46 protein-coding genes (1 of these 46 running past the window's edge) are annotated in these 57,671 nt (G+C 35.9%); 39 read left to right on the forward strand and 7 right to left on the reverse strand.

What is annotated here, in order from left to right; all coding sequences use genetic code 11:
- Nucleotides 1-304 precede the first annotated feature (304 nt).
- A complete protein-coding gene (locus JCM15579_RS21555) occupies nt 305-871 on the reverse strand; it encodes a tRNA methyl transferase PRC-barrel domain-containing protein (RefSeq protein WP_245625909.1) in 567 nt (188 codons plus the stop codon).
- Nucleotides 829-1,476: an MnmA/TRMU family protein gene (locus JCM15579_RS21560; protein ID WP_245625910.1), complete on the reverse strand. Its 648-nt coding sequence runs from the start codon at nt 1,474-1,476 to the stop codon at nt 829-831. The genes JCM15579_RS21555 and JCM15579_RS21560 overlap by 43 nt, the downstream gene beginning before the upstream one ends.
- 376 nt (nt 1,477-1,852) lie before the next feature.
- Between JCM15579_RS21560 and JCM15579_RS14210 the strand changes: the two genes are divergently transcribed.
- A complete protein-coding gene (locus JCM15579_RS14210) occupies nt 1,853-2,737 on the forward strand; it encodes a DUF3078 domain-containing protein (RefSeq protein ID WP_054721111.1) in 885 nt (294 codons plus the stop codon).
- Between the two features lie 56 nt (nt 2,738-2,793).
- Here JCM15579_RS14210 and JCM15579_RS14215 read toward each other — a convergent pair whose 3' ends face one another.
- A complete protein-coding gene (locus JCM15579_RS14215) occupies nt 2,794-3,207 on the reverse strand; it encodes a DUF6146 family protein (protein ID WP_054721112.1) in 414 nt (137 codons plus the stop codon).
- Nucleotides 3,208-3,398: 191 nt separating this feature from the next.
- Here JCM15579_RS14215 and JCM15579_RS14220 point away from each other — a divergent pair, with 191 nt between their 5' ends.
- Nucleotides 3,399-6,659: a UvrD-helicase domain-containing protein gene (locus JCM15579_RS14220; RefSeq protein ID WP_054721113.1), complete on the forward strand. Its 3,261-nt coding sequence runs from the start codon at nt 3,399-3,401 to the stop codon at nt 6,657-6,659.
- A gap of 57 nt (nt 6,660-6,716) precedes the next feature.
- Nucleotides 6,717-7,523 (forward strand): toxin-antitoxin system YwqK family antitoxin, encoded by an 807-nt coding sequence (locus JCM15579_RS14225; RefSeq protein WP_054721114.1) that lies wholly within the window; start codon nt 6,717-6,719, stop codon nt 7,521-7,523.
- Nucleotides 7,524-7,578: 55 nt separating this feature from the next.
- Here JCM15579_RS14225 and JCM15579_RS14230 read toward each other — a convergent pair whose 3' ends face one another.
- Complete coding sequence (locus JCM15579_RS14230; protein ID WP_172677445.1) at nt 7,579-8,154, reverse strand: DUF2284 domain-containing protein; 576 nt, start codon at nt 8,152-8,154, stop codon at nt 7,579-7,581.
- 146 nt (nt 8,155-8,300) lie between these two features.
- On the opposite strand from JCM15579_RS14230, the gene JCM15579_RS21565 reads away from it, so the two are divergent.
- From JCM15579_RS21565 to JCM15579_RS14265, 8 genes are all read left to right on the forward strand, one after another.
- Complete coding sequence (locus JCM15579_RS21565; RefSeq protein WP_245625912.1) at nt 8,301-8,921, forward strand: SLC13 family permease; 621 nt, start codon at nt 8,301-8,303, stop codon at nt 8,919-8,921.
- Between the two features lie 79 nt (nt 8,922-9,000).
- Nucleotides 9,001-10,083 carry an SLC13 family permease gene (locus JCM15579_RS21570; protein WP_245625913.1) on the forward strand — a complete coding sequence of 361 codons (1,083 nt, stop codon included), beginning with the start codon at nt 9,001-9,003 and terminating at the stop codon, nt 10,081-10,083.
- 44 nt (nt 10,084-10,127) lie between these two features.
- On the forward strand, nt 10,128-10,937 hold the full coding sequence (gene cysQ / locus JCM15579_RS14240; protein ID WP_054721116.1) for a 3'(2'),5'-bisphosphate nucleotidase CysQ: 810 nt from the start codon (nt 10,128-10,130) through the stop codon (nt 10,935-10,937).
- 45 nt (nt 10,938-10,982) lie between these two features.
- On the forward strand, nt 10,983-13,784 hold the full coding sequence (locus JCM15579_RS14245; RefSeq protein ID WP_054721117.1) for an alpha/beta hydrolase family protein: 2,802 nt from the start codon (nt 10,983-10,985) through the stop codon (nt 13,782-13,784).
- A 666-nt stretch (nt 13,785-14,450) separates the two neighbouring features.
- The gene (locus tag JCM15579_RS14250; protein ID WP_054721118.1) at nt 14,451-14,912 is read left to right on the forward strand and encodes an Lrp/AsnC family transcriptional regulator; all 462 of its coding nucleotides are present in this window, start codon (nt 14,451-14,453) and stop codon (nt 14,910-14,912) included.
- Between the two features lie 100 nt (nt 14,913-15,012).
- A complete protein-coding gene (locus JCM15579_RS14255) occupies nt 15,013-18,372 on the forward strand; it encodes a PAS domain S-box protein (RefSeq protein WP_054721119.1) in 3,360 nt (1,119 codons plus the stop codon).
- Between the two features lie 73 nt (nt 18,373-18,445).
- A complete protein-coding gene (locus JCM15579_RS14260; RefSeq protein ID WP_054721120.1) occupies nt 18,446-19,372 on the forward strand; it encodes a hypothetical protein in 927 nt (308 codons plus the stop codon).
- Nucleotides 19,373-19,500: 128 nt separating this feature from the next.
- Nucleotides 19,501-19,992 carry a 7-carboxy-7-deazaguanine synthase QueE gene (locus JCM15579_RS14265; RefSeq protein WP_218186189.1) on the forward strand — a complete coding sequence of 164 codons (492 nt, stop codon included), beginning with the start codon at nt 19,501-19,503 and terminating at the stop codon, nt 19,990-19,992.
- A gap of 243 nt (nt 19,993-20,235) precedes the next feature.
- Here JCM15579_RS14265 and JCM15579_RS14270 read toward each other — a convergent pair whose 3' ends face one another.
- Nucleotides 20,236-20,985: a TorF family putative porin gene (locus tag JCM15579_RS14270; protein WP_054721121.1), complete on the reverse strand. Its 750-nt coding sequence runs from the start codon at nt 20,983-20,985 to the stop codon at nt 20,236-20,238.
- Between the two features lie 480 nt (nt 20,986-21,465).
- On the opposite strand from JCM15579_RS14270, the gene rbr reads away from it, so the two are divergent.
- Entirely contained in the window at nt 21,466-22,044 is a 579-nt protein-coding gene (gene rbr / locus JCM15579_RS14275) for a rubrerythrin (RefSeq protein ID WP_054721122.1), read from the forward strand.
- A 34-nt stretch (nt 22,045-22,078) separates the two neighbouring features.
- Here the strand turns inward: rbr and trmD are convergent, their stop codons facing one another.
- On the reverse strand, nt 22,079-22,756 hold the full coding sequence (gene trmD / locus JCM15579_RS14280) for a tRNA (guanosine(37)-N1)-methyltransferase TrmD (RefSeq protein WP_054721123.1): 678 nt from the start codon (nt 22,754-22,756) through the stop codon (nt 22,079-22,081).
- A 268-nt stretch (nt 22,757-23,024) separates the two neighbouring features.
- Between trmD and JCM15579_RS14285 the strand changes: the two genes are divergently transcribed.
- The 7 genes from JCM15579_RS14285 (at nt 23,025) to JCM15579_RS14315 (ending at nt 32,800) form a co-directional block, all read left to right on the forward strand.
- Nucleotides 23,025-23,462 carry an Hsp20/alpha crystallin family protein gene (locus JCM15579_RS14285; protein WP_054721124.1) on the forward strand — a complete coding sequence of 146 codons (438 nt, stop codon included), beginning with the start codon at nt 23,025-23,027 and terminating at the stop codon, nt 23,460-23,462.
- 291 nt (nt 23,463-23,753) lie between these two features.
- Entirely contained in the window at nt 23,754-25,676 is a 1,923-nt protein-coding gene (locus JCM15579_RS14290; protein ID WP_054721125.1) for a DUF349 domain-containing protein, read from the forward strand.
- A 188-nt stretch (nt 25,677-25,864) separates the two neighbouring features.
- The gene (gene pyrG, locus JCM15579_RS14295) at nt 25,865-27,466 is read left to right on the forward strand and encodes a CTP synthase (protein WP_054721126.1); all 1,602 of its coding nucleotides are present in this window, start codon (nt 25,865-25,867) and stop codon (nt 27,464-27,466) included.
- A gap of 46 nt (nt 27,467-27,512) precedes the next feature.
- Nucleotides 27,513-29,357 (forward strand): membrane protein insertase YidC, encoded by a 1,845-nt coding sequence (gene yidC, locus JCM15579_RS14300; RefSeq protein WP_054721127.1) that lies wholly within the window; start codon nt 27,513-27,515, stop codon nt 29,355-29,357.
- 467 nt (nt 29,358-29,824) lie between these two features.
- Nucleotides 29,825-30,625: a methyltransferase gene (locus tag JCM15579_RS14305; RefSeq protein ID WP_054721128.1), complete on the forward strand. Its 801-nt coding sequence runs from the start codon at nt 29,825-29,827 to the stop codon at nt 30,623-30,625.
- Between the two features lie 172 nt (nt 30,626-30,797).
- Nucleotides 30,798-31,928: an amidohydrolase gene (locus JCM15579_RS14310; RefSeq protein WP_083464696.1), complete on the forward strand. Its 1,131-nt coding sequence runs from the start codon at nt 30,798-30,800 to the stop codon at nt 31,926-31,928.
- Nucleotides 31,929-32,125: 197 nt separating this feature from the next.
- Entirely contained in the window at nt 32,126-32,800 is a 675-nt protein-coding gene (locus JCM15579_RS14315; protein ID WP_054721130.1) for a peptidoglycan DD-metalloendopeptidase family protein, read from the forward strand.
- Between the two features lie 320 nt (nt 32,801-33,120).
- On the opposite strand, the gene JCM15579_RS14325 is transcribed toward JCM15579_RS14315, so the two are convergent.
- A complete protein-coding gene (locus JCM15579_RS14325; protein ID WP_054721132.1) occupies nt 33,121-33,885 on the reverse strand; it encodes a hypothetical protein in 765 nt (254 codons plus the stop codon).
- A gap of 425 nt (nt 33,886-34,310) precedes the next feature.
- Between JCM15579_RS14325 and JCM15579_RS14330 the strand changes: the two genes are divergently transcribed.
- The 20 genes from JCM15579_RS14330 to JCM15579_RS14430 all read left to right on the forward strand — a co-directional run.
- Nucleotides 34,311-35,114, forward strand: coding sequence for a hypothetical protein (locus JCM15579_RS14330; protein ID WP_157471490.1), 804 nt, complete (start codon nt 34,311-34,313; stop codon nt 35,112-35,114).
- Between the two features lie 411 nt (nt 35,115-35,525).
- On the forward strand, nt 35,526-37,784 hold the full coding sequence (locus tag JCM15579_RS14340; protein ID WP_054721135.1) for an NADP-dependent malic enzyme: 2,259 nt from the start codon (nt 35,526-35,528) through the stop codon (nt 37,782-37,784).
- A 720-nt stretch (nt 37,785-38,504) separates the two neighbouring features.
- Complete coding sequence (locus tag JCM15579_RS14345; RefSeq protein ID WP_054721136.1) at nt 38,505-39,029, forward strand: UpxY family transcription antiterminator; 525 nt, start codon at nt 38,505-38,507, stop codon at nt 39,027-39,029.
- Nucleotides 39,030-39,064: 35 nt separating this feature from the next.
- Complete coding sequence (gene wecC / locus JCM15579_RS14350; protein WP_083464698.1) at nt 39,065-40,351, forward strand: UDP-N-acetyl-D-mannosamine dehydrogenase; 1,287 nt, start codon at nt 39,065-39,067, stop codon at nt 40,349-40,351.
- Nucleotides 40,352-40,389: 38 nt separating this feature from the next.
- The gene (wecB, locus tag JCM15579_RS14355) at nt 40,390-41,613 is read left to right on the forward strand and encodes a non-hydrolyzing UDP-N-acetylglucosamine 2-epimerase (protein ID WP_054721165.1); all 1,224 of its coding nucleotides are present in this window, start codon (nt 40,390-40,392) and stop codon (nt 41,611-41,613) included.
- 12 nt (nt 41,614-41,625) lie between these two features.
- Nucleotides 41,626-43,086: an MOP flippase family protein gene (locus JCM15579_RS14360; RefSeq protein ID WP_054721137.1), complete on the forward strand. Its 1,461-nt coding sequence runs from the start codon at nt 41,626-41,628 to the stop codon at nt 43,084-43,086.
- Nucleotides 43,065-44,249: a DegT/DnrJ/EryC1/StrS family aminotransferase gene (locus JCM15579_RS14365; protein WP_054721138.1), complete on the forward strand. Its 1,185-nt coding sequence runs from the start codon at nt 43,065-43,067 to the stop codon at nt 44,247-44,249. The genes JCM15579_RS14360 and JCM15579_RS14365 overlap by 22 nt, the downstream gene beginning before the upstream one ends.
- A gap of 9 nt (nt 44,250-44,258) precedes the next feature.
- On the forward strand, nt 44,259-45,221 hold the full coding sequence (locus JCM15579_RS14370; protein WP_054721139.1) for a glycosyltransferase: 963 nt from the start codon (nt 44,259-44,261) through the stop codon (nt 45,219-45,221).
- A gap of 4 nt (nt 45,222-45,225) precedes the next feature.
- Nucleotides 45,226-45,990 carry a WbqC family protein gene (locus JCM15579_RS14375; protein ID WP_054721140.1) on the forward strand — a complete coding sequence of 255 codons (765 nt, stop codon included), beginning with the start codon at nt 45,226-45,228 and terminating at the stop codon, nt 45,988-45,990.
- Between the two features lie 19 nt (nt 45,991-46,009).
- On the forward strand, nt 46,010-47,215 hold the full coding sequence (locus JCM15579_RS14380; RefSeq protein ID WP_054721141.1) for an ATP-grasp domain-containing protein: 1,206 nt from the start codon (nt 46,010-46,012) through the stop codon (nt 47,213-47,215).
- Between the two features lie 3 nt (nt 47,216-47,218).
- Nucleotides 47,219-48,178, forward strand: coding sequence for a hypothetical protein (locus JCM15579_RS14385; protein ID WP_054721142.1), 960 nt, complete (start codon nt 47,219-47,221; stop codon nt 48,176-48,178).
- Nucleotides 48,175-49,347, forward strand: a complete 1,173-nt coding sequence (locus JCM15579_RS14390; RefSeq protein ID WP_054721143.1) for an O-antigen ligase family protein — start codon at nt 48,175-48,177, stop codon at nt 49,345-49,347. Before JCM15579_RS14385 ends, JCM15579_RS14390 begins: the two co-directional genes overlap by 4 nt.
- A gap of 102 nt (nt 49,348-49,449) precedes the next feature.
- Nucleotides 49,450-50,592, forward strand: coding sequence for a GNAT family N-acetyltransferase (locus tag JCM15579_RS14395; RefSeq protein ID WP_054721144.1), 1,143 nt, complete (start codon nt 49,450-49,452; stop codon nt 50,590-50,592).
- A gap of 39 nt (nt 50,593-50,631) precedes the next feature.
- A complete protein-coding gene (locus JCM15579_RS14400; protein WP_054721145.1) occupies nt 50,632-51,810 on the forward strand; it encodes a GNAT family N-acetyltransferase in 1,179 nt (392 codons plus the stop codon).
- 38 nt (nt 51,811-51,848) lie between these two features.
- Nucleotides 51,849-52,925, forward strand: a complete 1,077-nt coding sequence (locus JCM15579_RS14405) for a GNAT family N-acetyltransferase (protein WP_054721146.1) — start codon at nt 51,849-51,851, stop codon at nt 52,923-52,925.
- On the forward strand, nt 52,922-53,833 hold the full coding sequence (locus JCM15579_RS14410; protein ID WP_054721147.1) for a polysaccharide deacetylase family protein: 912 nt from the start codon (nt 52,922-52,924) through the stop codon (nt 53,831-53,833). The genes JCM15579_RS14405 and JCM15579_RS14410 overlap by 4 nt, the downstream gene beginning before the upstream one ends.
- 14 nt (nt 53,834-53,847) lie before the next feature.
- Entirely contained in the window at nt 53,848-54,930 is a 1,083-nt protein-coding gene (locus JCM15579_RS14415; RefSeq protein WP_054721148.1) for a glycosyltransferase family 4 protein, read from the forward strand.
- A complete protein-coding gene (locus tag JCM15579_RS14420; protein WP_157471491.1) occupies nt 54,917-56,215 on the forward strand; it encodes a phenylacetate--CoA ligase family protein in 1,299 nt (432 codons plus the stop codon). The genes JCM15579_RS14415 and JCM15579_RS14420 overlap by 14 nt, the downstream gene beginning before the upstream one ends.
- Before the next feature lie 79 nt (nt 56,216-56,294).
- Nucleotides 56,295-57,575 carry a phenylacetate--CoA ligase family protein gene (locus JCM15579_RS14425; RefSeq protein ID WP_054721150.1) on the forward strand — a complete coding sequence of 427 codons (1,281 nt, stop codon included), beginning with the start codon at nt 56,295-56,297 and terminating at the stop codon, nt 57,573-57,575.
- Nucleotides 57,576-57,627: 52 nt separating this feature from the next.
- Nucleotides 57,628-57,671, forward strand: partial view of a hypothetical protein gene (locus tag JCM15579_RS14430; RefSeq protein ID WP_054721151.1) — the 5' end (the start) only. It continues 1,057 nt past the right edge of the window; the window shows 44 of its 1,101 coding nt (coding positions 1-44); the start codon lies at nt 57,628-57,630; its stop codon lies off the right edge, out of view.

Raw genomic sequence — 57,671 nt, forward strand, 5'->3', positions numbered from 1 at the left:
TTTCTACTAAAAAGAAGCTCCTCAATTGGCTGAGGAGATCATTTTACTCAAAAAAGCAACTCCTGAATTGGTTCAGGGAATCATTTTCTCAAAAAAGTAACTCCTGAATTGGTTTAGGAGATCATTTTCTCAAAAAAGAAGCTCCTCAATTGGCTGAGGAGATCATTTTCTCAAAAAAGAAGCTCCTCAATTGGCTGAGGAGATCATTTTCTCAAAAAAGAAGCTCCTCAATTGGTTTAGGAAATCATTTTCTCAAAAAAAAGCCACTCAAAAAATGAATGGCTTTAAAATATTGTAGTAGAATTTAATCAATCACACCCGAACCAATTAATTCACCTTTATCGTACCAGGCAGCAAACTGTCCTGAAACAACGGCACGTTGTGGTTCATCGAAATGTATGTACAATCCTTCTTCTTTAAAATGAATGGTCCCACCTTGTAAAGGTTGGCGGTAACGAATTCTGATATCGTATCTTCTTTCACAATTTTCGGTCGGACGCAAATCTTCGCGAATAAAGTGAATGTCATCGTTAGGAATAAACAAAGCCTTGCGCATTAGCAGTGGATGTTCGTGTCCCATTCCCACGTAAACAATGTTTTCCTTTACATCGGTACCAATTACAAATAGAGGTTCTGCTTTTCCACCAACATTTAGTCCTTTACGCTGACCTACGGTAAAAAAGTGAGCTCCATTGTGAGTTCCCACTTCTTCTCCCATTTCAGGAGAAAATTGATAGGGTTGAGCAATTTCTTTTAAATCCTCTGACTGAGGAATGATATCTTTTGCCTTATCAGCTGATATTTCGATAATTCTCCCTTTTTTCGCTTTTAGTTTTTGCTGAAGAAAAACAGGCAGATCAACTTTACCCACAAAGCAGATTCCTTGAGAATCTTTCTTCTCGCGGATGCCAATTTTTCTCTTCGGGCAATTTCTCTTACTTCAGGTTTTTCAATATGTCCGATTGGAAACATCGCCTTCGACAATTGCTCCTGCGATAGTTGACACAGGAAGTAAGACTGGTCTTTGTTATTGTCTACACCAGCAATTAAACGGTAAATTTCCTTGCCATCTTTAACAATGGTTTCTTTCTGGCAATAATGTCCGGTTGCAACGTAATCGGCACCCAATTCCAATGCCTTCTTTAGAAAAACATCGAATTTAATTTCACGATTACACAATACATCAGGATTAGGAGTTTTCCCTTTTTCATATTCGGCAAACATGTAATCAATTACTTGTGCGCGATATTCAGTACTTAAATCCACAAAGTGGAAAGGAATATCCAGTTTTTTTGCTACCATTTGTGCAAACAAAACATCCTCTTCAAAAGGGCATTCTTCCGATTTTAATCCGACTGTATCATTCCAGTTTTGCATAAAAAGTGCTTCCACTTCATAACCTTGCTCTTTAAGCAAATAAGCAGCAACACTTGAATCTACTCCTCCCGACAGTCCGATTACAACTTTTTTCTTCATTAAATAAAATCTCCTTGTTTTTTCAAGGAGCAAAAGTATTCATTTTTTACAGAAGTGACAAGCAATCAAATTTTAAGCAGATGTTAATGTATATAATATATCTGCCTTACATGATTATTAGCAGGTACTCGTTGAATAACAACTATGATTGATTGGCTTAAGGACTTTTAATCCTTTTTGATGTCATTTATTTGTAATGAGATAGAATAAATTAAAACTTCTTTATAGAAAATTTTGAATCCTTCATCGTAATTTTCGATTATAAAAATTCTTATGAATTTTTTTTGATCCGCAAATTGCGTTAAATTCGTTTATAATTTAAAAGTCGATAAAACTCTCTTTTGACTAACTAATAAACAAAGCTAAAATTTAACACATGAAGAAACTTGGTTTAACACTTCTTGCTGCAATGATTTGTTTTATTGCAATATCTCAAGAAAAACAAGATACATCCTACTGGAAAAAAGGAGGGATGATTTCGATATCATTTTCACAAACATCTTTAACAAACTGGTCTGGTGGTGGCGACAATGCTATTTCTACAAACTCTCAATTAAATTTGTTTGCCAATTATAACAAAGGAAAAAACAGTTGGGAGAACAAATTGAATATGGAGTATGGATTGGTAAAGCAAGGCGACGAAGGAGTTCGTAAGAGTATCGACAAACTGGAATACTTTACCAAGTACGGTTATAAAAATGGTGGACATTGGTACTATACAGCTCTTTTTGATTTTAAGACTCAGTTTGCCAAAGGTTACAATTACAGTGGTGAAGAGGGAGTGGAAGATGTGAAAATTTCGAATTTTCTTGCTCCTGCTTACATGAACCTATCAGTCGGTATGGATTACAAACCAAGTGATGTCTTTTCTGCATACATTTCGCCAGTTACTGGAAAAATGACTGTGGTAAATGATGATGATCTTTCAGATAAAGGTGCTTTTGGTGTTGATCCGGGTGATAAATTTAGAAGTGAGTTTGGTGCGTTTTCCAAATTGTCATTGAATAAAGATATCATGGAAAATGTAAATCTAAAAAGTACTCTGGATTTATTTACTAGCTATTCGGATAGCTTTGGGAATATTGATGTGACTTGGGAAGTATTGTTGAATATGAAAGTTAATAGTTTCCTTACTGCAACGGTAAACACTTCGCTAGTTTACGATGATGATATTGATTATTACGATGTAGGAGGAAATAATAGAGGTCCTAGAATTCAATTTAAAGAGATTATCGGAGTAGGTTTGGCTTACAAGTTTTAATTGAATTGATATAAAATACAAGCGGGAGACAATCAGTCTTCCGCTTTTTTGTACTCTCATCTGCCCCTTTGAACTAAAATAACGCCAGTTTTTTCTTCAACAAACTGGAAATAGTGATACAACTTGTAATTGACATCAAAACCATAATCCACGAAAGGATCGTAGTAAATGTGATTCTCGAAATATGGATGTCCTTGTGAATGTTTAATGTTCCACTCTATAACATACCTTTGATTCCAATTTTTATAATAGGTATTGGAGTGTGCCGTAGCTGGCATATTTCGTGTTGCAAACCAGTTTTCGAAACCAACATCTAAAATTAATAACTCGTATTCTGTGCTATCTGTAGGTTCTTTTGTTGCAAGCTCAGTGGTATCATCATTTACAATTTCAGGTTGATTGAATGAAGTGTATGAACTGCAAGCCGCTAATGCAAAGAAAGCAACTAGAATAAATAATAAATGTTTCATAGTTCATTCGTTTTAATGTTTAAAGAATATCTATAGTATTGATTGAATCAATATTGACAGAGATTATATTATAGAAACGTTGTGAAAAGCAAAAAGTTACGAGTGATGAGATGTAGTTGTTGTGAGAATTTACAATTCCTGATTATTTTACTGAAAAGATTATTTGTATTTTCGGCATAAAGCAATTTTGAATGTCACAACTTAATATATATAGAGCTTCAGCAGGCTCAGGAAAAACGTATACCCTTACTGGTGAGTTTTTAAGCATCGTATTTAACGATCCTTTAAGTTATAAGAATATTTTAGCGGTTACTTTTACGAATAAGGCCACCGATGAAATGAAATCGAGAATCTTAAAAGAGATTCATATTATTTCATCAGGGAAAAAATCGCCATACGAAAAGCAATTGTGTGAGGCAAATCAGCTAAATTCGGAAGAATTGAGAAGGAGAGCGAATGAGATTTTGAATCGATTGCTTCATGATTATTCAAGATTCTCAGTAACTACCATTGATAGTTTTTTTCAAAAAGTTGTGCGTTCATTTACTCGCGAGATTGGTTTACAAATGGGGTACAATATCGAGCTGGATCAAAACTCTGTTTTGAGTGATGTTGTAGATCATTTGTTGCAAGATGTTGATAAGGATTCACAGTTGAGAAATTGGCTTTCTTCCTTTGCAGAATCGAAAATCAGAGATGGAAAAACCTGGAATTTTAAGCAGGATATTTTAACTCTTGGAAGTGAAGTGTTCAAGGAGGATTTTCAAAACTTCTCGAGCAACTTGATTGATAAATTATCAGATAAAAAGTTTTTAAGCTCTTACCGAAAAATCCTCAATGAAATTAAGGAAGAGTTTGAACAGTTTTTTGCTTCAAAAGGTGAAGAGGCAACAAGAATAATGGAGAGTCACTCTTTAGGTGTTTCCGATTTTTCATATGGCAAAACAGGAGTAGCAGGCTATTTGGAAGGACTAGTAAAAGGAGGGAAGTATGAGCCTGGCGCGAGGGCCAGAGCCGCAGTTGATACTCCTCAGAAATGGGTTGCAGGGAAAGCTGGAAAAGAAACTAAAATGGCTGTTGAAGCGGCTGTTTCATCAGGTTTAAATGATATTCTCAAAGCTGTAGTGAACCATTACGATGAGCAATCGATGTTGTACAATTCAACCGAAAAGACATTAAGCTATATATATACTTTAGGAATTCTTACAGACCTTTCGAAGAAAGTTCGTGTGTATTCCGAAGAGGAAAATATTTTTCTTTTATCAGATGCGAGTAGGTTGTTAAGAGATATTATTGGAAACAACGATTCCCCATTTATTTACGAGAAAATAGGTAATGTCTATAAGCACTTCATGATTGATGAGTTTCAGGATACATCATCTATGCAATGGGATAATTTCAGGCCTTTGGTGGGAGACTCTTTGGCTGAAGATCAACATTCTCTTGTTGTGGGAGATGTAAAGCAGTCGATTTACCGATGGCGAAATGGAGATTGGAAATTGCTGGCGAATCAGCTGGATACAGACTTTAGTGCTTATGGAGTGAATGGTTTAAGCTTAAATTACAATTGGAGAAGTAGCAAGAATGTGATTGATTTTAACAATGCAACTTTCGCCCTTGGAGCTCAGATCATGCAAAATCACTACAATGAATCTATTCCTGTAGAGATTTCTGATCGTATGGAGGATGAGAAACAAAAAATTGTAAGTGCATATCAGGATGTATTTCAGCATATTCCTAACAAGGGAGAAGGCGTATCAGGATATGTGAAAGCACATTTTATTGAAAAGGAAAATGAATTGGATTGGATTGAGCAGGTATTGGAAGATTTGCCTCTTAAAATAGAGGAATTACAAAACAGTGGTTACAAGGCAAGAGAGATTTCCATTTTGGTAAGAAATGGAAAAGAAGGAGGTTTGGTAGCCGATACCTTAATGGCTTATCGTGCAAGCGAAAATGCAAAGGAAAATGTCAATTACGATGTTATTTCGAACGACTCCCTTTATCTAAAGAACTCATCAGTGGTTAATTTTTTGGTTCATCTTCTTCATTACTTGGTGTATCCTGATGATAAAATTAACATTGGTTTCCTTAAGCAGGAATATAGCTTGTATGTTAAGGAATCGGTGAGTACAAGTACTGATGATTTGTACATGATTACCGATGAGGACCAGTTTAATTCTATCTTTCCGCAGGAATTTCAAGATCATATAGGAGAACTGAAACGTCAGCCATTGTACGATTTAACCGAGAAGTTGATTAAGATATTTGGCTTGAATCAAAATTCAGAGGATTATCCTTTCCTGGAAGCATTTCAGGATTTGGTTTTGGGCTTTACAAAAAGTGATTCTCCAGATTTAAATTCCTTTGTACAATATTGGGAGGAGAGAAAAGACAAAGAGGTAATTTCAGTATCAGATGAACAAGATGCCATTCGAATCATGACGATTCATAAGTCTAAAGGTTTGGAATTTAAAGCTGTAATTTTGCCCTTTGCAAATTGGGATTTGGATAATACCCGACATACCAATATTTTATGGTGTCAGCCTAAGGTTGAAGGCTTTGACATTTTGGATGTATTGCCAGTTCGCTATAGCAGTTCGTTACGCGAAACGATATATTATCAGGAATATTTCGAGGAGAAGCTGCAGTCATACATTGATAATCTGAATTTATTGTATGTGGCTCAAACCAGAGCAGAAGAGGTGTTTATCAGTTATTCACCAATAAACAAAAGTAAAGAGCTAAAAACAGTAGCAGATTTGTTGCATTTTGTTTTTAAAGAGGCACATGAGTTTTCAACCGATTTTTATGGAGATAAAATTGTAGCTCTGGGTAAGTTTTGGAATGAAGAGGATCAATGTTTCGAGATGGGGAAATTGCCAAGTCAAGAAAATAAAGCAATCCCAACTCTAAAAGAAAAGTCAATAGAATACCCGGCCTCGTTATTGGATGACAGGTTAAAATTAAGATCTCATTCTTCAGATTATTTTGACTTTTCCGAAGCAGAATCAGTGGAGTCTTTTTCACCGGTGAGCAGGGGTAATATTTTACATCAGCTTTTCCAATTGATAGAGTACTCGGAAGACTTGGATCAAGCTGTTGCGCAATTGCAATTTGAAGGGAAGTTAGATGAAAAACAAGCAGCCGAAGTGCTGGAGTTTGCAAAAATATTGCTGGCTGATGATCAGGTTTCGAAATGGTTCTCCAAAGATTGGGAAGTTGTAAATGAGAGAGATATTTTAAAAGGGAATGGCGAAATATATCGTCCTGATAGGGTAATTCGAAAAGGAAAAAATGCCATTGTGATTGATTATAAGTTCGGGAAAAAGAAATTAAAATCTCATGAAAAACAAGTTGCGGTATATAAAAAACTTGTTGAATCCTTAGGTTTCGATCAGGTTGAAGGATATGTATTGTATGGGAAATTATATGAAATAGTAGCTGTTTAGTTTTATTTATGATAATTTTAGTTAACTTGTGAAGCCAACTAACCAACTAACATTTACATGAAAAAATTAATTCTTTTATTCCTTGTGGCTATCATGTTTAGCTCCTGCGATCTAATTGTTTCAGCAGTTGATTCAATTAAGACAATTAGTCGAGAAACAAAAAAACAGGAAGAAGTAAAAAAGGAAAACGAAGTAACGTACAAACAACCTAAAAATGGTGTCAAGAAATACAAGTACGATAATGGGAATATTAAATCCATTGTAACTTTTAAGGATGGCAAAAAGGTTGGTGTAAGTAATACGTTTTATAAAAGTGGAGAAAAACAGTACGATATCCCTTACGTGGAAGGAAAAAAACATGGTAAGGTGATTTGGTATTATAAAGATGGGAAAGTATATAGAGAAACGGATTATAAATTTGGTAAGAAGGATGGATACCAGAGGAAATATTGGGAATCCGGAAATTTAAAATCCGAAATGGTTTTTAAGGAGAATATGCTTTCTACAGGCTTAAAGGAAATCGATAATTCCAATAAAGTAAAAACTACTCCCAAAATTATTGTAGATAAGATTGATAGAGTAGTAACAGCCAACGAGTACATTTTAAGATTTAGATTAAGCAACGGAAGAAATAAGGTAGTTTACTACATTGGTGAATTGATAGAGGGAAAATATTTTCCTGCAGACGGCAAGGGGTTTATGGAACTGCCATCTAAAAATGGTATTGCAGAGTACAAATTCAAAGTTAACAAGGGATCTCAGCTGATAAAGGATGTGAAACTAATTGCCATTGAATCTACAGCTTATAAAAATAAAAGAGTATTATCGGTAAGTGAACCAATATCGGTTCGAAATCCCCAATAGAATATATTTTGATGATAAGCTCCGAAAAGGGAGCTTATTTTGTTTTTCAACCAGATTACTTTTTTAATATTGCTCCAACACTACTTAAGTATTCGGGAATGATATTTTCCGTAGACCACTTTAATTCATGTTGAAACAAATCTGTGAGTATTTTTCCTACGTTAAATCCGAAAGCAACCAGGTTATAGCGCATTTTATCTGGGAAATAACATGGCTTTCCCTTGATTATTGAGCAGGTAGCACAAATTTCACAACTATTGGCTGCTATAATTTTACCATCAAGGGGTTCATTTATACGAAGATAGTTTTGTAGCTCTTCTTTGGTAAAATTATATGCCTCAAGTGAACATTCTTCTTGAGGGAGAAAATCAAATTGTTTTGTTGAAGTTACAAATAGGAACAATTGGATTTTTGAATAAGATTTTGAGTAATCTACGAAATTTGGACAGTTGGGCGGACAAGTCCATTTGCTGTTGTGGTTTGGACAAGCATTTCTACAATGCGAATTAAACTCCTCTTTGTTTAGAAAAGGTAATATTTCCGATTTTCGAATTTCCAATGCCTTTCTTGTAATTTTGATTTTCTGATTTTTAAAATGCTTAACAATTGTATCTGCCTTAACCTCTATCATTGTAGTATTCAATTTATCACAAAAGTATAATAATTGCTCTCGTAAAAATAGCTTGTATAACATTTGTGCAAAGGTGTGGTAAAGACATCTGTACCTGAAGGTATTTTTGTATATTCGTATCTTAAATTGTACCCAAAAATATATCTATGCTCTCACTGGATGCGATCATTGTATTAATCGTATTGGTTTTTATTCTTATTTCCTTCTATAAAGAATGGATTGGTCCTGCCTTTACATTTTTAATAGGAGTGGTGGTTTTAGGGATAAGTGGGATTTTAACACCTTCAGAAATTCTTAGTGGTTTTGCCAACGATCAGGTTGTTGTAATCCTAATGTTACTTCTTATTGGTGATATCATTAGAGATTTGGGCATTGTTGAAACTTTGTTCGATAAAGTATTTCAAAGAGCGAATGGCTACAAAGCTTTTATGGCCAGAATGATGCTTTTGGTTGGGGGATTTTCGGCATTTTTAAACAATACTCCATTGGTTGCTGTAATGATGCCATACGTGCATAGTTGGAGCAAGCGAAACAATATTTCTCCCTCAAAATTACTGATTCCACTTTCGTATGCAGCCATTTTGGGCGGTTGCATAACTCTAATCGGAACTTCTACAAACCTAATTGTAAACGGTATGGTGAAAGACCAAACCATTGTTACGGGTTTGGAATCATTGAGTATGTTTAGTTTTGCTTATGTAGGTTTGCCCATGATGTTTATTGGGGCAATTTACCTTTTGTATGTAAGTAAAAAACTGACTTCCTGATAAAGAGGATATTTTAGGAGATTTTTCAGAAAATACAAGGAAATATATTGTAGAGGCACACGTTAAACCCAATTCGGATTTGATTGGAAAATCTATTGAAGAAGCAGACCTAAGAAACTTAAAGGGACTTTATCTTTTTCAAATCAATAGAGGAGGCGTAAGAGTTGCAGCGGTTTCACATGAATTTAGATTAGAAGAAGGAGATCGACTTTTATTTGCTGGCGATACGGAAACCATTGCGGATTTGGTGCTACCAAATTCTGGGTTAACTCTGCCAACGGTTGGTATGCTTACTCATAAGAAGCATATTGAGGTTGTTGAGATTGTAATCTCTCACAATTCAACACTAATTTCAAAAACCGTAAAAGAGGCTAATTTTAGAGGCCAATTCGATGCTGCTGTAATTGGGATCCATAGAAATGGAGGCAGAGTAAGTGGAAAAATAGGAGAGGTGAAGCTACGTGCTGGTGACGTTTTGTTGTTGCTTGGTGGTGACGACTTTGTTGAAAGAACACATCGTATTCAAGATTTCTACTTTATTTCCAAAGTAAAAGAATTCAGAAAGCAAGAAGGATATAAAATTGGATTATTGCTGGGAGGTACAGTAGTGGCAGTAATATTATCAGCATTAAGTATAGTACCACTTTTTATGACATTGATTGTAATGATCATTGTAATTTTGGGCTTGAAGATATCTAATCCTAAGGATATTGCCAGAATGGTAGATTTTAACTTAGCACTGATTATATCACTCTCTTTAGCTTTTGGAACAGCTATGATAAAGTCAGGATTGGCAGAGATTATTGCCGATTTGTTGATCTCTGTATTTCTTCCGTTGGGTAAAGTAGGTGTGCTGTTTGGTATATATTTAATTACCTCTGTTTTGGCTGCCTATATTACCAATAAAGCGGCTGTAGCAATTGTTTTCCCAATTTCATTAACAATGGCCTTAAGTTTGCATTTAGATCCCGAGCCATTTGTTCTAATTGTGGCTTTTGCAGCTGCAGCTAACTTTATGACTCCTATTGGATATCAAACGAATATTATGGTCTACGGTCCGGGTGGTTATTCGTTTAAAGATTTCTTCAAAATAGGATTTCCCCTAACAATCATTTACATGATTGTTACAGTTTTGATTCTGTCATACATTTATTTTTATTAATAGATAAGCGCATAGTACAAAGTAATCATTACGACAATCTATTCATGAATTTCAGTAAAAGAAAAAAGCTTTTGGTAGAAGCTATATCGGCTTCATTATTGGCAGGTAAAGAAATCCTTAAAGTGTATCAATCAGAAGATTTCGAGGTGCAATTAAAATCGGATAATACACCCTTAACCATTGCTGACCAAAGAGCTCATCACGCCATTATTTCTGTTATTGATAATTTGGGAATTCCTATTTTAAGCGAGGAAGGAGAGCACTTAAATTATGAAGAGAGGCAGAAATGGGAACAATGTTGGATTGTTGATCCACTTGACGGAACAAAAGAATTCATAAAGAGAAATGATGAGTTTACGGTGAACATTGCACTAATTGATGATGAAACTCCAGTTGCCGGAGTGATTTACGTTCCTGTATATGAGCAATTGTATTTTGCAGATATTGAATTAGGTGCTTATCGAGTGGATAAGATACGGGATTGGGATAAAAATTTGGATGTATTGCTCCAAAAATCCCACAAGCTACCTTTGGAGCAAAATCGTAGCGAAACGCTTATTGTTGGTTCTCGATCGCATATGAATGAAGAAACCAAACAGTTTATTGAGAATTGGAAGCAAGATAAAAAAGAGGTGAAGCTGATTTCGAAAGGAAGTTCACTGAAACTTTGTATGATTGCTGAAAATGAAGCAGATGTTTACCCCCGATTTGGTCCAATCATGGAATGGGATACAGCTGCTGGTCATGCTATTGTTAAAGCTTCAGGTGGTAAAGTATTGCAGTACAATACCAATTTAGAATTAAAATATAACAAGAAGGACTTAATGAATCCGAGTTTTATTTGCACTCGATAGATTCGTTGGGAATTAACCTATAAATCAACCTACAACTAAGAACAAATGAGAAATTTATTAAAAGCTGCATTGGTCTGTTTGCTTATGATTCAAGTAACAGCTTATGCGCAAAAAATTCCATTGAAGCATACCGATTATGATGGATGGAAAAACTTAAAGAATCAGCAGATTTCTGACAATGGAGAATGGATAACCTATGAATTAAATCCACAAAAGGGGGATGGATTTCTTTATCTGTACCAAGTAAAAACGAAACAGTTGGATTCAATTGCCAGAGGCTTTAATGCTGAATTTTCACCAAAATCTGAAATCTTAACTTTTAAAATTAAAGCTCAGTATGACACAGTTCGTCAAGCTAAATTAGATAAAGTTGACAAGAAGGATATGCCAAAAGATTCTATTGGAATTTGGAATTTAAGCAATAAAGAATTGGTGAAGCTACCAGAGCTAAAATCCTTCCAAATGCCTAAGGAAAAAGGTGAGTGGATGGCTTACTATCTGGAAATGCCAAAGGAAGAAAAAGATAGTTTGGCAAAGGATTCAGTAGAAGCTAAAAAGCCAAAGAAAAAGAAAGGTAACGGAAAGATTAAAAAGGGTAAGCTTGTTATCAGGAACTTTGTAAATGATAAGGATTATAACTTTGAAAATGTAACCGATTATGCACTTGCCAGAAATGGAAATGCAGTGAATTTTATTCAGTCGGTTGGCGATAGCATTCAAACCGTATTGGTTAAAACCTTTGATGGAAAAACCGAGAAAGTAAACCAGGTTTTCGAAAAAGAGGGAGAAGCGGATAAAGCGTGCATTTCGGCAAATGGAGATCAGGTTTCCTTTATTTTTTCAGCCGATACAACTAAAAACAAATGTTACGAATTGTATTATGGCGATCTAAAAAACAATAGCAAGCGCATTGTTGATACTTTATCCAGTGAAATTCAAGAGAATTGGACTGTGAGCAAAAATGGAGAAATTTCTTTCTCGCGAGATGGTGAGAAACTATTCTTTGGAGTTGCTCCAAAGCCTGAGAAAGAGGTAAAAGATACTTTGCTGGATGAGGAAAAATATCATGTTGATGTATGGAACTGGAAGGATCCATTGTTGCAGCCACAACAGAAAGTGCAGGCAGAGAAAGAGGAAAAGCGCACATGGATGGCTGTATATCACACCAAAAACAACAAACTGGTTCAGTTGGCTGACAAAGAAATGCGCAATGTTGAGCTTTACGACAAAGGTAATGCTGTATTGTCATTGGGAAGTTCTTCTTTACCGTATCAGCAATTAGCTTCATGGGACGATTGGTATTCCGATTACTACCTTGTAAACACCAACACAGGTGAAAGAGAATTAATCTTGAAAAAGAAAAATTCAAGTGTGAGAATTTCTCCTGCACAGAAGTATTTATTGTGGTACGAAACGCAAGATAGCATTTGGTATTCTTACCAAGTTGAAAGCAAAAAAACAGTAGCGTTAACCCAAAAAATTAATGTGAACTTTTACAGCGAAACCCATGATACTCCAAGCGATCCAAGTCCATATGGATTAGTGGGGTGGACCAAAGGTGATAAAAATGTAATAATAAAAGACCGCTATGATTTGTGGATGATTGATCCTTCTGGAGCCAAGCCAGCAGTAAATCTAACCAATGGTTATGGACGTAGAAATAACATTCGATTCGATTATGTGAAACTTGATGAGGAAGAGTTATTTGTGGATTTGAAGAAGGATGTTTTGCTTGAGGCATTTCATGAATTCAATAAAAAATCAGGCTATTATAAATTGCAAAAAGAAGACGATCCTAAAGAGATTCTATTTGAGGATGCCAAACTTAATGGAGTTGAAAAAGCAAAGTCTGCTGAGCAAATCATGTTTAAAAGATCAACTTTCGTTGATTATCCAAACCTTTGGACCAGTAACTTGAGTTTTGCTGATCAAACTCAGGTATCTGATGCAAATCCACAGCAAAAGAATTTTAATTGGGGGAGTGTAGAATTGGTTGATTGGACATCAGGTGATGGTGAAAAACTACAAGGTTTACTTTACAAGCCTGAAGATTTTGATCCGAACAAAAAATATCCAATGTTGGTGTATTTTTACGAAAGAACTTCCGATCGTTTGCATAACTACCATGTACCACAACCAAATTGGTCGATTATCAATCCTAGTTATTGTGTGAGTAACGGCTACCTTATTTTTATGCCGGATATCACGTATCACAAGGTTGGATTTCCTGGAGAATCGGCTTACAGCTCAATTGTTACAGGAACATTGGCAATGATGGATCGTTATGATTTTATCGATAAGGAAAATGTAGCACTTCAGGGACAAAGCTGGGGTGGATACCAAATTGCTTATTTGGTTACCAGAACCGATTTGTACAAATGTGCAATGGCAGGAGCTCCTGTAAGCAATATGACATCAGCTTATGGCGGAATTCGTTGGGGAAGCGGCATGAGTAGAATGTTTCAATACGAGCGTACACAAAGTAGAATTGGAGGAACGCTTTGGAACAGTACTTTGCAGTACATCGAGAATTCTCCAGTGTTCTTTGCGCCAAAAATTAAAACTCCACTTTTAATCATGCACAACGATAACGATGGTGCGGTACCATGGTACCAGGGAATTGAGCTGTTTGTAGCTATGCGTCGTTTGCAGAAGCCATGTTGGATGCTTACCTATAACAAAGAGGAGCATAACCTAAGAAAACGTCCTAACCGAATGGACTTATCGATTAGAACCATGCAATTCTTCGATTATTATCTGAAAGGAAAGCCAGCTCCGGTTTGGATGACAGACGGTATTCCTGCAGTTAAAAAAGGAAAAATGGATGGTTACGAGTTAAAGAAATAAAACTTGAAATTCAAATATTAAGGATGCGTCTCAGTTTCGAGACGCATTTTTTTATGCAATAATTTTTTCTGGAGAAATAGGCAAGTTTTTCATTTTGGGGAAGTCAATCTTGAAAAAAATGCCTTTCCCAAGTTGTGGGAAGCCCGTTTGAAAAAAAAGAGACCTTCCCCAGCTTGGGAAAACTCGAATTGAAAAAAGAAAGGCTTCCCCAGCTTGGGGAAATGCGAAAATGAAAAAAGAAAGCCGTTCCCAGCTTGGAGAAATGCAAAATGTATAAAAAGAAGCCTTTACCAGCTTGGGGAAACTCTAATTTGAAAAAAGAATCCTTCCCCAGACTGGGGAAGCATAAAATGGAAAAATATAGCCTTTCCCAAAATGGGGATTAGCCATTAAAAAAACACCTTTATCCTGAGAGAATAAAGGTGTTCATATTAACCCTAATTGTTAGTTAAGTGTGTTGTGTTTGTTTAGCTATTAAATAGCTGATATTATATGAGTATTTGTTGTTGTTTTCAGTGTTATATACTGACAAAGTAAAGGTGTTTCCGATAAAAAACATAGTGTTTTTGTTTAAATAAGTAAAAATTACCGATATTGTGACACTTAACAGATAAAACTACTTTTACGTTTCCGCAAACGTTATAAATCAGAGTAAAAATTTCTTTTATGGATAAGCTTGATCAAACCGATAAAACGATTCTTAGAATATTGCAAACCGATTCAAAGAAAACAGCCAAAGAGATTGCAAATATGCTGAATTTAACTCCTTCGCCAGTGTATGAGAGAATCAGGAGATTGGAAAATCAGGGGTTCATTAAAAAATACGTGGCAATTCTCGATAAAAAAAGAATTGAGCGAAGTGTGACAGCTATTTGTCAGGTTTCCATGCGTTACCATGATGAGACTTTTATTGATGAATTTGAAGAGCAAATACAGGATTTAAAGGAAGTTCAAGAGTGTTACCACATGGCAGGTCAGGTTGATTTTATTTTAAAAATTCATGTAAAGAGTCTTGAAGAATATCATGAATTTGTTCGGTATAAGCTATCTAAAATAAAGAATATTGGAGTACTGAATAGTACATTTGTAATCAAAGAAATAAAGCATAGTTCTGAATATTACATTTAATTTAATTCAAGAATTCTTTTGCCGATTAGATTAAATACTTGACGCGATTTTTATTAACTTAGTAAGGATTGCTAATTTGGTATTTAATGTAAAATCAGGAATGTCGGAAAGTTTTGAGAACATATCGCCGGATGAATTTGAAAAGCGACTGTTTGAGTATCAGGAACAGATAGAGCAATTGCAAAAGCAGATATCCGCTCTAGATTCTGAAAATACTTATTTGGCAAATGAGCTTAAAAATACTAGAACCAACGACGAGTACAATCTGCTTTTTAAATCTACAGGACAGGGTATAATTATTAGAGATGCTGATGGAAAAATAAGCTATGCAAATCCCGCAGCATCGAAAATATTGGGACAACCAATTAAAGATTTGCTGGGAATAGACAGCTTTGAGCCTAGAATGAGGAATATTTTGCCCGACGGTACATTAATGGATGTAAATACCCATCCTGCAAAAGTTGCATTAGATACAAGAAAAGAAGTTTCAAATTCTACTTTAGGGGTGTTTAACCCAGAAAAGCAGGATTACATTTGGCTAAGTGTAACTGCAACGCCGATGTTGGACAAGCAGACCAACAAACCCACCAAGGTTTTTACCATTTTTGAAGACATTACGGCTAAAATTGAAGCAGATCAACAAATAAAAAATGGAGAAGCAAAAGCTAAAGCACTACTTGAAACCATACCTGATTTAATCATTCGAGTTACACGTGATGGTAAGATCATTGATCTGCACGAAAAACCCAATGGACTATTCACCTATCCCCAAAATATTGATAATGTTAATATCAGAAACTTGTTTGATCTGGAATTAAGAGAGAAGTTTTCAGATGCAATGGAAGAGGCTTTTGATTCAAGGCAAGTTCAAATATTTGATTATCGAAAAAATGTAGAGAATAAAGGTGTTTGTTATTACGAATTTCGCCTAAGTGCGATTGGAGAAAAAGAAGTTACGGTAATTATTCGTGATGTAACAGAGCAAAAGCGTTCGCAACGCAAAGTAATTGAAGCCACAAGAAGGTTAACTACTTTAATTGGAAACCTAAAAGGCATGGCCTACCGCTGCTTGGCTGATGAATACTGGACAATGCTATTTGTTAGTGAAGGAGTAAATGAACTTACTGGTTATACGGCAGAAGAGCTAAATTACAATGCCAGTCTGGCTTTTAATGATGTTATTCATCCCGATGATAGAGAATATGTAGCCAAAGAGGTTTTTACGGCAGGCGATAAGAATGAAAGATTCTCTTTAGAATACAGAATTATTACCAAATCAGGCAAGCAGAAGTGGGTGTTTGAACAAGGTCTTACTATAAAAGACAGAATGGGCAAACCACTTTTTATTGAAGGTTACATTGCGGATATTACGGAAAGAAAACATGCGGAGCAGAAACTTGCGTTAAGTGAAAGTAAGTTTCGATTGTTATTCAATTCTTTAAACGAAGCGGTGTTTGTACATCCATGGAAAGGAGAAGATTTACAGAATTTTATTGAAGTGAATGATACTGCAGTTGATCGATATGGATATACAAAAGAGGAGTTTAGAAGTTTAAGTCCAAAAGATATTGCTCGCAAAGGTGTATTAAACAAAGAGAAAGTTGACGAAATAAAAGAAATTATCGAAGAGTTAGGTAGTTTCTTTATGCGTACATGGCATCGTACGAAGGAAGGAGAGGAGTTTCCTGTTGAGCTAACGGCGAATTTAATCAATCTCAAAGGAGAAAAGTACATTCAAACCGTAGTTCGAGACATTAGCAAACAGAAAAAAGCAGAAACTGAATTGGCTCGAAAAGCGAGGATTGAAAAGCTACTTAGTAAAATATCTGCCGATTTGGTGAGTACTCCGATTGAGAATATTGACAATGCGATTGATTCTGCATTAGAGAAAATTGCCTGCCACACAAAGGCAGATAGAGCCTATATGTTTTTGGTAAGCAAGAATCAAAAATATTTGGAAAGAACCCACGAGTGGTTTTCAAATGAGAAAATCGCTCGGTTCGATAACCCAAAACTAATGTTAAGCGATGGTTTTTCATGGTGGATTGAAAGATTTAAGAAGCATAAAAGCGTTGTAGTAGATGATATTAAAAAATTGCCAGCTCATGCTTTTGGCAATTTCGAATATGATCCAAGGAAAGTGGTGAAATCTCTTATGGTATTTCCATTAATTACCCAAGAAAATATACTTGGTTGTGTTGTTTTTGATGTGGTAATTCATTTAAAAAAATGGAATAAAACTGATGTGATTCACATCAAAACTTTTACAGATATGTTGGCGGGTGTTCTTAGTCGAAAGAGATATGAACAGGAACTGATTTTTGCAAAAGAAAAGGCGGAGGAGAGTGATCAGCTAAAATCAACATTTTTGGCTTCCATGTCTCATGAGTTAAGAACGCCTTTAAATGCAATAATAGGCTTTAGTACATTGCTAAAACCAGATTCACCAGCCGATAAAATAGAAAAGTGGAATGGAATTGTGAAAGCTAGTGGAAAGCACCTGTTAAGAATTATTGAATCCATTTTCGATGTTTCATTACTGCAAGCTAAGGAGGTGAAAGTGAATGTCAATCAGTTCTCGTTACTCGAAATGTTTAATACTATTCAGCAGTATGTAAAGGCAGAGGTGAAAAAGCATAATAAAAAAGAGGTTGTAACCAACTTTAAATCCTGTAGCGATTGTGATATTTTCATCACTTCAGACAGGACTAAAGTAATGCAGTTGATAACCAATCTTTTGAATAATGCAATTAAATACACAGATAAAGGGCAGATTGATTATGGATGTAAGGTTCATGATAAAAATATTGTATTCTTTGTATCGGATACTGGAATTGGTATTTCTGATGAGCATAAAGAAGTAATATTTGATATTTTCCGTCAGGTAGAAGAGCCGTATTGGGGATTGCAATCTGGTGTTGGCCTTGGTTTGGCAATTTGTAAGGAGATAGCTAATTTGTTGGAGGGAGAACTCTGGTTAGAATCAGAAAAAGGAAAAGGGTCGTGTTTCTACTTTAAGTTAAATAATGTAGTTACTATACCTGACTCTAAGGATTGTGAAAAGCTAAGTTTTATGAAACCACCGAATTTAAAGGATAAAAGTATCTTGATAGTTGAGGATGTTGAGATAAATTATGATCTTCTGGAAGAGATTTTAACCCCCACCAAAGCAAAGGTGTTGTGGGCAAGAAATGGGGTTGATGCTGTAGGTATGGTGCAATCATATTCAGAAATTGATTTGATTTTAATGGATGTTAAAATACCTCATTTGGATGGATATCATGCTACAAAAGAAATATTGGAGCAAAAACCAGGTATGCCAATTATTGCACAAACGGCTTACGCTTTAAAAGGCGACAGGCAGAAAGCATTGGATTCAGGTTGCGTTGCATATATCACCAAGCCCATAGACAGAATCAAGTTGTTTGAGTTGTTACAAAGTTATATTTTGGATAAGTAGATTGGAGTGTTCTAAATATTTTTAATATTCAATAAAATTTCACAGATTTGTTTTTCATTAAAAACAACATATCGTGAAACACTGTGCCTTCGCATTAAGTCTATTAGTTATTTTACTGATCTCTTGTCGTCACTCTTCTCAAGTAAACAAAGAGGAATCAATCAGTCGTGAACGAGAAAATTACAACTGGGTAAAATATGATCCAATTTTAATTTCGGACCAATTGCCAAAGGTGGTAGAAGAGCAATCGGGCATGATTTGGCATGACAGTTTAATTTGGGTGAATAACGATAGTGGGGGAGCTCCGGCACTGTATGCATATAATTTAAAAGGGAGTTTACAGCAAACTTTACTGATAAAGAATGTTGCAAATTTGGATTGGGAGGATTTGGCTGAAGACGAGAAGTATTTTTATATTGGTGAATTTGGAAATAATAAAGGAAATCGCAAGAATCTTAAACTTTTCAGGGTAGATAAATTTGAAATTGATGATAGACCAGAGGTAAGTGTTACAGCTGATGAAATTAGTTTTGCATGGGCAGATCAGAAGGATTTTAAACGCAAAAAACACAATCATAATTATGATTGTGAAGCTTTTTTCTCTTATGGAGATTCTTTGTATTTTTTCACCAAAAATTGGGAAAATCTAAAAACCAGGATGTATGTAATGGAAAAATCCGTTAAGCATCACGATTTAAAACCAAAAGCTGAATTTGATACTGATTTTATGGTTACGGGTGCAGATATCAGCCCCGATGGCAAACTTATGGCTTTGGTAGGTTATAAAAACTACAGAACTTACATGATTCTTTATTATAACTTTATTGGATCGGATTTCTTTCGTGGAGAGCATATTCGATTAAATTTAAGTTCTTTAGGAGGAGCTCAAACGGAAGGTGTAGTTTTTACAGATTGTGATGAGTTGCTTATAAATACCGAAGCTACAAAGCAGGCGCAAGCGGTATATAAAATTGATTGGAAACAGTGGATTAAGAACTAACCTTTGGAATGATGTATCAAATAATCTCTTGCTTTGATTTTGAATTCCTTAAAAAGCTTCTAATTTTGTAGCCCAATTTGCTAAACAGCCACAGTTTTAAGATTGTTTTATAAGAAAAGAAGAAGGTTTTGAAAGATAAGTACAAAGAAATATTCGACAAAGGAACAGATTTACCTCTGGTTGAGGATTTCTATACCATTCAAGGAGAGGGGTATCATACTGGTAAGCCTGCATATTTTATTCGAGTTGGTGGCTGTGATATTGGATGTCGTTGGTGTGATAGTAAAATCTCTTGGAATCCTGCAGAGCATCGATTAATATCAGTTGAAGAGGTGGTGAGAAAAGCTGTTGAATCTCCGGCAAAATCAGTTGTTGTAACGGGAGGTGAACCATCCTTGTATAATTTGGAGCCTTTGTGTACAGAATTGAAGAAACACAATATCGAGAATTTCCTTGAAACTTCTGGGGCATATGAAATCAGTGGTGAATGGGATTGGATTTGTTTATCGCCAAAGAGAAATAAATTGCCGGTACCTTCATCCTATCAAAAAGCCAATGAGCTTAAAGTGATTATTTACGATTTGGAAAAAGATTTTGAATGGGCAGAGGAAATTGGCTAAAAATGTAGGTGATGATTGCTTGTTGTATCTCCAGTCAGAATGGAGCCAATATGTTCACAATGTGAAACCAATAGTTGAGTACGTGAAGAATAATCCGAAATGGAATATTTCTTTACAATCTCATAAGTTTATGAGAATACCATAAAGCATATATAAAAGAACAAGAAAGAAGGGCATTCAAAATTTTGAATGCCCTTCTTTGTCCTAAGCTAATCAATTAAATAATTGGAAAAAATATTGCGATTAAAATGATACTCCAAACACTAAAAATAGATTTTCGGACATTGGGTTAGCAATAACAGAAGCTGAAAGTGGAAGTGAAAACTTTTCTGTAATTGCTACTTCCTTTGATGCTGTAAAGCCTAAGTTTACAAAACCAGCTGTATCCCCATAAAAGCCAGATTCTCCTTTGTTCTCATTTGCATCTATAGGAGTGAAACCTGCAAACAAGTCAATATTGACATCTTTATAGGTGAAGCTATGTCCTAGTTCAATGTATAAAGAATATTGCTGATCACCATTTACATCTTGATCTGCACCCCAGAAGTTTATTGCAGCCATAATGCTTATAGGAAAGCTTTTCGTGCCATTAAAAGCAATACTTCCTTCAAGAATGTGACCTGTTGATTCTTTTTTGAAATCGAAATAGGAGTTGTTTGCTGCAATCTGATCATTTGGGAAGAAATAATCGGTAAGGGTTGCAGTAAATAAATTGTCTGCAAAACTGTATGAAATGTAAATGTCAGCTTCTGCTCCGTCATTATCACCATCAAAGGAATAAGAGCCCCACGCGCCAATTGCAAATGCCCCCTTACTGTATTCAATTCCTGGTTGAATTACGGGACTGGTCGAAAATTGAGTGCCTCTCCAAATGTATCTGCTCATTAGGTCAGCCCCTAAGGATATATCGCCTTTTTCGTTTTGAGCGAATAATGGGCATGTGATGATAATAAATCCAATAAGTAATGTGGTTAATTTTTTGATTTTCATCATAATAATGGTTTTTAGATTAATAATTAAGGTAAATAGTTATATATCGATTAAATAAATTGTGGTTTTTAACTAAAAAAATAACACTTACCCCTTTTGTAAGGGGGTAAGTGTTGGTGCAAATCAACTAATTTCTAATTCTAGCCCTAACGAATGGGGTGTGATTCAAAAATAGTCAAAAAAAATTTAAAATAGCAAATTAAAATAGGGGTGTGTTTAATGAAAAGATTAAAAAAAATAGTGCAAAGGCTTTAAATTTAGGGGGTGATTGCATAAAAGTGTTTTTTAAGAAATACACCTTGGTTATTTATATTTTGACTTAATTAGTTTAGAGATTATTGTCCTAACTGTACTTGAAATCAGACTTGATTGGAATATTAAGCTTTTTTGTAATCAGTATAAATTGTTTGATTAGTATTGAATTTCTTTTATGTTGTAGTAAAAATCAAGATATTCGTATAACAGAATCAAAAAAATAATACCATGGAAAAAAGTATAAAAGGAACCGAAACTGAAAAGAACCTTTTGAAAGCATTTGCTGGTGAATCGCAAGCTAGAGGTAGATATACTTACTTTGCAAAACAGGCAAAAAAGGAAGGTTATGAGCAAATTGCAGCTTTGTTTTTAGAGACTGCAGAACAAGAAATGCAACATGCTAAACGTTTTTTTAGCTTTTTAGAAGGTGGTGATGTGGAAATTACAGCTGCATATCCAGCAGGAAAAGTAGGTACAACTGCGGAAAACCTAAAGGCAGCAGCTTGTGGTGAAAATGAAGAGTATACCGAATTATATCCTGAGTTTGCACGTATCGCTGAGGAAGAAGGATTTAAAAAAGTTGCTACTGCATTTAAATTAATTGCTAAGGTTGAACAAATGCATGAAGAGAGATACTTAAAGCTTTTAAGCAATCTTGAAGCAGAAAAAGTATTTGAATCAGAAGAAGAGGAAGAGTGGTATTGCCGCAAATGTGGTTACGTACATAAAGGCAGTAAAGCTCCTAAGAATTGTCCTGCATGTGAACATCCTCAAGCATATTTTGAGAGAAAAGCGAAAAACTATTAATAAAAAAAGAAAAGGCTCCATTAAGGAGCCTTTCTTATTCATCCAATAAATCAGGACGTAATTTTTTAGTTCTTAAATAGGCTTGTTCTTCTTGCCATTGCTCAATCTTTTTGTGATCTCCAGAAAGTAAAATTTCAGGTACTTTCCACCCCCTAAACTCTGCAGGTCTAGTGTAGATTGGTGGAGATAACAAATTATCCTGAAAGGAGTCGGTAAGAGCAGAAGTTTCATCGTTCATAGCTCCAGGAATCAGGCGAACAACACTATCTATAATTACTGCAGCAGCAAGTTCACCTCCGGTAAGAACAAAATCTCCTATCGAAATTTCTTTGGTAATAAAATGATCTCTGATTCTTTGATCAATTCCTTTGTAGTGACCACAAAGGATTATAATATTCTCCTTTAGCGATAAGGTATTTGCAGTTTTTTGTTCGAACTGTTCACCATCTGGAGTTGTGAAAATGATTTCATCATACTCTCTTTGATCCGTTAAGTGTTCTATCGCTTTCACAACAGGCTCTAATCGCATTACCATGCCAGCTCCGCCACTAAATGCATAATCATCAACTTTATTGTGCTTGTCTTCCGAAAAATCACGAATGTTGTGAATGTGTATTTCAACTACACCTTTATCTTTTGCACGCTGAATTATTGAATGGTTTAAAGGACTTTCCAATAATTCAGGAACAACAGTTAATATATCGATTCTCATTTATTTTAAATTTTGTGTAAAAGTATATATCCCATGCAAGTGATGCAAGAAAATAGAAAATGAAGATGCTAATTCATTTAAAGAAGACAATGTGACAGTTGGTTTTGTAGATATAAAGACAATATGACAGTGTAAAACAAGGAAAAACTGACAATTTAAATTGTTTTTCGTGATGGTATGCCATTTGAAGATTACTCGTCGAATTTGAAAATGAAAATGATCGGAATCCGGAGCCGAAAAATTAATAAAAGTATAGGAGATTAGAATTATGACATTATTAAGATATGGAAAAAGGCCAAATGATTTTTTTACAAATCAGTTAATGAATCAATTGTTTAAAGAAACTCAGGATAGTTTTAAAGCTGCTGTGGAAAGAGAAAGTGGTTTTCGTCCAGCAACAAATGTTATCGAAGAAGAGGATTACTATCTGATAGAAGTTTCTATTCCTGGTTTTGCAAAAGAAGATGTGAATATTAGGGTGGAGAATGGTTATGTTAAAATCTCGGCTGAGAAGAAAGTAGAAAAAGAAGATAAAAAGTACCTAAGAAGAGAGTTTGGAGTGTACAAATTTGAGCGTAGCTTTAAGTTAGCTGATACCATCAATCAACAGAATATTTCTGCTGAAGTTATTAATGGAATATTAAATATCATTCTTCCAAAAGTTGAGGAGAGAAAGCCTCAAGTTCATAATATCGAGATAAAATAAAGGAATTGATAAGAAATTGAATAAGTAATATTCATAATAATGAGTAAGGTTTAAGGAGAAAGATTTTTCCGAATTATGGAGAAATTTAGGTTAGTTAATTAGTTTGTTTTGGTTAAGAGGTTCATGTATCGCATGAACCTCTTTGTTTTAAAGGGTAAGAAAATATTTAAAATCTTTGAGGATTAGCACTTAATTAGTTAAATTCGTAAGAGTAGGCTTAAAAGTTTTCTTTTAGGTGGTATTGTTAACGGGAGTTTTGCCTTGTTCGAAACTTAATCTAACTCAATTTACATGAAAGCACCAGATCTGTCAAATCCCTCACATGAGAATGAATTGAATGAAAATTTAGAAGCGAAAGATAATGTTGTAGATTCTCATGAAATAGAAAATTTAAAAGAAGATAATGTTAGTACAGAAAATTCGGAGCCTGAAATGGATAGCAAGGCAGAAGATAATTCTGATTCTACTTCAGAAAATGATTCTGAACTTCAGAAAGAGCCTGACTATACTTTAATGGAGAAAAGCGAATTGAAAAATCGCTTGGCATTACTTCTTGAAAATGAATCGTTGTCGGCGATAAAAGAAAAAGTGGATGCAATAAAACAAAACTTTTATAAAAAGCACAAGGAAGAAGTTGATGCTGCGAAACAAAAGTTTATTGCAGATGGTGGCGTTGAAGAGGAATTTGATTTCGGTACAGACGAGTTGGAAGTTCAGGTTCGTGAAATGTTGCAAAAGTTTAAAGAGAAGAAATCAGAGTTAAACCGCAATGTAGAACAAGAGAAGGAAGATAATCTTAAAAAGAAATACCAGATAATTGAGGATATTAAAGAACTGGTAAACAGAAAAGAATCATTCGATAAAACCTTCAATGAATTTAGGGTTTTGCAAAAGAAGTGGCATGACATAGGAATGGTGCCACAGCAGGCATTAAAAAACCTTTGGGATAATTACCATCATCATGTCGAGAATTTTTACGATTACATTAAAATCAATAAGGAACTTCGCGATCTTGATTTGAAGAAGAATATGACTTCTAAAATTAAACTTTGTGAAGAGGCCGAGAAGTTGTTGAATGAATCCTCAGTAGTGAAAGCTTTTAATACTCTTCAAAAATATCATGAGCAGTGGAGAGAGATTGGACCTGTGCCGCGTGAAGAGAAAGAAAAATTATGGACAAGATTTAAGGATGCTACAACAATTATCAATCGTAAACATCAGGAGTATTACGAGGGCTTAAAATCTGAACAGAAAAATAATTTGTCCAAAAAAACGGTTCTTTGCGAAAAAGCTGAAGAAATTGCCAATCGTGAGATTGGTTCTCACAAGGAATGGAATTCCAGTTCTAAAGAAATAATTAATCTTCAAAAAGAATGGCGAACCATTGGTTTCGCTCCTAAAAAAGATAACAACAGAATTTATCAGAGGTTTAGGGCCGCCTGTGACCTTTACTTCGATAGAAAGCGTGACTTTTACATGGCTTTGAAGGATAAGTTGAATGTTAATTTGGAAAAAAAGAAGGAACTCTGTGCCATTGCAGAAAGTTTGCAAGATAGTCAGGATTGGAAGGAAACTACGGATAAATTGATTGCCATACAAAAAGAATGGAAAAATATAGGTCCCGTGCCAAGAAAGGTTTCTGAGGACCTGTGGGTTCGTTTTCGTGCGGCTTGCGACAAGTTTTTTAATAATAAATCTGAACATTTCGATAATGCGGATACAGGACAAGTAGAGAATTTGAAGTTGAAAGAAGCATTAATAGAAAAGGTGAGGGGATTTGAACTTGGAGACGATAACGAGAGTAATTTAAATACTTTGCGTCAGTTCCAAAAAGAATGGACGAAGATTGGGCATGTTCCTTATAAGAAGAAAGATAAGTTGCAAGAATCTTTCAGAAAAGCCATTAATGGCTTGTATGATAGAATGAATATGGATAGTGAGAACAAGGAAGTTCAAAAGTTTAAATCGAAGATTGATACTTTCTTGACCATGAATAATTCTGAGGATAAGATCATTATTGAGAGAAATAAGATTGTAAGTAAAATCAGGCAACTGGAAAGTGACATTGCCCTTTGGGAAAACAATGTTGGATTTTTCTCTTCATCAAAGAATTCGAATGTGGTAAGTGAGATTCAAGAGAAGATTGAGAAAGGGAAACAAAACCTCACAATCTTGAACGAAAAGCTCAAAGTTATTGACGGTTTAGTTTCTTAAGTTCGTACAAAATAGATGCGTTTAAAAGTATTTCTCGAGGTGGGGAATGCTTTTTTTTATATTCGATAATTTATTCTTTGCGCAAAGAAATCGACAAATGATAGTTTGAAACATTGAATTTGTTTCCTAAAAACCTATAATTTGACTACTTTTGCAGCTTTAATAAATCAACTAAAAAAGTTTATAAAGTGTCAACAACCAAATACATCTTCGTTACAGGTGGGGTAACCTCATCATTGGGAAAGGGAATTATAGCATCGTCGCTGGCTAAATTATTGCAAGCCAGAGGATACTCTGTAACTAACCAAAAGTTAGATCCATATTTGAATGTAGATCCAGGAACATTAAATCCATATGAACATGGAGAGTGTTTCGTTACTGATGATGGTGCGGAAACTGATTTGGATTTGGGACACTACGAACGTTTTACAAATGCTCCAACATCTCAGGCGAACAATGTTACTACAGGTAGAATCTACCGTAACGTAATCAATAAAGAGAGAAAAGGAGATTTCTTAGGAAAAACGGTTCAGATTATTCCTCATATCACAGATGAAATCAAAAGAAACATTAAATTGTTGGGAACCAAACACAAGTATGATGTTGTAATTACTGAGATCGGTGGTACTGTGGGTGATATTGAATCATTACCATACATTGAGGCAGTTCGTCAGCTTAAGTGGGAGCTTGGACGCGATGCTTTGGTAATTCACCTGACTTTGGTTCCTTACCTTGCTGCTTCAGGCGAGTTGAAAACCAAACCAACACAGCACTCTGTGAAGTCATTGTTGGAAACAGGTGTTCAGCCGGAAGTATTGGTATTAAGAACAGAACATGAATTGCCTGCTGATGTTAGAAGAAAAGTAGCATTGTTCTGTAATGTTGATCCTAAAGCGGTAGTTCAATCTATTGATGTATCAACCATTTACGAAGTGCCATTGAAAATGCGTGAAGAAAAGCTTGATCAAACCGTTTGTGAAAAGCTTGGACTAGACTTAAAGCAAGAACCAAAATTAAAGGAATGGACAAAATTCCTGACTCGTCTTCAGAATCCAAAATCGGAAGTGAAGATTGGTTTGGTTGGTAAGTATGTGGAGTTACATGATGCTTACAAATCAATCGCAGAATCATTCATTCATGCAGGTTCGGTTAACGAGTGTAAGGTGAAAATCCAATGGATTCACTCTGAGAAATTGAATGAAGCCAATTACCAGAAAGAGTTGAAAGACCTGAAAGGTATTTTGGTTGCACCAGGATTTGGTCACCGAGGATTGGAAGGAAAGATTTTGGCAGTACAGTATGCTCGCGAAAACAACATCCCGTTCATGGGTATTTGTTTAGGTATGCAGGTTGCGGTAATCGAGTTTGCACGTAACGTATTAAAACTTGAAGGTGCAGATTCTTTGGAAATGAATCCGAAAACTCCACATCCGGTTATCAACCTAATGGAAGAGCAGAAGAATGTAACCGAGAAAGGTGGTACCATGCGTTTGGGAGCTTACGATTGTATCTTAAAAGAAGATTCGAAAGCATTTACAGCATACAAGCAAAAAGAAATTTCGGAACGTCACCGTCACCGTTATGAGTTCAACAACGAATATTTGGAGCAATTCGAAGCTGCAGGTATGAAAGCTGTTGGTATGAACCCAGATACAGGCTTGGTTGAAGCGGTAGAAATTGAAGGCCATAAATGGTTTGTTGGTGTACAATTCCACCCAGAATACAAAAGTACGGTTATCAGACCTCAACCATTGTTTGTTGAGTTTGTAAAAGTAGCAATGGAAAAGTAATCTTTAGATTACAATACATTACTTAGAAAAGATAAAATAATAGAATATGGATAAAAATTCGATTTGGGGCTTGGTTATCATCGGTGCGATTTTGATTGGGTATACTTACCTGACAAAACCATCGGATGAAGAAATCAAAGCCATGAAGACCAGAGATTCGATTGCGCGTGTTGAAAGATTGCATGAAGAGCAATTAGAAGCGGAAAGAGTTGAGGCCTTAAAAAAGCAGTACGCAGAAAAGAAACAAGATACTGCAGCACTTCAAAGTGAATATGGAGCATTTGCAGGAGCAGTTCAGCAAAAAGAGGAAATCATTACCCTTGAAAATAAATTGGTGAAGATTAGCATCAATACTTTGGGGGGGAGAATTGCTAATGTAGAGTTGAAAGAATATAAAACTCATGATGCAAAAAAACTGATACTTTGGGGTGAGAAAAATTCCAAATTCGGATTGGCTTTCTATGCTGAGAACAAACCAATGAATACTCAGGATTTGTATTTTACTCCTGTGAATTCGGTTAAAACAGTTGATGCATCAACAGCACAACAAGTTGTTAGCATGCGTTTACATGCTGGCGAAGGCAAATACATCGAATACAAATATTCATTAGATCCGGATTCTTACATGCTTGGTTTTGATATCAACGTAGTAGGAATGCAAGATGTAATTTCATTGAATCAAAGAGATTTAACCTTCAACTGGGCAGCTGATATTCCTAGCCAGGAAAAAGGTCGCAAGTTCGAAAATCAGTATACCAATATTTCTTATAAATTTTTCGAGGATGATGTTGAAAGTATAACAGGTTCAAAAGAAGAGAGTTTATCAACTAAAGTAAAATGGGTTGGTTTTAAGCAACAATTCTTTTCATCTGTATTGATTGCTGATGATTCATTCAAAGGAATTGAGCTGAAATCGACTGATATGGAAGAAAATTCTCCAATTTTGAAGAACTTCTCGGCAGCGATTTCTTTGCCATATCAAGGATCTCAATTGGAAAATTACCCAATGAATTTCTATTTCGGTCCTAACAAATACCAAACTTTAAGAAAGTACGGTAAGGATATCGAATTGCATTCGTTAGTTGACTTGGGATGGAAAATGTTTGCTTGGGTAAACAAATGGTTTGTAATCCCTGTTTTCAACTTCCTGGAAAAACACATTGGTAACTACGGTATCATCATTTTGATTTTAACCATATTAATCAAGTTGATTTTAGCACCATTAACTTATAAGTCGTACATGTCGACTGCTAAGATGAAGGTGTTGAAGCCACAAATCGATGAAATCAACGAAAGAATACCAAAGGATAAAGCAATGGAGCGCCAGCAGGCAACCATGGCACTGTACAAAAAGGCAGGAGTGAACCCAATGGGTGGATGTTTGCCAATGTTGGTACAGTTCCCAATTCTGATTGCATTGTTCCGTTTCTTCCCTGCATCCATTGAGTTGCGTCAGGAAAGTTTCCTTTGGGCAGAAGACTTATCATCATACGATTCAATTTTAGATTTACCATTCAACATTCCATTCTATGGTGATCACATTAGTTTATTCTGTTTGTTGATGGCAATTACCAACTTGGTGTACACTCGTATGAATAGCCAAATGCAGTCGTCGCAACAAATGCCGGGTATGCAAACCATGATGTATTTAATGCCACTAATGTTCCTATTCTGGTTCAATGGTTATGCATCAGGTCTTTCGTATTACTACTTTATTGCAACATTATTTACCATTGTTCAAACTTGGGCAATCCGTAAGTATATGGTTGACGAAGACAAAGTATTGGCAACTATCGAGGCAAACAAGAAAAAGCCAGTGAAGAAATCAAAATTCCAACAACGTTTGGAAGAAGCTGCAAAGCAAAGAGGTTACAAGCCTCCTAAAAAATAAGATCATTACGATTCTATATACAGCCCCGCATTTTATGTGGGGCTTTTTTGTTAGGAACCTCATCCCCCAATCCCTTCTCCTCAAGGAGAGGGCTAGGGTGAGGTGATAAAAAATAGTCTGGTTTGAGATCAGGTTAACAATGAAGAATTGTAGCGTTTTATTTTATCGCATCCTAATTTTTTGTAGCTTCGCAAAGAATTCAAAATTTAATGCTGGAAATCCAACCCGTTCGTTGTTCATAGAATAATGGTTTGGGAACGACAAATCTTAATTACATATCTGAAGACACGCTTTGCCTTAAAAGGGTAAAAGCTTGGCTTGCTTTCAATTTATACTTTACATTTTGTAGAGGTAGATTGGTGTAATTAGATTAATCGTATTTATATATTTCCTCATTCCAGCGAAAATATTCCCTTAATCATGGTATTGCATCAATTGCCTCGTGAAATTTTACAATCACGAATAGTATGCTTTTAAATAAAAATACAAGAGAACAACTGAATGATTTGTTCTATATCATTCGACTACAAGACCGTTACGGAAATGCTTCATTAGATAAAAAGGTAAAAATAGAACAGGTATTGGCATTCCTCGAAATTATGCATGCTGACATTAAAAAAATATCGAAAAAGAAGAAATTGGTATTTATAGATAGTGCTGCAGGAAATTGCTATCTAAGTTTTCTAATCTATTTCTTTTATCAGAAAATAGATGAAAGAGACATCGAAATTCATTGTGTTGATATTAATGAAAGACTAATGGCTGAGAACAGAGAATTAGCCAAACGAATGAATTTTGATCGAATGCATTTCCATGCTAATGATATTAGTCAATTCACTTTCGATGGGAATGTAGATGCCGTTTATTCATTGCATGCTTGCGATACAGCAACCGATAAAACCATGCATTTGGCTATCAGGAATAATGCACGATTTATTTTTAGTGTAGCTTGTTGTCAACATTCCATTACAATGAGATCAAAAACCTTTAAATCAGTAATACGTCACAAGGCATTCCGTGATAAAACCATTATGATGATATCTGATTCCCTACGTGCCATGCTTCTGGAACTGATGGGCTTTAAGGTAAGTATCTTCGACTTTGTATCTTCTCGATTTACCGAGAAAAATACAATGCTAAGAGCTACCAGAACTGATTTCAGAAAGACTTTTGATATTGCCGACGAATACAAAAAAGTAAGTGAAGAATTTAAAATGAAACCTTACTTGGAAGAGCTTTTAAAAGAAGAACTTCAGTGGGTGGAATGAGAAATAATCTCATCCTCCATCTCCTTCTCCTCATGGAGAAGGGGAGTTTTCTACACAATCCAGATGGTTCCAATTTCCACTCCTTAAGCAGAGGACTAGTGTGAGGTGATAATACAATTTATCACTATCTTTCACATAACTTTAACACATAAGCAAACATAAGCCGAATAAAATGAACTCAAAACTCATAGCCTTAAGGCATCAGCTACATTCACAACCCGAACTATCCAATAAGGAATATAAAACCGCTCAAACCATTGTCGACTTCATGGTAGACTATCATCCTTATGAGGTCATCCATTTGGGAGATACGGGAAGGGCATTTGTATTTAAGGGAGCCGAAGAGGGCAAAACTACCGTGTTTCGTGCAGAATTGGATGCATTGCCAATAGAAGAAAATACGAGAGTAAAGTATGCCTCAATATACAACGGAGTGTCGCATGCCTGTGGGCACGATGGACACATGACTATATTGGCTGGTATGGCCCAGCAATTGTCAGCAAATCCGCCATGCAAAGGCAAGGTGATCTTGCTCTTTCAACCAGCCGAGGAGGTAGAGCAAGGAGCAAAGGATGTATTGTTTCATCCAAAATTTGCTGATCTGAAACCAGATTACATGTTTGCCTTGCACAACGTACCCGGGCAAGAGACCAATACCATTTTGCTGCGACGTGGAAGTTTTTCTGCAGCATCAAAAGGAATGACCATTGGATTAAAAGGGAAAACATCTCATGCGGCTGAGCCCGAGAAGGGAAGAAACCCGGCCATTGCCATTTCAAAAATCAGTCGAGAGTTAAACGATTTACTCAACAACAAAGCCCTGTTTACCGATCATACCCTACTAACCTTTATCTATATTCGTATGGGCGAGCAGTCCTTTGGAACTTCGGCGGGGAGCGGCGAAATGGGCGTTACCCTGCGCTCATTCGAGAATGTGGATATGATGGTTCTTACCCAAAAATCGGAGGAGATCGTACATAGAATTGCTGCTGAGGAAAATTTGGAATACAGCATTGCTTACCACGAAGAATTTCCGGCAACGGTAAATCAAGATGAATGTGTGGATATGCTGCAGGATTTGGCCGAAGAGCATAATTTGTCTTATAAATACATGGATAAACCCTTTAAGTGGTCCGAAGATTTTGGCTATTTCTCTCAGAAATACACCTGCGGATTTTTTGGTTTGGGAGCCGGAGTAGATCAGGCAGCCTTGCATCATCCCGACTACGATTTTCCTGACGAGATCATCGAAACAGGACTTACGATCTTTACAGGTCTGTACCAAAAAATAAACGGGGAATAAGTTAGCAGCCTTTCCAACGCTAACCCTTCGATTCCCTAAAGGGAACAGCGCACAGGAAAAGCCCCTTTAGGGGTTTGGGGTAATGGTAACTTGGAATTACTCATCACTTAATGAAAAGCCTGTCCGGCTTTAGGACAACAAGGAGTAAAGATTACTCTCAATAAATATTTTGAGCTAAAAACTAAACCAACACAATAATGTTATCTCAACTACTTAAAAACAATCAACACCTCTTTACCGATATTTTCCCATTCAACTTAAATCAAGAGAAGCATCACAAGCTCGATCTGTCCATCGATAATCAAGCCCTGTACTCCATAGACTTGAGTTCTGTGGAGGCCTTGCAGCAATACATTTCGGATTGCTTACAACAAACTGGCGCCAAATATGCCATTGGTGGATACAACGAGGACAGGCTGATTTATCGCAAGAGCAAACACTTTGGTGAGGGGGACGATGCACGAAGCATTCACCTGGGAACCGACGTTTGGTTGGCAGCCAATACCAGCATTGCAGCACCTTTGGATGGCAAAATCCATAGCTTTCAAAACAACGATTCGTTTGGCGATTACGGCCCAACCATCATACTCGAACATTGTGTAGAAGGAACTATATTCTATACCCTTTACGGACATCTCTCTGTTGAATCGCTAAAAGGGAAAAGTGTAGGACAAGAAATAAAGCAAGGCGAGCAGTTTGCCGAATTGGGTAACGATCAGGAGAATGGCAATTGGCCTACTCATCTGCACTTTCAGATCATCGCAGATATGAATGGTCGCAAGGGAGATTTTCCAGGTGTATGCAACCAGGCCGATCGCGAAAATTACCTCAATACCTGTCCTGATCCCAATTTGATTTTGAGACTGAAGTGATTGTGTCACAAATTGAAAGCTTTAACAAGACAAAAGCCACTATCAACAAGACAAGAAGTCAGTTACCCCAAGACACAAAAAAAGAACTCCAAGACTGCCGTAAGGTGCTCCAAGACATAGAAGAACCTTTTCCAAGACAAGGGGCAGGTGTAAAAAGACAGTTGGGTGAAGCCTCCAAGACAGGTTTGACACTCTCCAAGACCGAAGACTGGAATCTACTTTTGTCTTTTTCATCTTATTTCCTGTCTTACCACCATAAAAAAGAGGGGATCCGCAGATTCCCTCTCAAGTGTAAAACTCAAAACCCGTATTTATGAACATTAACTTACTGTTTCTTCTTGTGTATTTTCTTCTTCTTTTTTCTTACGGCGGTATTCAGCTTTCTTGTTTCTCAGGTATTTACTAGAATATAGCATTGCATGTTCCTCTTCGTCTCTAAATGCAAATTGTCCGTATTCCTTTAAATCATCGGCATATTGCTTCACCAAAGAGTATGCTTTGTCGCGGATTACCTTTCTGTCATCGTCAACATACAACGAACCGTTTACTTCTGCCAAGAGAGCTCCCATGCGTTCCGATTCGCTAATTGCGGTATTACATTTTGCGATATCGAATCCAATACCTGTTAATGGTTCTTGATTATTATTTCCCAGTGTCCCTAGCCTTAACAGGTCCATTACAGCATCTGCGTTGGAGTCACCTTCGTTTATTTCATCAAGAATTTCTTGTAATTCATCGTTTTTGCGGTAAGCAAAGCGCATGTTTTCATATAAATCACGAATTAGCTCAAACATGGCAGGTGCATCCTTTTGCCATTTTTTCTGAGCATCTTTCTGCGCCGTTAATTGGGTATCCCAAATGGCCTGTGCAATAGAAAGTGCTCCTGTTAGAACTTCAAGTTTGGTAAGGTTTTCTGCGGTATATCCAACAGGGGTCAACAAAGGCAAGTCTTCTTTTGCCACATGAATCATTGCTTTAATCTCTTGAATGTACATTCCAACAGGCATGCTGCAATGTTTTACATTTTCGTTTTTCACAGCTTTAATTTCTACCAAGCTGTCGTCATAGTTTTGTTGTTCAGACATTTTAATAATGTTTAAAGGTTAATAATTTCCTCCGCACTAATCCTTCTACATTAATTTCTGCTCTGATTATTTTGCTTTCATGGTTGACAAAACGATAATGAAATTATGAAACAATATTTAAAAATAAAAATAATATGCTGATTTATTGATAAAAGATTAAGTTCATACTGGATGTTGAAATCCATCACTTCCTGCGAATTTAAAGGTGTAGAGAGAATTTAAAATTCTTTAAAAAAAATATTAATGATATGGTAAATCTAAAATCAATCTGATGTTGTGAAAAAAGTGTTGTAAGTGATTTTATATTAGTGATAAAGTTTATTTTAATTCTGATTAAAGGTTTTGGTAAATGAAGTTATTATGAGTTTTATCCGTTAAGTGCGAATTGATGGAGTGGTTTTGTGTAGAGCTTATTTGGAACGAGGATGGATAGTTTCTTGGTGTTGGGTGTTTTTGTTTATATGGTTAATTTAGAGATCTGTATAACACTTGTGATAAGTGTACTTAAATTGTTACGCTGTATAAAAATACATATGAGATTTATCCCTATCATTTTAATATGCATGCTTGTTTCTTGTAAATCAAATAATAAACAAGAAAAGGTCGCAAATCATAAAAAGACAATTGATTCTGTTATTGTTGTTCCAAAGTTAGAAGCTGTAATTCAAGAAGTAGCGGTGGAGCAACCTTTGAATAATGCTGATAGTATTTATGCATTGAAAAAAATGCATAAACTGACTGAAATTAAAGCATATTTTAAAGATCGAATTATTTATGACCAACCTATTTCTTTATATCTAAATAATGAAATGATTGATTCTATTGTAGTTGATTTTTGTGATGGAAAAATATACCCATCTGATGATGAGATAACATTTAACTTATTGGAAACATTAACGAAAAAGAGTGGAGAATTAACTCCTTTGTATTATAAGTGTTTTGAATATTTGTGCTCACGATCAGATGGAGCGTTGCGAGAGATCATGGGAGTGTATGTAAAAAAGTTTATTCTGAATAATCCATCTTTTAGTATCGACAAATGTGGAGGAGAGTGTATTGATCATTTGGCATTTGAGTTTGCTATTAATGAGGAATGGAAATATGATATTAAAGAATTTTCAGACTCATTAAAAGTCATTTCTGATGGTGTAATTGATTCTTTAAGGATGAAAGAGTTTATTGAGGAAATTAGAAAGGCTACTTTGGAAGCTGAAAAAGATCTTAGATAGGCTTTTGCTTTAAGGTAAAATCTGTTGAGAACATGCTTAGCATCTTAAAGATGCTTAGCATATATTGAAAATATAGCTTTAAAAACCGTCACAGGATTTGATTCTTTGACGGTTTTTTTGTGTTTACAACCCATCTCATCCCCGAGCTTCTCTTCTAAGGAGAGGGTTAGGCTGAGGTTTTTCTTAAACCATGTTGAACAACATGAATTTACATCTTTCCATTGATGGCAGAATATCGGAATTTTAATAGAGTAAAACCCACCTAAGAAAGGACCGTGAAGTTGAGTCGTTTTACGAGTGTACCTCATAGCTTCGTCTATTAGTCCTCTAAAAGGGTATTCCACCCAAAAGCAAAAAACAACTAACAATCAACAATTGGTCTAAGCCAATTGCCCCTAACTAACACTTATCATGGCAAAATTTACCAAAGAGGATGCACTTCGGTATCATGAAGGCAAACGTCCCGGGAAAATCGAGGTGATCCCAACCAAACCACATTCTACACAATTGGATTTATCGCTTGCTTACTCTCCAGGGGTGGCAGAGCCTTGTCTGCAAATCGAGGCAAATCCAAAAGATGTTTACAAGTACACCGCCAAGGGTAACCTGGTGGCTGTTATTTCGAATGGTACTGCTGTTTTAGGCTTGGGCGACATTGGTGCCGAAGCAGGTAAACCAGTCATGGAGGGGAAGGGCTTGCTGTTTAAAATCTTTGCAGATATTGATGTGTTTGATATTGAGATAGACAGTAAGAATGTAGATGAGTTTGTTAAAATTGTAAAAGGAATTGCTCCTACTTTCGGAGGAATTAATCTGGAAGACATCAAGGCACCAGAATGTTTTGCCATAGAAGATCAGTTGAAAAAGGAGTTGAATATTCCGATCATGCACGATGATCAGCATGGTACTGCAATTATATCGGCAGCAGGATTGTTGAATGCCGTTGAGTTACAAAAGAAGAAACTAAGCGATATCAAAATTGTAGTGAATGGAGCAGGAGCATCGGCTGTTGCCTGCACTCGCCTTTACATCGCATTGGGTGTGAAGAAAAAGAACATCATCATGCTCGATAGCAAAGGGGTAATTCATAAATCTCGCACCGATTTAAGTGATATTAAAAAGGAATTTGCTACATCAGTTAATGTGAAGACCTTGGAGGATGCCTTGGATGGTGCCGATATGTTTTTGGGATTATCAGTAGCTAATGTGCTTAAACCAAGTATGGTGCAAAAAATGGCTGATAGACCCATTGTATTTGCACTGGCCAATCCTAATCCTGAAATCGACTACGAGCTGGCAATGAAAACACGAAAGGATTTGATAATGGCAACCGGTCGATCGGATCATCCCAATCAGGTAAATAATGTATTGGGATTCCCATTTATTTTCCGTGGAGCATTGGATGTTAAAGCTACGGGCATTAATGAGGAAATGAAGATTGCGGCCGTTAAAGCGTTGGCAACATTGGCAAAAGAGGATGTTCCTGATATTGTGAATACGGCTTATCACGAAATGAATCTTAGCTATGGTAAGAATTATATTATTCCGAAACCTCTTGATCCACGATTGCTAACTGTGGTTGCTCCTGCTGTGGCCAAAGCTGCAATGGATTCGGGCATTGCACAATCTCCAATTCAAAATTGGGACGAGTACAAGAACCAGTTGGAGCAAAGGTTGGGTAGGGACAACAAGTTGCTGCGAGCTTTGACTGACAAAGCCAAACGAAATCCGAAACGTGTTGTATTCGCCGAAGGTGGTAATTTTAAGGTGTTAAAAGCTGCACAAACAGTTCTTCACGAGGGTATTGCAGTTCCAATATTATTGGGTAATCCTGAGTACATCCATAAAGTAATACAAGAGAATGATTTGGATTTGGATGGTGTTCCAATCATCAATTGGAGAGGGGATGAAGAGAGATCAAGAAGGGAAGAGTACGCAAAAATATTGTTCCAAAAGCGCAACAGAAAAGGACTTACCTACAACGAGGCAGTGGATAAAATGACCAATCGAAATTATTTTGGAGCCATGATGGTAGAAACGGGTGAGGCTGATGCCTTTATTAGCGGTTCAACATCCAAATATGCCGATACCATTAGGCCTGCAATTCAAACGGTTGGGATCAAAGCAGATATCAATCACATTGCTGGTATGTATTTGTTGATGACCAGGCAAGGGCCAATATTCTTTTCGGATACAACTGTAAATCCGCGCCCTGATGCTCAAACTCTGGTGGATACCACATTGCTTACGGCTGAAGCGGTTCGCAAGTTTAATATTGAACCTGTGATTGCAATGGTTTCTTATTCCAATTTCGGTTCAATTCGGGAAGGTAGTCCGATTCGAGTGCAAAAGGCAGTTGAGATGCTACATCACGAATATCCGGAATTAATGGTAGATGGTGATATCCAAATGAACTTTGCTTTAAATTCTGAGTTAAGAACGAAAATGTTTCCTTTCTCAAAATTGGGTTCGCGAAGGGTGAATACGGTTATTTTCCCAAATCTGAGTTCTGGTAATATTGCTTATAAGATGATGCAGGAGATTGGTGGTGCCGAGGCCATTGGTCCAATTCTTTTGGGTATGAATAAATCCATTCATATTGTACCATTGGAGAGTTCGGTTCGTGAGATTGTAAACATGGTAACCATTGCCGTAGTAGATGCGCAATAAGATGTGAGAATTGTAAATCAGGGATTGCTTTAGGTTGCAATTCCTGAAAGAGTGAGCTAATTAGGTCTGTTAAGATTATTTAAACCTGTTGGAATATCTACTTCTAACAGGTTTTTGTTTTCAATCAGTCTGTATTTCGTTTGAAGGATATTATAGATAAACAGCCTAAAGTCGTGATAAATAGAGGGTTTAATAATTGTTAATACGCATATGGTTTAAGAAAAAATAAAACAACCTAATGTGTTTAATTTTTCTTATCTATTGGTAGTCAGGCGAAAGTGCAAGTTGATCATGCGAGAATGTACTCTTACCAAAATTACTTAGACTCAATCTAAGTAATGAGGAAGTATATTTGTTCAACTCATAAAATCTTACGAAATTTTATTTACCGTTTTAAAAATACGAGAAAGAAAAGTATGGTATTTTTTCGGTTTACATGAAGATACGACCCAGCTTTATGTAATGAAATTAATTACTACCCAAACCAACTATCATTCGCCCAGGAAAAGCCTTGAGCTTTTTCGAATTTTAATGCGTAAAAAATGAATCGGCATAAATGTTTTCTGTGACCGAGGAAGCGAAGCTGTGCCGAGACATCATATAATATAACCAGAGCGCTATACGCTGATAAAATGATATTAGGGCTTCAACCACCCTTCAACCAAAATCATTTTAGAGGCGGATCTTTTTCACAAGTATAAACCTTAAACTCAATCAACCATGCAAGCTTTAAATAGGCCTTATCTTTGGCACGCGATTTATACCAGATCGCGTGCAGAAAAGAGGCTGTACAAAGAATTGTGCTCCAAAAACATTGAGTGCTACCTTCCTTTAAAAAAAGAGCTTCGTCAGTGGAGCGATCGAACCAAGTGGGTTGAAGAACCATTGATTCGATCTTATTTGTTTGTGAAAGTCAGTGAAAGGGAGTATTACGACGTAATCAATTCTGTTTACGCTGTTGGATATGTAACTTTCGGTGGCAAAGCTGTGCCTATACCTGAATATCAGATTCAGGCTCTTCGAATTTTTCTGGATGATGAAAATCGTAAAGTAGATTTAAGTCATGAGAATCTGGAAAAAGGAGAATTGGTAGAAATAATGGGTGGTCCTTTAAAAGGAATTAAGGGCGAGATCATACAAATAAAAGGTAAGGATCGTATTGTTATCCGATTCGATTCTTTGGGAACTTGTGTTTATACTGATATTTCGTTAGACAAGATTAAACAAGTTCAACCCGTCGCTTGATACTGGTTACGGTATCGCAGAAATCAGAATTTTTTATGAATAAGTTTGAAGTAGTTACCACAATTGGATTGGGGTATATCGGACTTCCTACGGCCTCACTTATTGCTAGAAGTGGGATTCGTGTGCAAGGAGTTGATGTAAATCCAAAAGTAGTAGAGGCAGTAAATCTGGGTGAAATCATTATTGTAGAACCCGATTTAGATGAGTTGGTGCATCAGGTTGTAGAAGACAATTTGCTTTCCGCTCATACCGAAGTTCAGGAAGCTGATGTTTATACCATTGCGGTTCCAACTCCTTTTAAGGGAAACCACGAACCCGATATTTCATATGTATTGGATGCCACTAAGGCAGCAATTCCGGTATTAAAAGAAGGCGATTTATTCATTATAGAATCCACATCACCAGTTGGAACTACCGAGAAGGTTCGAGATTTAATATATACCAAGCGCCCTGAGCTGGAAGATCGAATATTCATCGCCTATTGTCCGGAGCGTGTGCTGCCAGGGAATATCATTTACGAGTTGGAACACAACGATAGGGTAATTGGTGGGATTGACGAAATGTCGACCGAAATGGCATGCGAATTCTTCCAAAACTTTGTGGTAGGTGAACTTCACAAAACAAACTCTCGAACCGCCGAAATGTGTAAGCTGGTTGAGAATTCTTCTCGCGACGTACAAATCGCATTTGCCAACGAATTATCGGTGATTTGCGAAAAGGCAGGAATTAATGTTTGGGAGTTGATTGAATTGGCCAACAAGCATCCAAGGGTAAATATCCTTAGTCCGGGTTGTGGAGTAGGTGGTCATTGTATTGCTGTAGATCCTTACTTTATTGTTTCTGAATATCCTTTGGAAAGTCAAATCATTGGTAAAGCGCGTGAAATCAATAATTACAAGGCATTTTGGTGTGTAGAGAAAATTAAAAATGCACGATTGCAGTTTCAGTTAGATCGCGGGTATGAACCCAAAATTGCAGTAATGGGGTTGGCTTTTAAACCAAATATCGATGATTTAAGAGAATCGCCAGCCATGTATATCTCCAATAAAATTACGCAATCGCAACAGGATGATTACTTAATTGTTGAGCCTAATATTGAAGAACATTCAAGCTTCCAGATTTGGGATTACCAGATTGCTTTTGATATGGCCGATATGATTGTCTATTTGGTGGCACACAATGAGTTCAAAAACCTTCCATTTTCTGATGAGAAAGTAATTCTCGATTTCTGCGGAGTTACCAATCATCAGGAGAAAATCTTTAATGAAATTCCTGTTGAAATTCCTAAGCCAAAGGAGAACAAAAGGAAGAAGTTAAGATAATACGGCTACTACTTTTTTACCATCTAATGATTAAGAAAATGAGTGATAATAATAAATATAGAGTATTGTTGGTTTTTGGTACTCGGCCAGAAGCCATTAAAATGGCACCTTTGGTTAAGGAGTTTCAGAAATATCCGGAACAGTTTGAAACCATAGTATGTGTAACAGGGCAACACCGCGAGATGTTAGATCAGGTGTTGAATCTTTTCGAAATCGTACCTGAATATGATTTGCAAATCATGAAATCAGGACAGGATTTATACGATGTTACCAGCCGTGTTTTAATAGGTATGAGAGATGTATTGAAAGTGGCAGATCCTGATTTGGTTCTGGTTCATGGCGATACTACCACATCATCCACAACGGCGTTGGCAGCTTATTATCAGCAAATTCCTGTGGCTCATATCGAAGCAGGTTTGCGTACCAATAATTTGTATTCTCCTTGGCCCGAAGAAGCTAATCGACAAATAACAGGTCGTTTGGCTCAATGGCATTTTGCACCAACCATAATGGCACAAAAGAATTTAATGGATGAAGGAATTTCAAAAAGCAGAATTGTGGTTACTGGCAATACTGTGATTGATGCGCTTCAGCTTACACTTACAAAAATTCATCGCTCTTCGAAAGTGGTTATGGATATCGTGAATGTTTTGCAAGCCAAAGGAATTTCTACAGGTCGAGTTGCCGAGTGGGTATATCGAACCCGCAAAATGGTATTGATTACAGGACATAGAAGGGAAAATTTTGGAAGAGGATTTCTAAATATATGTGAGTCAATTAAGTTTTTAGCTGAGAAACATCCTGAAGTAGATTTTGTATATCCGGTTCATTTGAATCCCAATGTTCAAAAACCAGTTTATGAAATTCTAGGACAAGGTGCAGATTCAGAAGGCAACTCAAATAACAATATCTTCTTGATTGATCCGATTGATTATCTGCCATTTGTTTACTTGATGGACTTATCTTACTTGATACTTACCGATTCGGGAGGCATACAAGAAGAAGCTCCATTCTTGGGCAAACCAGTTCTTGTGATGAGGGATACAACGGAAAGACCGGAAGCTTTAACCGCAGGTACAGTAAAGTTGGTTGGTACGGATTCTCAGAAAATCATAGAATCGGTTGATTTGTTGTTCCATGAAGATGCAACTTATCGAAAAATGGCTCAGGCCATCAATCCATATGGTGATGGGAAAGCTTGCATCAGGATTGTACAGGAGTTGAAAAAAGCATCATCCATTCGGGAACGTATTGTTGCCTAGTTTTACATATGCATGTCTGAATTAAAGAGTAAGACCATTAAGGGTGTTTTCTGGAGCTTTGTAGAAAAGTTTGGTAGTCAATTCATTCTTTTGATATCGCAAATTATTTTGGCCAGGTTGCTAGAGCCTCGAGATTTTGGTTTACTTGGAATGCTTGCCATTTTTATTGCGATATCGCAGGCCTTTATTGATAGTGGCTTTGATAATGCTTTGATTCAGAAAAAGAATGCTGATCAGACAGATTTTTCAACGGTATTCTTCTTTAATATTAGCATAGGAATTGTTCTTTACCTGATATTGTTTTTTGCAGCTCCTTTGATTGCTAGTTTTTTTAGAACTCCTGAATTAGTGGATCTTACAAGAGTAGTTTGTTTGATTTTGGTGGTCAACTCTTTTGGTTTGATTCAATTCGTAAAGTTCAAGATCGACATGAATTTTAAAGCCATTGCACAAGTTGTTGTAGCAGCAAATATTCTGTCGGCAATAGTGGGAATTAGTTTGGCATTATTGAACTTTGGAGTATGGGCTTTGGCTGCGCAGGTAATGGGTATATATGTATTTAGAACCCTATTGTTTTGGATCAAGAGTTCCTGGCGACCAAGTTTGGTATTTTCAATCAAATCATTTAAAGGTTTATTCAATTTTGGATCGAAGTTGTTGTTGTCAGGATTGATTAGTCAGACATTTGAAAATATTTATTTGCTGGTAATTGGTAGAATGTTCTCTGCTATAGCATTAGGTTTTTACGATCAGGCCAAAAAGTTTCAGCAAGTACCCGTTGCTACATTAGCACAGGTTGTTGGCAACGTTACATTTCCTGCTTTTTCAAAAATTCAAGATGAGGATGAACGCCTTCGAATGGGGTTTAGAAAACTCATTAAGCTTTTGGTCTTTATCAATTTCCCATTGATGATTGGATTGGCTGTAATGGCTGAACCATTGTTCTCAATTGTTTTGGGTGAAAAATGGATGCCCTCTGTTCCTTATTTTCAACTCTTGTGTATTGCAGGTATGATCTACACATTGCACTCATCAAACTTGAATATTCTTAAGGTAAAAGGACGATCAGATTTATTTCTCTACCTGGAAATCATTAAAAAAGTGTTTGTTGTAATGGCAATTATTATTGGTTTGCAATGGGGAATTATGGGATTAATTGTTGGACAAATAGTAACCTCTTTCATAAGTTTTTTTATCAATGCATATTATACGGGGAAATTAATTTTCTACTCAACCATCAACCAAATTAAAGACGTTGGTCAAACCTTTTTAATCACTCTTGTGACTGCCGCAGTTATGACTATTGGTTGGTTAATACAAAATCAGATTCTTTCACTCTCTTTTCAGATACTGGCAGGTATCGGAACATACCTACTATTGGCTTGTGCTACAAAACAAGAAGCAGTTAGCGATGGTATTTTAATTCTTAAAGAAATTATACCGACACGAAGATGGAAAAACGTAAAATATTAGTAACAAGACCTCAATTGCCACCTCTTAACGAGTTTATTCCTTTATTGGCTGACATTTGGGATAGCAGGTGGCTTACCAATAATGGAAAATATCATCAGGAATTTGAAAAGGCTTTGGCAAACTACCTGGGAGTTCCCTATGTTGTATTGTTTGCAAATGGCACCTTGGCTTTAATGGCTGCGCTACAGTGTTTAAGAATAAAGGGAGAGGTAATTACCACACCTTATAGCTTTGTGGCCACAACGCATTCATTATGGTGGAACGATATCAAACCTGTTTTTGTAGATATAGAGCCTGATTACTGCAATTTGGATCCAGAGAGAATTGAGGCTGCCATAACACCGGCGACTACAGCCATTCTTCCGGTTCATGTGTATGGTAATCCTTGTGAGGTAAACAAGATTCAAGATTTAGCAGATTACTATGGTCTAAAGGTAATCTATGACGCAGCTCATGCCTTTGGTGTTCGATTAAAGGGTTCAAGTGTTCTGAATTATGGAGATTTATCAATTGTTAGCTTCCATGCTACCAAGGTATTCAATACCATTGAAGGTGGAGCGATTATTTGTCATGATATCAAGACCAAGAAGCGATTGGATTACCTTAAGAATTTTGGAATTGCGAACGAAACTACAGTAATTGCTCCGGGGATTAATGCTAAGATGAACGAATTACAGGCGGCTTATGGATTGTTACAATTGAAATATTTTGATACGGTAATTGATGGACGAAAGCATATCACAGAAAAGTACAAACAGGGATTAGATAATATTCCTGGAGTAAGGTATTTGGATGAACCACAGGAGGTGGATTACAATTATTCTTATTTTCCAATATTCATTGATGAGTCGGAATATGGCAGAAGTAGAGATGATTTGTTTGAAGAATTAAAGAAACATGGAATTTATGGACGTAGATATTTTTACCCATTAATAAGTGAGTTTCCAACCTATAGAGGTTTGCCTTCGGCCAAAGGTTTAGACATTGCCTATGAAGTGTCAAGGCAGATTATTTGCTTGCCTTTGTATCCTGATTTGGCAGACGAAATTGTTGATTTGATCATTTCCATTATTTCAGAAATGGTACAAGTTGATTCAAATAAAGTACCAGTAAAGGTTCTGAAAACCTATAAGGAGAAAAGAAAATTCCCAAAAGAAAAATAAACGTATCTTATGGATAAGCCTTTGGTAAGTGTAAAAACCATAACCTACAATCACGAGAAATACATTGCTCAGTGTATTGAAGGAATCTTGAATCAGAAAACAGATTTTGATTTCGAATATATTATCGGCGAAGATTGTAGTACGGATAAAACAATGGATGTAATCCAAGAATATGCTGAGAAATATCCTGATATTATTCGAGTAATAACAAGTGAGCAAAATGTAGGTGCAACACGTAATGATCAGAGAACTGATGATGCTTGCAGAGGGAAATATGTTGCTTTTTGTGAGGGTGACGATTATTGGACTGATCCATATAAATTACAAAAGCAGGTTGATTTTCTGGAAGCAAATCCGGATTATGGATTGGTGCATACCAATTTTTCATGTCAAAAAGGAGATAAATTTTTAAAAGGAGTTAGGGATGGTAAAAATCTACCTAGTGGAAACGTTCTTTCAGATTTGATAAGAGGAAATCACATTGCCACAGCATCAGTTTGCATGCGAAATGATTTGTTGCAAACCATTCGAATTGGAGAACCAATCAGGAAGCACAACTGGAGAATGGGTGATTATCCTTTGTGGATAGAATCTGCAGCCAGGATGAAAGTTCATTATTTGGCCGATGATACCATTACCTATCGTATTCATGGAACCTCTGCTACTCATGGATTAGATGTGATGGGAGATTTTAGATTCTTTAGCGATCGATATGATATTAAGAGACACTACATCAGGAAGTTTGGATGTGAAGATTTAGAACCATTTATCAACAAGATGTATCATCGTGAATTGTTAAAGTTTGCCATCTTCTTGAAGGATGAGGGGTTGAGAGAAAAGTGTCTTCAGTATTTTAAGGATTCATCGGTTGGAGAAAGCTTTCCGTATTTGATGCTTTCGCAATATCCAATATTCGATCCGTTGTATTGCTTTGTATATGCTACTCGTAACAAACTTAAAATGGTAGTTTGATTTCATGAGATCAAGTTTGTATCAAAAATTGGAGAATCAGGCAAGAATCTGCGAATTTCCACTTCCTGGAAGTGTTGCGATTATTCAACCTTATGTATTTCCTTATTTGGGATATTTTCAATTGCTTCGCGCTGTTGAGAATGTAGTTTTTTACGATGATGTAAATTTTATTAAACGCGGCTGGATCAACAGAAATCAAATACTGGTGAATGGAAAGGAGTTCATGTTTACCATTCCTTTGCAAAAAGCAAGTCAAAACAGACTCATCAATGAAATTGAGCTGGTAGAAAAGCAATTGTTTATTCAAAAATTTCGTTATCAACTAAAGTTAGCATACACAAAAGCACCCTATTACCAAGATGTTATGGAGGTAATAGAATCTGTGTTTGTTGGGGATTATTCAAATATAGGAGACCTTGCCATTGTAAGTATTCTTGCGGTTTACAGGTATTTGAATATGGATTTGAACTGGATGAAATCATCCGAAGAGTTTCGTGAAACAAGAGGACAAGAAAAAGCCAATAGATTGATTAGTATCAGTAAAAGGCTTGCTTGTGATACCTATATCAATCCGGTTGGAGGAAAATCTCTTTACCACAAAGATTATTTTGCAAAGCATGGCATAGATTTGGGCTTTATAGAATCGGGAAAGATTAATTATAAGCAATTTGAAAATGATTTTGTTCCATATCTTTCAATCATTGATGTAATGATGTTTAATGACAAAGCCGCGGTGATAGAATTGTTGAACAATTTCAAAATCGGATGATTTAATTTCTGATCACATCATGCAAAACCAAACAAAAAAAATACTAATTCTTGGGGGAACCTCCTTTCAAATTCCTTGCATTAAATATGCAAAGGCCAAGGGCTTTCATGTAATTACTTGTGATTATAATCCAGATAATCCTGGACACAAATATTCCGATGAGTTTTATAATGTTAGCACCACGGATCTGAAGGGGGTTCTAAAATTAGGACGAAAGTTAGAAATAGATGGTGTTTTGGCTTATGCATCAGATCCTGCAGCACCTACAGCAGCTTATGTGGCAGAGAAAATGGGATTGCCAGGAAATCCATACAAGTCGGTTAAGACCTTATCTGAAAAAGATTTGTACAAAAGCTTTTTAAGATTAAAGAAATTTAATACGCCATCGTACGGAGCTTATGGAAGTTTGAAAGACTTTTCGGGTTCCAGTGATGAATTCAGGTATCCTATCATTGTAAAGCCAGTTGACTCTAGTGGGAGTAAAGGGATTAGTGCTGTAAATGACTTTTGGGAAATGGATAAGGCAATTGATTATGCCATGAAATTCTCTCAATGTAAAAGGTTTATTGTAGAAGAGTTTATTGAAAAGAAATATCCGCAATTGGATGGAGATATTTTTGTTTATGATGGTAAAATTATTGCCTACTATTTAGGAGATCAGAGGAACGATGTTGAGGTAAACCCGTTTGTTCCTTCAAGTATTAATTATCCATCCTTGTTACCAGAACACATTCATGCTAAAATTCAATCGGAGTTGCAGCGAGCTATTGATTTACTGAAAATAAAGTTTGGTGGCTTTAATATTGAAGTGATTGTAGATGAAAATGATGAGGTGTTCCTGATTGAGATTGGTGCGAGAAATGGAGGCAATTGTATTCCGGATATCATTAAATGTGCCAGTAATGTTGATATGATAAAAATGAGCGTGGATGCTTGTATGGGAGAAGAGCCAAGAATCCACAACCGTAAGGATATTGATAAGTTTTATTCAACTTATGTAATTCATTCCAATAGGGATGGAAAATTTAAATCGGTTAAGGTTCATGAAAATATAAGCGACTATGTTCTTGACATCAGGTTGATGGTTGAAAAGGGTGGAGATGTCTTCAAGTTTAAGGGTTCGAACTGTACAGTTGGAATTGGGCTACTTGAATTTCCAAACCTTGAGATACGCAACGAAATGATGGATAAGATTGAAGAATTTATAGCAGTTGAACTCGAATAGGATATGGTTAGGGCGATTGGTGGATATTTCGAGTTGGAAAACCGATTCGAATCGGAGTACTATCCGAATTTAATTCGTTTAAATACCGGACGAAACTGCCTGGAATACATCCTAAGAGCTCGAGAATATAAAAAAATCTATTTGCCTGAATATTCTTGTGATGCAGTCATGGAACCCATTTTAAAATTGGGACTGGAATATGAGAAGTATCCAATTAATATGCAATTGGAACCAGATCAACTCATTTATCCAGAAAAGGATGAGGCCTTTTTGGTAATCAATTACTTCGGATTAAAAGGGAGATATGTGAATTTTTTGACAAGGCGTATGCACAATTTAATAGTGGACAATTCTCAGGCTTTTTTTGAAGTGCCAGTGCAAGGCTTCGATACCTTTTATTCAGCAAGAAAATTTTTTGGAGTAAGCGATGGAGCCTATTTGAGTACCGATAGTGCACCATATATGGATTTTAAGCAAGAGATATCCTGGAAAAGAAGTGAGCACTTGTTGCGAAGACTGGAGAATGGTCCTAATGATGGATATCCGGCATTCAAAAGAAATGAAGAGTATTTGTGTGGGCAGGAGATAAAGTTGATGTCGGATTTAACCTACAGAATTCTATCGAGTATTGACTATGCTGCTGTTAAAAGTAGAAGGAATCGCAATTTTCAATACCTACACTTAAAGTTGAAAGGATACAATGGCTTAAGCATTAATGATGCAGATATTGATGGACCAATGGTTTATCCTTTTTATGTGGAAAATGATGATTTACGAAAAGAATTGATGCTGCAGGAAATCTATACTGCAAGCTATTGGCCAAGTGTAATCCAAAATGTAGAATCGGATAAACTAGAATATAAATTGGCCAAATATCTGATTCCACTTCCTGTAGATCAGCGCTACGGATTATTAGATATGGATAGGATTTGTAAATTGATTATACAATTGTTGAAGCAATGAAGTATATCGAAATCGCATTTTGGTTTCTCATCTTTTTTGTAGCCTTTTACCTAAAAGGATTTACAGTTGGTGGACAGGAGATGGTTTACTTGTGGAAACTGCCTTTACTGTTGTTCTTGATCTCGCGAGTGGTTGGTCAGGAAACAAAGCATGCCTTTCTGGTTTTGGCTTACTTGTTTGCAGCTAAGAATTTGGTGAATGTATCATTCTTTAAGTTTCCCGTAGACTCAATTATAAATTTTATAAAGTATCTAACCATACCGGTTTTTGTTCATTGGATTTACCTAAATATTAATAGTGCAAGTGCTTTAAAAAAGTTAAGGTTAGTGCCTGTTTACATGGCAGCCTTTTTTATCATGTGCAACATACCCTACTATTTGGGAGTGTTTGCTGCACCAGTAACCACAATGTTGTGGATGGAGGACACACAAATTGATGGATTAATTGGAATGCTCGGAGCACCACATTATACCTCTGCAGTACTGGCAGTTGCAAGTGTTGTGCTTCTTGATTTTGTGGCTAATAAAAGAGGGAACTTAAAAGTGAATCTTATAGTGATTCCCATCCTGATTATAGGTGTGTTTTTTCTTTTTAAAACCTATACAAGAACAGGTTGGATGATGTTTTTGGTTGGTGTTATTGTTTTATTTGCCAGAAAAGTATCTTTTAAAAACTTAGGCAAAATTGCTGCTTTTGGAGTGCTGATGGCAATTGGTTTGTCGGTATTGTTTCAAACCAACGAGGGATTTCGAAGAAGGATCATGGATGATCGAGCGGGGCAGGAAGACAAATCGGCTTATGAAACAGTTGGATCAGGGCGATTGCAAATTGCTGAAATATACATTACTAATTTGTATCAGAGTAATTTTGTGACCTACTTGTTTGGTATGGGAATGGAAGAATCGCAACGACGATATGAAAAGAAAGATGGCATGCCTTTGTTTGCACACAATGGATTTATTCAAACTTTAGTTGACAATGGAATTATTGGTTTCATTTTGTATATGTTATTTCTGATCACACTCTATAGGGCCATTGCAGGGGCCGAAAGTAGTCACAATCAATTGACAATGGCGATGTTTTTTATGTTTCTGTCATGTTTGGCTACTCAGCAAGCCAATTATTTTCTGGTGGATGTATTTCTGTCCATTTATATTGGAATAGCTTGATTGAATCAAGGGTAAATCGTTATATCGATTTTAAAAAGAAATCTGACATCTACAAAAACATGAAACCCTCATATCCTGTCTACAAAAGATAAGATCAAATAAATGTATAGCTTTAGTTTAATTACATTAGAAGACCTTCAGAAGATTGAGTACTCCAGTAAGTTTCCGGGGACTCAGACTTCTTGGATTGCAGATTGGTATCATACATTCAAAAAGCATAACGATAATCATTTTGGGCTTGATAAAAAAGCTTACATCATTACTGCTTATGAGGGAAATAAGTTAGTTGCCATTGTACCCTTAATGAGGCTCACGCGAACCTATTTCAAATACTTTAAGTTGCAGTTTCTTGAATTTCTTGGGCAGCAATGGTCGGGAATGGGGCATGATATAATAGTAATCGGTAAGCTGGAAGCTGGTTTTGTTGATGCGTTGTTTTATTGGATCAAAAGAAATATTTCCTATCATTTTTTATTTCTTAAATATCTTCCATCAAATAGTAGGTTAAAATCTAAGTTTCGTTTTTATCAATATGCTGGCGCTCCGTTTGTTCAAACATCTTCTTTTTCAGATTACGAAAAATTTCGATTAAATGTGTACTCCAGAAAATTCAGAGAAGATCTTCGAAGAACCTATAGAAGAATTAAAAGAGATGGTTTTAAAATGGAGGTAGAACAACATGAAATTGATGAATACAGTTTAGCGGCCATAAGGAATATCTCGGCAAGTAAAACTACTGATGGGAAAAGTGATTTGTATGAAAACAAACTCAAAGAAGATTTTCATTTAAAGATATACAGGCAGAATCCATCAAAAGTGGTTTTTATAAAGTTTAATGGTGAAGCTGTAGCTTATGGTACTTTGATAGATATTAATGGACAAAGGATTGGTGTTGACTCTGCTTTTGATAGAAGATTCAGAAAATACGGTGTTGGAATTCATTGTATTGATCAAGTAATTCGTAGTGGATTTGAAGACAATGTTGAAAAATTATCATTCGGATTAGGAATGGATACCTATAAATTTCAGTTTACCAATTGTATTGAAGAATTTTTCATGTGCTATGACTTTAAAATCAGATTGAAGTCATTGTTGGTATTGCCTTATTTTCATTACCGTATAAAAAAAATGAATCAGGATGTTTCTGCGGTCATGGAGAGAAATAAGCAGCAAGCAAAAACTGCATCAGAGCATAATAAAACCTCTAATGACAAATTCAATTTTGTTGAAAGTGTTGAGATATAGATTTATTATACGCAAAGAAGTTTAATGCCCTAAGTTCTAATGTATCGTTTCCAAACCATTTCGATTGAAGAACTCAAAAATTTTGAATACAACACCAATTGTCCTAGTTGTAGATTCGAATGGATTTATAGTTGGTATCAGGTTTTTGAGAAAGTGGAAAACAATATTGTTGGGTTTAAAAAGAAGCCCTTCATCATTCTTGTTTATAAGGAGGAGAAGTTAACTGCGATTATTCCTTTATTAAAATTAGTGAGGATATACTTTAAGTTTATTCGCATATCCTTTCTTGAATTTTTTGGTCAACAATGGTCTAGCTTAGGGAATGATATTTTGATTATTGAGGAAGTTGATAAACTGTTTTATCGTGAATTGAGGCATTGGATCAGGAAAAACATTTCCTATGATATCATTTTTCTAAAGTACATACCAAAGCAGTCCGAATTGGTAAAGTGTTTCCGATTGTTTCATTATTCAGTAGCTCCTTGTGTACAATTAAATCGATATGAAGAATATCAGGATTTTAATAAAGAAGTATACTCCAAAAAGTTTAGAGAAGAACTTAAACGTACCGCAAGAAAGTTGGCAAGAGAAAATTTGGAATATACTATAGAGGTTAGAGCGGTTAGTAAAGAAAATTTAAAATTGATCAAGCATATCTCAAAATCAAAGGAGATAGATGGCAAAAGTTTTTTATATGGAAACTTCGAAAAAGAAGCCTTTCATTTAAGTATTTATGAGAGTTTTCCATCTCAGATAATATTGCTAAAGCTCAATGATGAGATTGTTGCCTATTCTACTTCAATTGATTGGCAAGGAAAGCGATTGGCAATTGACTCATCCTTTAATAGAAGATTTCGAAAATATGGTATTGGGATTCACTGCGTAGATTCTTTTATCAGGAATGCATTTGATGATAAGATGAAGAAATTATCATTGGGTATGGGACATGATTCTTACAAGTTCAGGTTTTGTGACGATATGGATCAATTTTTTATGTGTTTTGATTACAAAATCAGTTGGAAATCTTTATTGGCTTTGCCCTACATTAAGTATAGATTGATCAAAACTGACAAAGAGATTCTAGCAAAAAACCAAAAGATATCCGCAATCATAGAAAAGAATAAGCAAAAGAGTAGAATCAAGGAAGACTTAAAAATAAAACCGAACCATCAAACCTCTAATAATAAAACAAATATTACTGAGCGAGTTGAAATGTAGAATGGTATTATCCTAAAGAGTTTAAACCCTAAAATCTAATGTATAATTTTAAAACCATTTCAATTAAAGAACTTGAGAACCTGGAATATAAAGCAAATTTTCCTAGCAATAGATTCGAATGGATTTATAGTTGGTATGAGGTTTTCGAGAAAGTAGAAAACAATGTAATAGGCTATCAGAAGCAAGCTTATATTGTTACTGCTTATGAGAACAACCAATTGGTTGCCATTATTCCTCTTGTTAAGCTAATTCGTAAGTTTTGTAAATGTATAAAGCTTGAATTTGTTGAGTTCCTTGGACAGCAATGGTCTTGTATTGGACATGATTTAATCGTACTCAAAGAATTAGATTCTGGTTTTATTAAGCAGCTTCTTAGCTGGATCAAAAAGAACATTCGTTATCATTTCATTTTTTTCAAATATGTTCCTAAAAAATCGATTCTGACAAAAGACTTTAAAATGTATCGATACTCGGGAGCTCCCATGATTTGTATTTCGGATTACAGAGATTACAATGAGTTTGCTGAAAAGGTTTATGCAAAGAAGTTTCGGAAGAAGTTAGACAGAACCTTACGAAAGATTGAAAAAGATGGATTTCGTTTAAGTCTGTCCTACGAGGAAATCAACACATCTAATTTTGAGACCATTAAGAGAATTTCCAAATCTAAAATGCTGGATGGAAAAAGTTTTGTATATGATGATGTAAACAAGGAAAAGTTTCATAAAAGTCTTTACAGTAAGTTTCCGTCGCATGTGATGTTCGCCAAGTTTAATGATTACCCGGTTGCCTACGTGGCAAATATAGATTGTGATAATGCAAGGATTGCCATTGATTGTGCTTTTGATCGCGATTATAGAATTTATGGAGTAGGTGTTCAGTGCATGGATTGTAACATTCGAAAGTCATTTTCGCTGAACAAGGAGAAATACTCTTTCGGAGTTGGCATGGATGTATATAAATTCCAGTTCACAAAAACTGCAATGCCATTTTACATGTGTTTCGGACTGCAGAATCGACTGAAGTCATTTATAGCAAAGCCATTTGTTTTATATAGAGCAAAGAAATCAGATGAAAAAGCCAAACAGGAATTTGAAGGAGTAGAAGAATTCGTATGAAAAAACTAATTGCCAACATATTGGGATACCTATTGCTGTTGATATTTGGTAAAACCGCTATAAAGCAGTTCGATAAGCAAGTACTATCCATCTATTTTCACGATCCTTCGCTTTTCCTTTTTGAAGGAATAATCGGTTTTTTGCTTTCGAAAGGTTTCAGGTTCATTTCGGAAGAAGAATATTTTCAGATCATAAGTGGAGAGAAAGATACAGAAGGAAGAACTGCCTTTATTTCCTTTGACGACGGCTGGAAGGGCAATTTAAGATTGATTCCGGTTCTTGAGAAATATCAAATACCAGCAACTTTCTTTATTCCCGTTCGACCTGTAATGACTGGAAATTTTTGGTGGGAGTATGCAGCTAAAGTGGTAGAGGAAAATCAGGAATTTAAATCTGTTGAAGAACTGAAGAAATTGACAAATCATAGTAGGATGCAGTTAATTAGAGGTGCAGCTGCAAGATATGAATTAAAGAGATCATGTATTGAACTGTCAGAATTAAAACGCTTGAGTGAAAATCCATTCATTACAATTGGATCTCATACCTATCATCATCCGATTACCATAAAATGTTCGGATGAGGAATTGGAATTTGAGTATCGTGAATCTAAAAAAGCATTGGAAGAGTGGTTGTCAGTTGAAATTAATTCGTTTTCCTTTCCCAATGGTGACTATAACCAAAGAGATTTGGCCTTACTGAAGAAGTATAATTACAAGATGGCTTTTACTGTGAATCCTGAATTGAATTCGAATTTCATCTCAGAGTTCCAGATTCCAAGAGTCTCCATCAATTCAAATGGAGGAAAATATGAGAACATTGCGCGCATGCTTCGGGTTTGGCACAAATTTGTTCAGCCGCTGCAGCAAAAGCAAGCATTGCTATTCAAACCTAAATTATCAGGGAGTTAAAATTATTTAATCGGATGAAAGAGGTTCTATACATAGCGCCGGGGAATCAGAATTCGAAAGGGGGAATTGGATTGTGTGTAAACAATTATTCAAAACACATGTCCGACTTTAAGGTTTTGGTTACGCATCGGTTTACATCCAAATTGATGAATACTTTGTGGTTCCCGATTTGCATTGTAGAGTTGTTGTGGATCCTGATTAAAGATCGGGATATTAAAATTCTTCACATTCATGGAGCATCGAAAGGTAGTTTTTACAGGAAATACATTTTGTATGCATTTGCGAGAGCCTTTTCCAATAAGAAAATCATCTATCACATACATGGAGGAGGGTTTCGGGACTTTTTCCTGGGATCATCAAAGTTTATACAGCGTAGAATTCGATATGTAATTAATACTGCAGACCTGGTGATCTGCTTGTCGGAAAAATGGAAGCATTTTTACACCAGTGCCTTTAAGCCGAAACAGATTAGAATCTTAAATAACATGATTCTTCCGCCGCTTAACACGGAAAGAAAGCCATCCAATGATAAATTTAGATTGTTATTCCTGGGATTAATTGGAGATAACAAAGGCATTTTCGACTTGATTAAGATTATTGCAAAAAACAGGAAGCAATTTGAAGATAAACTGGAGCTTGTTATTGCCGGGAATGGGGAAGTAGATCGATTGACCAATACCATTTCGAAATGGAAGGTGCAGAAAATCGTTCATTTTAATGGTTGGGCCAACAAAGAAATGAAAGAAGAGTTGTTTCGGTCATCAGATGCATTTATTCTGCCATCCTATAAAGAAGGTTTGCCTTTGTCAATACTGGAAGCCATGAGTTATGGTTTGCCTATAATATCAAGTAAAGTGGGAGGAATTCCAGATCTCATTCACAAAGGGAAAAATGGAATACTTGTGGTTCCCGGTAATCAAAGAGCCATTAAAAATGCAATCGTTAAGTTGATGACGAACCAAGATCTTTGCGAAAACTACTCACAAAATTCAACAAGAGCAGTTGTTGATTTTTATCCAGATCGTGTATTAAAATCATTATTCTCAATCTACCATGAACTACAGGGGAATAAGGGATTACTTTTTGAGCAAAATTAAATTCGGTATCGGATTTGAAAGGGAATTGAAAAGAATAAAGGAGCTATACTCAATTAGTGAATCCCAATTATCAGAATTAAAAAACAAAGAATTTGTAAAGCAATATCGAAATGCCTACCTAAACTCCAAGTTCTACAATGAGCTATATCGAAAGCATGGCTTAAGTGTACATTCGGTAAAATCGATCGACGACGCAGAGAAAATACCAATCATTACAAAAGATGATATTAGGCATCGTGTTGATGATTTGTTGACGACAAACCGTTTGTTTGTATACAAGGCCTTCACAAGTGGAACAACAGGTTCGCCTTTAAAACTGTATCGCGATTATCAGTCGGTTTGTAAGGAATACTCCTACGGATACTATTTTCAGAATATCCATGGATACAAGCTAGGCGATAAGGTGATATCCATAAAAGGAGATTTGGACAAGGATGAAATTTCAAGATATGACAAGTCGTTGAATACATTGCATCTATCGAGCTATAACCTGAACGAGAAGAACATCCTAAAGTATTATGAATTGATTAAGGAGTTTGAACCCAAAGTGGTTAAGGCTTATCCTAGTTCGTTGCAGATTTTATCGACAGAATTGTACAAAAAAGGATTGGATTTGTACATTCCGATTGCATTTACTTCATCTGAAGTTTTGCACGATTGGCAAAGACGAATTATTGAAAGGGTACTACATGCCAAAGTGATTGATTGGTATGGAAATTCGGAGCAAACCATTGCTTTGGGACAGGTAAAAGAAAATCTGTATCAGGATGTTCCACTGTATGGGCATATTGAGGTGAAAGAAAATCACATCATCACTACGGGATTCATCAATAAATCATTCCCACTAATTCGTTACCAGGTAGATGATATTATCAAGTTAAAGTGTGATGCGAGTTGTATTCGTTGTTGTACCGAAAGAATCATGGGGCGCGACAATCAATATGTAAGGTTAAAGAATGGACAGCAGGTTGGTTTGCTCGATCATGCCTTTAATTTCAGCAACATTAAAAATATCCTTGCTGCACAAATTGTTCAGAAAGTGCCAGGTGAAATCGATTTGAATATTATACCTGATTACAATTTTACAGAGCAAAACAAAGCAGAATTGCTAAAGAACCTCACACAATTGGTAACCGAAGATTGTAAGATTCATTACAATGAGATCAGCGAAGATCAGATCATAAAAACAAAGACTGGTAAATTTAACTTGATGGTTTCCTACTTGGATACCAAGGAGAAGGATGCTACTGCGAAAGAGATTTTAAAGGAGATAGAGTCGAGTTGAAAGTTACCATCGTTACAAGTAACAAGTTTCAAGAGAGAGCTGATTGGGATCTTGAAGTTGTGGTTAATTTATTGAAAACATGCCAGTACAGTTAATTAAGGATTTGATTGCCTATAAAATAAAATATGGCAGAGCATTCGAGCGTGAATTGCGTAGGATTATTGAGCTGGATCAAATGTCTGTATCTGAGATTTTAGAATTGAAAAGTCAGGAATTTGTAAAGCAATATCGAAATGCCTTTTCCAATACCGAGTTTTATAAACAACTATACAAAAAGCATGGATTGCATCTTTATTCAGTAAAAAATTTGACCGATAAGAACAAACTGCCAGTTATTTCGAAAGCAGATGTTCGTGATTATGCCAAAGAGATGCTGGCGAAATCAAAATTGTGTGTATTTAAAGCTTATTCGAGTGGAACAACCGGTACACCATTGCAGGTTTACAGAGATTTTTCATCTACAATAAAAGAGTATGCTTACGGTCACTTTTTTCAGCAAATGCATGGTTATCATTTAGGAGATCCAGTAGTATCCTTACGAGGAACTTTAGACCGAAATACTTTTTCCTATTTTGATAAGAGCAATAATGTATTGTATTTGTCATCTTATCATTTAAAGGCTGAAAGAATTGATGAATACTACAAATTGATTAAGGATTTTAATCCTAAGGTAATCAAAGCCTATCCAAGTTCCATGCACATTTTGGCTACAGAATTGCATAAGAAAGATTTGAATTTAGACATTCCGATCGCATTTACATCATCAGAGGTGTTGCATGGATTTCAGAAAGAAATTGTTGAGAGAACTCTGAATACAAAAATATATGATTGGTACGGTAATGCAGAACAAACAGTAGCATTGGGGCAGTTCGAAGATGAATTGTACCGGGAATTTCCATTGTATTCTCATACAGAGTTTGAAGATGATCATTTGATTACCACAAGTTTTATTAACACAGCTTTTCCATTGATCCGTTATCGTGTAGATGATGTGGTACAATTGGCCAATTGTAATAATGGAATTTGTGTTATCAAAAAGATTGAAGGCAGGGATGATGATTACATTGTTTTAAATGATGGACAACGAATTGGTAGACTTGACTTGGCCTTTAAGCAAGCTAGAAATTTGTTGGCCGCACAAATTATTCAGGATGAACCTGGCATTATTCGGGTTAACCTAATTCCGGATAAGAGATTTGACAAAGGAGATTTGGATGTTGTAGAATCGAACTTGCGTGATTTGCTTGGGAATGATTGCCTGATTCGTTTTGATAAAATAGAAACAGATCAGTTGATTAGAACAGAGAAGGGGAAATTTAATCTTGTGGTTTCTCAATTAAAGGAGAAGCGTAAGAAATGATCAGTTAAGGAATTAAAATACAGCGGGCCATCATATTCTATCATTAATACCAATGAAAAATTACTCTGAGAAAATATTAGTTGTGGGTGCAGGACC

The sequence above is a fragment of the Marinifilum fragile JCM 15579 genome (genome assembly GCF_001310955.1).
Classification (GTDB): Bacteria; Bacteroidota; Bacteroidia; order Bacteroidales; family Marinifilaceae; genus Marinifilum; species Marinifilum fragile.

What these genes read in the sequence shown, in the direction of transcription:
- cysQ (WP_054721116.1), top strand. Translation starts at nt 10,128, where the DNA reads ATGAATTTCAGTAAAAGAAAAAAGCTTTTGGTAGAAGCTATATCGGCT.
- JCM15579_RS14245 (WP_054721117.1), top strand. Translation starts at nt 10,983, where the DNA reads ATGAGAAATTTATTAAAAGCTGCATTGGTCTGTTTGCTTATGATTCAA.
- wecB (WP_054721165.1), top strand. Translation starts at nt 40,390, where the DNA reads ATGAGTGATAATAATAAATATAGAGTATTGTTGGTTTTTGGTACTCGG.
- JCM15579_RS14360 (WP_054721137.1), top strand. Translation starts at nt 41,626, where the DNA reads ATGTCTGAATTAAAGAGTAAGACCATTAAGGGTGTTTTCTGGAGCTTT.
- JCM15579_RS14270 (WP_054721121.1), bottom strand. Translation starts at nt 20,985, where the DNA reads ATGATGAAAATCAAAAAATTAACCACATTACTTATTGGATTTATTATC.
- JCM15579_RS14325 (WP_054721132.1), bottom strand. Translation starts at nt 33,885, where the DNA reads ATGTCTGAACAACAAAACTATGACGACAGCTTGGTAGAAATTAAAGCT.
- JCM15579_RS14415 (WP_054721148.1), top strand. Translation starts at nt 53,848, where the DNA reads ATGAAAGAGGTTCTATACATAGCGCCGGGGAATCAGAATTCGAAAGGG.
- JCM15579_RS14400 (WP_054721145.1), top strand. Translation starts at nt 50,632, where the DNA reads ATGTATCGTTTCCAAACCATTTCGATTGAAGAACTCAAAAATTTTGAA.
- JCM15579_RS14375 (WP_054721140.1), top strand. Translation starts at nt 45,226, where the DNA reads ATGAGATCAAGTTTGTATCAAAAATTGGAGAATCAGGCAAGAATCTGC.
- JCM15579_RS14395 (WP_054721144.1), top strand. Translation starts at nt 49,450, where the DNA reads ATGTATAGCTTTAGTTTAATTACATTAGAAGACCTTCAGAAGATTGAG.
- JCM15579_RS14345 (WP_054721136.1), top strand. Translation starts at nt 38,505, where the DNA reads ATGCAAGCTTTAAATAGGCCTTATCTTTGGCACGCGATTTATACCAGA.
- JCM15579_RS14365 (WP_054721138.1), top strand. Translation starts at nt 43,065, where the DNA reads ATGGAAAAACGTAAAATATTAGTAACAAGACCTCAATTGCCACCTCTT.
- JCM15579_RS14220 (WP_054721113.1), top strand. Translation starts at nt 3,399, where the DNA reads ATGTCACAACTTAATATATATAGAGCTTCAGCAGGCTCAGGAAAAACG.
- JCM15579_RS14215 (WP_054721112.1), bottom strand. Translation starts at nt 3,207, where the DNA reads ATGAAACATTTATTATTTATTCTAGTTGCTTTCTTTGCATTAGCGGCT.
- JCM15579_RS14285 (WP_054721124.1), top strand. Translation starts at nt 23,025, where the DNA reads ATGACATTATTAAGATATGGAAAAAGGCCAAATGATTTTTTTACAAAT.
- JCM15579_RS14380 (WP_054721141.1), top strand. Translation starts at nt 46,010, where the DNA reads ATGCAAAACCAAACAAAAAAAATACTAATTCTTGGGGGAACCTCCTTT.
- trmD (WP_054721123.1), bottom strand. Translation starts at nt 22,756, where the DNA reads ATGAGAATCGATATATTAACTGTTGTTCCTGAATTATTGGAAAGTCCT.
- JCM15579_RS21560 (WP_245625910.1), bottom strand. Translation starts at nt 1,476, where the DNA reads ATGAAGAAAAAAGTTGTAATCGGACTGTCGGGAGGAGTAGATTCAAGT.
- JCM15579_RS14405 (WP_054721146.1), top strand. Translation starts at nt 51,849, where the DNA reads ATGTATAATTTTAAAACCATTTCAATTAAAGAACTTGAGAACCTGGAA.
- JCM15579_RS14210 (WP_054721111.1), top strand. Translation starts at nt 1,853, where the DNA reads ATGAAGAAACTTGGTTTAACACTTCTTGCTGCAATGATTTGTTTTATT.
- JCM15579_RS14305 (WP_054721128.1), top strand. Translation starts at nt 29,825, where the DNA reads ATGCTTTTAAATAAAAATACAAGAGAACAACTGAATGATTTGTTCTAT.
- JCM15579_RS14340 (WP_054721135.1), top strand. Translation starts at nt 35,526, where the DNA reads ATGGCAAAATTTACCAAAGAGGATGCACTTCGGTATCATGAAGGCAAA.
- JCM15579_RS14230 (WP_172677445.1), bottom strand. Translation starts at nt 8,154, where the DNA reads ATGATAGAGGTTAAGGCAGATACAATTGTTAAGCATTTTAAAAATCAG.
- wecC (WP_083464698.1), top strand. Translation starts at nt 39,065, where the DNA reads ATGAATAAGTTTGAAGTAGTTACCACAATTGGATTGGGGTATATCGGA.
- yidC (WP_054721127.1), top strand. Translation starts at nt 27,513, where the DNA reads ATGGATAAAAATTCGATTTGGGGCTTGGTTATCATCGGTGCGATTTTG.
- JCM15579_RS14390 (WP_054721143.1), top strand. Translation starts at nt 48,175, where the DNA reads ATGAAGTATATCGAAATCGCATTTTGGTTTCTCATCTTTTTTGTAGCC.
- JCM15579_RS14385 (WP_054721142.1), top strand. Translation starts at nt 47,219, where the DNA reads ATGGTTAGGGCGATTGGTGGATATTTCGAGTTGGAAAACCGATTCGAA.
- JCM15579_RS14250 (WP_054721118.1), top strand. Translation starts at nt 14,451, where the DNA reads ATGGATAAGCTTGATCAAACCGATAAAACGATTCTTAGAATATTGCAA.
- JCM15579_RS14290 (WP_054721125.1), top strand. Translation starts at nt 23,754, where the DNA reads ATGAAAGCACCAGATCTGTCAAATCCCTCACATGAGAATGAATTGAAT.
- rbr (WP_054721122.1), top strand. Translation starts at nt 21,466, where the DNA reads ATGGAAAAAAGTATAAAAGGAACCGAAACTGAAAAGAACCTTTTGAAA.
- JCM15579_RS21565 (WP_245625912.1), top strand. Translation starts at nt 8,301, where the DNA reads ATGCTCTCACTGGATGCGATCATTGTATTAATCGTATTGGTTTTTATT.
- JCM15579_RS14410 (WP_054721147.1), top strand. Translation starts at nt 52,922, where the DNA reads ATGAAAAAACTAATTGCCAACATATTGGGATACCTATTGCTGTTGATA.
- JCM15579_RS14310 (WP_083464696.1), top strand. Translation starts at nt 30,798, where the DNA reads ATGAACTCAAAACTCATAGCCTTAAGGCATCAGCTACATTCACAACCC.
- JCM15579_RS14315 (WP_054721130.1), top strand. Translation starts at nt 32,126, where the DNA reads ATGTTATCTCAACTACTTAAAAACAATCAACACCTCTTTACCGATATT.
- JCM15579_RS14425 (WP_054721150.1), top strand. Translation starts at nt 56,295, where the DNA reads ATGCCAGTACAGTTAATTAAGGATTTGATTGCCTATAAAATAAAATAT.
- JCM15579_RS14330 (WP_157471490.1), top strand. Translation starts at nt 34,311, where the DNA reads ATGGATAGTTTCTTGGTGTTGGGTGTTTTTGTTTATATGGTTAATTTA.
- JCM15579_RS14225 (WP_054721114.1), top strand. Translation starts at nt 6,717, where the DNA reads ATGAAAAAATTAATTCTTTTATTCCTTGTGGCTATCATGTTTAGCTCC.
- JCM15579_RS14255 (WP_054721119.1), top strand. Translation starts at nt 15,013, where the DNA reads ATGTCGGAAAGTTTTGAGAACATATCGCCGGATGAATTTGAAAAGCGA.
- JCM15579_RS14370 (WP_054721139.1), top strand. Translation starts at nt 44,259, where the DNA reads ATGGATAAGCCTTTGGTAAGTGTAAAAACCATAACCTACAATCACGAG.